The sequence below is a fragment of the Corynebacterium sp. 1103A genome (genome assembly GCF_055700955.1).
In genome coordinates, this window is sequence record NZ_JASTTF010000003.1 from 121,931 (window position 1) to 179,601 (window position 57,671).

The following is a 57,671-nucleotide window of genomic DNA, read 5'->3' on the forward strand; positions in this document are numbered from 1 at the left end:
GCGTCGAGGTGGCCGAGGGACTCGGCCTGGCGGGACGCGCCCACCTAGTCGAATCCGCCACGACTATCGCCTCCGCCATCGTGGATGCCGCGCAGGAGCTGGACGTGGACGTCATCGTCACCGGCACCCGCGCGCTGACTGGCTTCCGCTCCTGGTGGACTAACTCCACCGCCGACCAGATCGTGCGCAACGCCGGCATCCCGGTCTTTATCGTCCCACCGGAAAACGACGAGGACGAAGAAGATGACCCGGAATACTTCGAGTAGCTGCTAGGATTTGGTCCCATGGCAGTAGAATCCGACTCTTTAACAAAGCGCACGCTGGGCCCGGCCGTCGGCAGCGCCGTGGTCGGCCTGGTGCTCGGCGTGGTCACCATCGTGGGGATCGCCCAGTTCAGCGACGCTGATACGGTGCCTTCCGGCCACGCGGTGCCGGCCGATGACGCCGTGCTGGGCGGGCCTGAGTACGGCTCCCGCCAGTAGGCGTGCCCCGGCTGTCCCCTAAACTTCGCCCCCACCTCGCCGGGTGGGGGCTTTTGGCGATCGTCGTCTTTGTCCTGCAGTTCGGGCACAACACCCAGGTCGCGGCCGACACCAAGCACGACCTGCTGGTCAACCCGGCGGGTTTCCTGCAGGGCGCGCTGACCCCCTGGACGGATGCGTTTACCCTGGGCCAGCTACAAAACCAGGCCTACGGTTACCTCTTCCCACACGGGCTCTTCTTCCTAGCCACCGATCCCCTGCCGGAGTGGGTGGCGCTGCGCCTGTGGTGGCTGCTGGTGACCGGCGTGGGCTTTTCCGGGGCGTTCCTGCTGGCCCGGCGCGCCACCGACGCGGGCCCGGGGTGGTCCTTTATCGCGGCGCTGGCCTACGCGCTTTCCCCGCGCACGCTGACCACGCTAACCACGATCTCCTCGGAGACCTGGCCGGTCATGCTGGCTCCCTGGGTCCTGGTGGCCTGCCTCGCCCCGCGGTCGGTGCGTTGGCAATGGGCTGCCGCGGTCATCCCGGTCGCGCTGATGGGCGCGGTCAATGCTACCGCCACCCTGGCCGCCTGCATCCCGGCGGCGGTGGTCTTGCTCTGCCAGCGGCGCTGGCGCTTCTTCGGTGCTTGGCTGGCCGGCTGCGCGCTGGTCAGCGCCTGGTGGATCGTCCCGCTGCTGGTGCTCGGGCGCTTTGCGGCGCCCTTCACGGAATTCATCGAGTCGGCGTTTGTCACCACGCGCTGGCTCAACCTGGCCGAGATCCTGCGTGGGACGACCAGCTGGTCTCCCTTCGTCGACACCGAGCGTACCGCCGGCGTGCTGCTGGTGGCCGAGCCCGTCTTCGTCCTGGCGACCATGGCCGTGGTCGCCGCCGGCCTGGTGGGCCTGTGCCGCCTGCCGCGGACGTGGTCGGTGGTGCTGATAGTGGGCGTCGCGGTGCTGGGCACCAGCCTGCCGGCTTACCGGGAGCTGCTCGACGGGCCGCTAGCCGCGCTGCGCAACCTGCACAAATTCGATCCGCTGGTGCGCCTGCCGCTGGTACTCGGCCTGGCGCAGCTGGGAGCGCGCCTCGGCTGGCCGCGGACCTTGCGTCCCGACCGGCGGCAGACCACCGGGCTGCTGCTGGCCGTGGTGGTGGCGGCCAGCGCGTTCCCGGCCCTGTCCGGGCGCCTGCTGCCGCGCGGGGCCTACGAGGAGGTGCCACAGTACTGGGAAGAGGCCGCCGAGTTCCTCAACGAACACGCCGCCGGCACCCGCACGCTCATCTACCCGCACGCGTCCTTTGCCCGGCAAGACTGGGGCTGGACCCGCGACGAGCCGGCGCAGCCGCTGCTGGAAGTCCCCTGGGCCGTCCGCGACGCCATCCCACTTATCCCGCCGTCGGCCATCCGCGGCTTGGACGGGATTACCGCGGCCCTAGAACACGACGCGGCGGCGGGCGCGAAGGCCCTGCAGCGCCTGGGCATCGGCGCGGTGCTGCTGCGCCACGATCTGGATGAGCCGGCGGGCGGGGATAGCTCGGTTCGCGCGGAAGACCTGCCGGGCACGGTCCACACCTTTGGCGAGGTGGACGTGGTGTTGCTCGATCCGCAGCAGGACCTGCAAATGGCTAACGGCGCCCCCGTGCGCGTGGCCGGCGGCGGCGAAGTCCTCGCCCTGCTGGACATGGTGGATGCGCCCGGCGCGCGCGAGCTCGTCGACGCGGACGCCGACATCGTGACCGATACGCCGCTGCTGGTCGACCGCAACTACGGCACGTTAGACGGCCCGGTCTCCGCGCCGTTGGCCGAAGGCGATAGGCCCCGGGTCCACAACCGGCTGCGCGACTACCCCTCGGCGGGCCGGGCGGTAGCGGTCGAAGAACACGGCGGCCGCGTGGTCGCGGAGTCCTCGGCCGCCGATGCCGACTCCTTCGGCGGCGCCGATCCCGCCCGTTCCGTCACCGCCGCGGTGGACGGGCAGGAGGATACCGCCTGGTGGCCGGCCCCGGGACAGACCGGCTGGCTAGAGCTCCAGGCCCCGCAGGGCGAGGTCTTCGCCTCCCCGGTGCTCAGGCTCACCGCCACCGACGACGCCCGCGCGACCGTCTCGTCCGGCTCCGCCTCCGTCGAGGTAGAGCTTAGCGCCGGCGAGGAGACCACGGTGCGCGTGCCCGGCGGCGACAGCACCGCGGTGCGCATCACGCCGCACGAGCGCGTCGGCATCACCGCCGCCGAGGTCGCCGGCCACCCCATCGAACGCGTCGTGACGGTATCGGATACCTCACCCAACGTGGAGGCCTTCTTCTTCCAGCGGCTGACCGTGGACACGGGTACTATCATCCGGGACTTCACCGCGCCGCGGGACATGGAGCTTCCCCTGCGCGCAGGTGCTGGATCCGACGCCGACACAGACGCCGACGAAGACGCCGAGGCACCGGCGGTGCGCATCGACGGCCGCGACTACCGAACGGGTGAGACGGTGCGGCTGCCGGCCGGCACGCACCGGCTGGAAACCGCGGCGGCCTGGGTCCAGCTGGGCGAGCTGCCGCGCACTCCCCTTGAACCGACCGGGGAGGCTATCGCGCCGGCAGACCACGAGCGACTGCTGATTACCGGGCGCGCGTACAACGCCGGGCTCAAAGGCTGGCTGGACGATGCCCCGCTGCAGGCCCGGCAGGTAGACGCGGCCACCCAGGCTTTTATCATTCCGGCGGGCGCGAGCGGCACCTTCCGCATGACCTTCGCGTCGACCGGCGCCTACCAGGCCGGCCTTCTCGGCGGCGGGGCGCTGGGGCTGCTGACGGTTATCGCTTGCGCGGTGGTCTGTTGGCGCCGGCGCGGCGAGCACGTGCCGCGCTCCTTCCCAGCCCCGCCCCGGGCACTGTGCCTAGTACTGGCCGCGGGCGGGCTCGCTCTGGTGGGATGGCCGGCCCTGCTAGCAGGGATAGCGGCGTTCGCGGCGGTGCGTTGGACGACGCTGCCGGCCCCGGCCTTGTCCGCCGCGCTGCTGGCGGCCGCCGGGGCGATGCTGGCGCGCGCGCCTTGGCCGAGCGCGGGCTATGCCGGCGATTCGGTGCTGGTCACCGCCCTGTGCGCCGGGGCGATCGCCTGCGTGTTCGCCGCATCTTCCCACACCGGCCACAGCGCCCGCACCACGCGCGCGCCGGGGCGTTCCACCCATTCGTAGCCGGCGGCGCTGACCACTACCGTGCCGGCCACCGTGGCCAGGCACACGAGGACGAAGTTAATGGCCCCGCCGCTAAACAGGTCGATGCCCAGCAACGGAAAGACCAGCTCGAGGACCGCCACGTGCCAGAGGAAGATGCCATAAGACCAGACCCCGGCCGCCTGCAGGGGCGCGGATTCCAGCACCCGCGAGCGCGGTGCGAAGACGAAGGGCAACACCACGCAGGCGGCGAAGGCCCCACCGACCAGGATGCGACGGGCAAATTCGTCCGGGTCCGGGTGGGTCAGCCCGCGCGGGCCGAACCACTCCCGACTGGCCAGCCAGATGCACCCGGCGGCCAGGCCCAGCCACAGCCAGCGCCACCTGGCGGCCCGCTGGACCCAAGCCGGCACGCGGCCTTCGGCCTCGGCGGCCAGCATGCCCACGGCGAACCACAGGGAATAAGCCGGCGGCCAGATCTGGGTGTTAATCCCGTCCGAGTCCGCGTTCGCCACGAAGGGCAGCCACGCCCAGCCCAGGCTCACCGCGGCCCAGGCCGCAATCACCAGGCAGCGCACCCGGCGCCCGCCCGGGAGGAGATCGACGGCAATGGCCAGCAGGGGCATCGTTAAGTAGAAGGCGATCTCCACGCACAGCGACCACAGGTGGGTCAGCCCGGGCGCCAGGCCGTCTGGCCAGAAGATCTGGGTCGAGGTGAGGTTGGCGGTAACCTGCTGGAGGCTCACCCCGGCGGCCGACGGCAAGAGGGCCAAAACCGCGGTCACGCAGACCAGGTAGGCCGGCGCGATGCGGGCGGTGCGGCTGCGGTAGTAGCGCGACCAGCCGCGGGCGGCGTAGCGCTCCCGCCGGCGCCACAGGACGAAGGCGCTGAGCGCGAAGAAGACCGCCACGAAATAATCGAAGCGCTCGGCCCAACCCCAGCCAGTGCCGGTCTGGAAGCTGACGTGGGTGACGATGATGCCCAGCGACGCGACCGCGCGCAGACCGTCTAGGGCGTCGAGCCGCTGCGGTAAGGTGTTATGCACGCCGGTGTGGGGCGCGGCAGGCTGGCGGTGTTTCGCGTGAGCGTGCGGCACGCTGCCTCCTTCCCTCGCCGGGGCATGTTCGCTGTGGGGTTTTGCCCGCAAGCGCCCGTGCAACCAGAACCTGTAACTTTCCGTGATTGGACATGATACTGCAATGAAGCGCTTCCTCCGGCTCCGCGGCCGCCTGTTCTGGACCGTGGTGGCGGCAGCCTGCGCGCTCATTATCGGCGCGGTGGTCCCCGCGATGTATGAGAACCAGACGCGCCAGCTCTCCCGCGACATCGACTACCAGGTAACGGCCACCTCCCCGGAGTCAATGGTCCTGGACTACCAGGCCTTCCGCGCCGGGAAGCCGAATTCGCAGCGCGCCGCCAACCCCGAGTGCGCCCCGGCAAAGCTGGCCAACGGCCAGACGCAGTACCCTCTGGCCTGCTTCATCCGGGACGTGCCGGTGGAGGTCGAGCGCCACACCCAGACCGGCAAAGCAGACGACTCCACGCTGGCCAGCTCCGAATCCGAGGTCACCGCCCTCATCGACGACCACCTGGCCGCGCGCGTGAGCGAGTCCTCGGTGCTGAACCGGGAGTCGACCTTCCCGGCCTCCGGGCCTTCGACCGCGCTGACTATATCGCTGGGCGAGGGCGGCGACGAGATCACGGACCCCGGCTTCGAACACGACGGGCTACAGTACTTCTTCCCCGCCGACACCGAACAGCGCTCCTACCCGCTCTACGACCCGCTGCTGCACGGCTCGGAGCCGCTGGACTTCTCCGGCACCGAGAAGGTAGACGGCATCCCCACCTACACCTTCCAGCAGGACCTGCACGGCCGTGAGCTCGACTCGGAGGTGGAAAAGCTGCTCTTTTCCGTCTTCGCCGGCGCGAGCGCGGACGCGGACGCGGCCACCGAGGTCGTCGGCCCAGCGGAGAACTTCTATTCGCAGGCCGACATGGAGCGCTTCGACTACCAGCCGGAGGACACGGTCGTGCTGGAGCCGTATTACTCGGTCAGCCGCACGGTCTGGGTCGAGTCCACCACGGGCACCATCGTTAACGCCGTGACCCACGTGGACATCAGCTTTGCGACCTCCCCGCAGGAGGCGGCCCAGCTCGACGCCACCGACCCGGCGCGCGAGCGAGCCGTGGTCAACGCGCGCCTCGAGTGGAGCCCGGAAAGCCAGCAGCGCGCCCTGGACGAGGTCGCCAGCACGGTCAACATGACCAAGGCCATGTCGATCCTCGGCTGGGGTGGCAAGGCTCTGGGCGTGGTCCTGCTCATCGTTGCCGCGCGGATGTACATGCGCCGCCGCGCCGACCAGGCAAGCTAACCGCCCGCAGGTCCGCCCATGCCGCACCTTCTTCCCGCCAGCCGCCCCGCTGCGGTGCGCGCGGCCTGCTTGGTCACGGTCGCCGCCGCGTGCATCGCCAGCGTTACCTGGCCCTTTCTCCTGCCGGGCGAGCTTGTCTGGCGGGACATGGTCGTGCCCGCGGACATGGCGTTAAGCCCCGCCAATTTCGGCGGCGGGGATCTGCCCGCCCGGGCGCTCCCCCAGGACGGGCTGCTCGCCCTAGCCGCCCAGCTCGTGCCCGCGCATTGGCTCGTGCGCGCGCTGGTCATCGGCTCGGCCGGCGCCGCGGCCTGGGGCGGCTGGCGGCTGACCAGGTTGTGCGCGCCGGCGCCGCGGCATTCTTCGGAACCTGTGGTTGACCGGCGCCTGCTGGGCCCGGCCGCGGCCATCGCGGTGTGCGTTCTCAACCCCTTGGTGGTCGAGCGGCTCCTGCAGGGCCAGTGGTCCATCGCAGTGGCCGCCTGGCTGGGTCCGCTCATCGCCGCGGCGGGCCTGGCCGGCCGGCGGCCCGGGCAGTGGGCGGCCATGTTCGTCTCCTCGCTGACGCCGACCGGCGCGCTGACCGGCGCGCTCATGGGCATCGCCACCGCGCGCCGGCGGCTAGCCACGGCCTTATACGGGTTGGCGCTGTGCCTGCCCTGGGCCCTGCCTGGGCTGCTGGGCGTCGTGCGCGGGACCGCGCCGGGGATGGATGCGGCCGCGGCCGTGGCCGCCTTCGCGCCCCGCGCTGAGGCCCACGCCGGGCTGCTGGTGACCGTGCTCGGGCTGGGCGGGGTCTGGAACGCAGAGGCCGTGCCCGCCTCCCGTCAGGCCGGCTTCGCCCTTTTCGGCGTGCTGCTCATCGCCGTGGTGGCGCTCGGCTGGGCCCGGCTTTCCCGGGCGGGCCGGGGCGCGGGCTCGCTGCGCTGGCCGGCAGGCGGTGGGGCGCTGCTTGTCCTGGCCGCGCTCGGGCTGGGCGGGGTTCTGCTCGGTGCGGTATTCCCCGGCCCGCTGACCTGGGTCGTGGACACGGTGCCGGGCGGTGGGTTGCTGCGCGATAGCCAGAAATTCCTGACCCTGGCCGTGCCGGCCTACGCGGTGGGCCTGAGCGCAGTGCGCGGGCCGAGTGCGGCAGCCGGGCTCGTGGCCGTGGCCCTCTTGGTCCCCGACGCCGCCCGGGCGCTGGCGCCGCTACAGCCGCGGCCGGCGGGCACGGACAGCGCCCTGGTCCACCAGCTGGGCGGCCGGGACACCCTCTTCGCCGAACGGCCGGAGCTGGTGGAGGTCCCCGGCGGCGTGGCCGTGGATCCGTATGCCAAGGTCGCGGCGAAGGTGCAGTCCGGCGCGTTGCGCGTCGACGGCGCAGTTGTGGACTACCCGGCACCGCGCTGGGTGGCCGCCCAGCGCGCGTGGCAGGACCGCGACTTGCGGCGCTTGGAGCGCCTCGGCGTGGGCGCGGTCGTGGAGGGCGGCCAGATTGTCGCCGAGACCGACGCCGGCCCGCAGCCGCGGCCTTGGGGCATGGTTGTGGCCTGGCTGTTAACCCCGCTGGCGGCCGGGCTCATCGTGCGCTGGTTGTACCGGTCACGCGCTCGAGCAAATCCTTAAACCGGCGGCCGGTGGTCTCCCAGGAAAACTGGGCGGCGAATTCTTCCGCGCCGGCGCCGAGGCGCTCGCGCTCGGCCGGATCGGCGATAAGGTCCCGGGTGGCCTCGAGGAGCTGCGCCGGGGTGTCCACCAGCCGGCCGGTGACCTGGTCGCGGACGCTGTCGCGCAGGCCGAAGGAATATCCCACTGTGGGTACCCTATGTTGGGCCGCCTCCATGACGGCCAGGCCCCATCCTTCCTTGCGGGAGGGCATAAGGTGCAGGTCCGCCTGGGCCAGCAGGGCGTGCTTGTAGTCCTCGGTGACCTGCCCGCGGAAACGCACGCGCTCGCCCAGGCCGAGCTTTTCGGCGTACTCGCGCAGGCTGTGCTCCCACCAGCCGGAGCCGACGATGTCCAAGACCGCCTCCGGGATCTGCGCGACGGTGTCCATGGCGTGCTCGATCTGCTTGTGCGGCACCAGGCGCGACAGGGTCACCAGGTGGATGGCGGCCTCGCGCGCTAGGTGCGGCACGTGCGGCGGGATGGAGTCCACGCCGTTTTCGATGATTTCGGCCCCGTGTACGCCCAGGGTCTCCAAGTCCTGGCGGGAGGCCGGCGAGACGGTCACGTACGGCGCGCCGCGGTAGACCGCAGGCGCCACGCGGGACTCCAACCACCAGCCCAGGCGTGCCAACACCGGGCCGGCCACGGGCCACTGCTCCTTGTGGAGGTGGTGGGTCAAAAGGACCGTCGGCACCCCCGCGACGGGGCGGGCGAAAAACGGGATGCCGTTTTGGGTATCCACCACCACGTCGATGCCGCGCAGCGGACCCAGCCCCACCCGGCCGGCCAGGATGGCGGCCAGGGCATAAGGGTAAACGCTGTATTTGCCGCCCACGCGCCAGTAGTTCACGCCGTCGCGCTTGTCGTGGCGCGCGCCGTTCATGTGCCGGGAGGTCCAGTAGATGACCTGGTGGCCGTGGGTGGCGAGGTATTCGCCGACCCGCTCTAGGTAGCGTTCGGAGCCGCCGCCCTGGGGGTGGGTGGAATCGCGCCAACAGAGTAGAAGTATTTTCATGTCGAGCTACTAGCCTAGTGGCTATGCGCTACACCCGAGCCCTGGCCACGCTGAGCAGATCCTGGCAACTCCTGCGGGCCTTCCCGCAGGAGCAGACCAACCCCGCCGCCTTCTACGGTCCCCTGGCCGAGGACACTGCTGAGCTCATCGGGCGGCTGGCTCACGATGCCGGACTTGCCCTCCGCGGATGCTCCGTCCTCGACGTCGGCGGCGGCCCGGGCTATTTCGCCGCCGCCTTCGACCGCCGCGGCGCCCGCTACATCGGGCTGGAGCCCGACGCCGGTGAGATGTCCGCGGCGGGACTGAAACTGGCCAACAGCGTCCGCGGCGACGGCACCCGGATGCCCTTTGCCAACGGCACCTTTGACGTGGTGTATTCCTCCAACGTGGCCGAGCACGTGCCGGACCCGGAAGCACTGGCCGAGGAGATGCTGCGTGTGACCCGCCCAGGCGGCCTGGTGGTGCTCAGCTACACCGTGTGGCTGGGCCCTTTCGGCGGGCATGAGACCGGCCTGTGGCAGCACTACGTCGGCGGGGCGTTCGCTAGGGACTACTACACCCGCCGCCACGGCCACCCGCCGAAAAACGTCTTCGGCACCTCGCTCTTCGCGGTCAGCTGCGCGCGCGGGCTGCGGTGGGCCGAAAACGCGCAGAAGCGCGGGAACGCCGAACTGTTGTTGGCGTTCCCGCGCTATCACCCGCGGTGGGCGTGGTGGCTGACCCGCGCTCCCGGGGTGCGAGAATTTCTGGTCAGCAATCTGGTGCTGGTGCTGCGCGCCAGCACCTAGGCCCTTTAGGCGCTGTGGTGCTCCTCCACGCGCGACTTCAGGGCGTCGAACTGGTCCCAAACTTCCTGCGGGACGCGGGAGCCCAAGAAGTTCAGGTAGTCGGAATTGTCCTGGATGTCGCCGGACCAGTCCTCGGCGTGGACGGCCAGGGCCTGCTTGACCTTGTCGATCTCCACGTCCAGGCCGTGCAGGTCCAGGTCCTCGGCGCGCGCGGTGGAGCCGATGACGGTCTCCTCGGCGCCGACGTTGCCCTCGATGCGGTCGATGATCCACTTGAGCACGCGGGAGTTCTCGCCGAAGCCCGGCCACAGCATCTTGCCGTCGTCACCCTTGCGGAACCAGTTGACCAGGAAGATGGCCGGCATGCGGTCGCCGCCCTTTTCGCCCATGTTGACCCAGTGCTGCAGGTAGTCGCCGGCGTTGTAGCCGATAAACGGCAGCATGGCCATCGGGTCGTGGCGCAGGGCGCCGACCTTGCCCTCGGCCGCAGCGGTCTGGCCGGAGGCCAACAGGGAGCCGATCATCGTGCCGTGGTTCCAGTCGAAGGCCTGGGTGACCAGCGGGACGGTGTCGGCGCGGCGGCCGCCGAAGAGGATAGCGTCGATCTTCACGCCCTGCCAGTCGTCGTACTCCGGCGCGGCGGTCGGGCACTGGGAGATCGGCACGCAGTAGCGGGAGTTCGGGTGAGCAGCCTTGGTGGCCGAGTCCGGGGTCCAATCCTCGCCGGTCCAGTCGATAAGGTGGGCCGGGGCGTCGCCGTCCATGCCCTCCCACCAGACGTCGCCGTCATCGGTGAGCGCGACGTTGGTGAACAAGGTGTTGCCCGGCTCCATGGTCTTCATGGCGATCGGGTTAGAGGCGTAGTTGGTGCCCGGGGCCACGCCGAAGAAGCCGTTCTCCGGGTTCACGGCGTACAGGCCGTCCTCGCGCAGGTGCAGCCAGGCGATGTCGTCGCCGACGACCTCGGCGCTCCAGCCCGGGATGGTGGGCGTGATCATCGCGAGGTTGGTCTTACCGCAGGCCGACGGGAAGGCGGCCGCGATGTGGTAGTTCTTGCCTTCCGGGTTGGTCAGCTTCAGGATGAGCATGTGCTCGGCCATCCAACCCTCTTCGCGGGCCATGACGGAGGCGATACGCAGCGCGTAGCACTTCTTCGCCAGGATGGCGTTGCCGCCGTAGCCGGAGCCGTAGGACCATATCTCCTTAGTCTCTGGGAAGTGGGTGATGTACTTGGTCTCGTTGCACGGCCAGGCGACGTCCTCTTCACCCTCGGCCAGCGGGGCGCCGACGGAGTGCAGGGCTTGCACGAAGGCACCATCGGTGCCGATCTTCTCCAGCGCTTCCGCGCCCATGCGGGTCATGATTCGCATGGACAGGACCACGTAGGCCGAGTCGGTCAGCTGCACGCCCAGCTTCGGATCCGGGTCGTTGATGGGGCCCATGCAGAAAGGCACGACGTACATCGTGCGGCCGCGCATGGCGCCGCGGAAGGCCTCGGTCATCTCTTCCTTCATCGCGGCCGGCGGGGCCCAGTTGTTGGTCGGGCCGGCGTCTTCCTCGTTCTCCGAGCAGATGAAGGTGCGGGACTCAACGCGGGCGACGTCCGAGGGGTTGGAGCGGGCCAGGTAGGAGTTCGGGCGCTTTTCCTCGTTCAGCTTGAGCAGCGTCCCCTTCTCCACCAGCTCGCCGGCGAGCCGGTCGGCTTCTTCCTGAGAGCCGTCTACAAAGACCACTTGGTCCGGCTGAAAGAGCTCCACGTTCTCATTGATCCACGCGATAAGCTCTGGGTTGTCAGTCGGAAGTTGTCCAACAAGGCCTTTAATTTCGGCGGTCATCTAAAGTCTCCTGGGGTTATTTCTTCACGTTGTCAGACTTAAGCCATGACTTATGTCTTAGAGGGCATTCCACCTCCAGCGTAACGCGCCAGCCGACGCAAGTACCGATAATTCGCCGGGCACTGGATATATCCACACTGTTTACCACAACTTAACCGAGGGTACGCCATACCGTCACCGGTAACCTCATAGTTTTTACACCCCCGTCTGGGGGATCGACCCGGCGGGCCGAGCCGCCGCCCTACCCATGGCGTCACCCCCAAGCAGCCCGCCTTCGCCCGGCTGGTCATAACCGGCACCCCTCCGCGCGCGAATTCGGCCGCAGCTTGCGGCCTATTCCTTACGTTCTTTCCCCACTGCCGGCTCTGCGGGCGGCTTTGCCGCGGCCGGCGGCGCGGCAAATTGCCAACTGCGCTGGCTAAGTGAACAATAGACCACGATGGATAACTCTAGTAACACCCCCGCCGCCGTGGGCGAGATGCCGCCGGGCCGCCCGCTGCAGACCGAGTTTAACGACGGGCTAGACTACCCGCGCCTGGGTAACGTGACCTTCCGTCGTGGCAGTCTGACCGACAACCAGCAGGCGCTTTTCGCCGAGCACTGGCCCCGCCTGGGCCGGGTGCTGGAAGACGAGCGGATCGATATAGAGAAATGGTTCGGGCGCAGCGGCGCCAAGACCGTGGTGGAGATCGGCTCGGGTACCGGCACCTCCACCGCGGCGATGGCCCCGCTGGAGCAGGACACCAACATCGTCGCCGTGGAGCTCTACAAGCCGGGCCTGGCCAAGTTGCTGGGCCAGGTGGTGCGCCAGGACATCGACAACATCCGCATGGTGCGCGGCGACGGCATCGAGGTGCTCGCCCGCATGTTCGCGCCGGAGTCCCTGGACGGCATCCGCGTCTTCTTCCCGGATCCGTGGCCGAAGGCCCGGCACCACAAGCGCCGGATCATCCAGTCCGGGCCGCTGAACCTGTTCGCCTCCCGCCTCAAGCCGGGCGGGGTGCTGCACGTGGCCACCGACCACGCCGGCTACGCCGAGTGGATCGATGAGCTCGTCGAGGTCGAGTCCACCCTGCGCTACCGCGGCTGGCCGTGGCCCGACTGCCCGCAGCCGACTGACCGCCAGGTCATCACCAAGTTCGAGGGCAAGGGCCTAGACCAAGACCACGTTATTAAGGAATACCTCTGGGAAAAGAGGCCGCAGTAATGACTACCCGCAAGCTGCTGCTCGTCTGGGACGCGCCCAACATGGACATGGGACTGGGCGCCATCCTGGGCGGGCGCCCGACCGCCGCCTTCCGCCCGCGCTTCGACGCCATCGGCCGCTGGACCGTGCGCGAGGCCTGGGACCTAGATGCCCAGCCGCACGCCGCGGTCTTTACCAACGTGACCCCGGACGGGGCGGACGTCATCCGCCCCTGGGTCGAGGCCATCCGCAACGTCGGTTTCGCCGTCTTCGCCAAGCCCAAGGTCCACGACGACACGGACGTGGACCCGGACATGCTCGATTACATCGCGGAAAACCGCGACGAGCTCGCCGGGCTGGTGGTCGCCTCCGCCGACGGCCAGAATTTCCAGGAGACCCTGGAGGAGCTGGCTGACGAGGGCGTGCCAGTCACGGTGGTCGGCTTCCAGGAGCACGCCTCCTGGGCCGTGACCCACCCGGTCATCGACTTCGTGGACTTGGAGGACATCGACGGCGTCTTCCGCGAGCCGCTGCCCCGAGTCAACCTGGACAACCTGCCCGACGGCGGCGCCTGGTTGCAGCCTTTCCGCCCGCTTTCTGCCTTGCTCGACGAACGCTAGGAGCCGCATGTTTTATAGCTGGGGCCGATTTTCTTATGCCCACCGCAAGCTCATCCCCGTTATCCTGATCGCGCTGATCCTGGCTCTGTTCGCTATCTTCGGCACCCGCCTGGAGGACCGCATGAGCCAGGAGGGGTGGGAGGATCCGGGCGCGGCCTCCACCGTGGCTGCCGAGCTCGAGCAAACCACCTTCGGGCGCGACAACAACGGCGACGTCATCGTCATGGTGGAGAACCCGGACGAGAACTTCGACGCTGCCCAGCAGTACTTCGCTGATCTCAAGGCGCAGCACCCGGATCAGATTTCCCACCTCAACGGCTACTTCGACAAAAAGAACCCGAATTTCATCAACGAGGACGGGACGTACGCCTTCACCGCCATCGGGCTCAAGGGCGACGCGGAGCAAACGCTCAAGGACTTCCGCGCCATCGAGCCGGCGCTGCACGAGACCGACCTGCCCGTGCAGGTCGCCGGCGCGACCGCGGTGGCCGACGCCCTAGACGACGGCATGTCCAACGACATCTCCCGCGCGGAAAAGGCCGCCCTGCCACTGGTCGGCCTGTTGCTGCTGGTGGTATTCGGTTCCGTCGTGGCGGCGTTCATGCCGCTCATCGTAGGCGGCCTGTCGATCCTCGGCTCGCTGGGTATTCTGTCGGTCCTGGCCGGTTTCCTGCAGGTCAACGTCTTCGCCCAGGCTGTCGTCACGTTGCTGGGCCTAGGGCTGGCCATCGATTACGGCCTGTTTATGGTCTCCCGCTTCCGCGAGGAGCTTGACCGCGGCCGCAGCACCAAAGACGCCGTGGCGATTACCACCGCTACCGCCGGCCAGACGGTGGTTTTCTCCGCGGCCATGGTCGCCGTGGCCCTGTCCGGCCTCTTCATCTTCCCGCAGGCCTTCCTGAAGTCCGTGGCCTATGGCTCGATCTCCGCCGTGGGCCTGGCGGCGCTGCTGTCCGTGACCGTGCTGCCATCACTGTTCGGCCTACTGGGCAAGAACATCGACAAGTGGTCGATTCGGCGCACCAAGCGCATCGCCCGCCGCCTGGAGGAGACCTGGTGGTACAAGCTGCCGGCGTGGGCCATGGGCCGGGCCAAGCTGATGACCGTGGGCATTTGCGCCCTGCTCATCGCGCTGACTCTCCCGCTTATCAACATCGCCTTCGGCGGCATCAACGAGACCTACCTGCCGCCCAGCCAGGACACCCGCGTTGCCCAGGACACCTTCAACGAGGAATTCCCCACCTTCCGCACCGAGCCGGTCAAGCTGGTGGTCGAGGGCGCCGATAACCAGCAGCTGGCCGACGTCTACCTCCAGGTGCGCGACATAGACGGCCTGACCGAGCCGATGAGCCCGTCCACGGCCACCAAGGACGGCATCACGGTACTCTCCGCCGGCATCCAGGACCGCAACGACTACGCAGACATCGTCCACCAGCTCGAGGCCGTCGACGCCCCGGAGGGAGTCAACCTCTACGTCGGCGGCACGCCCGCGATGGAGGTCGAGTCCCTCGACGCCCTCTTCGACAAGCTGCCGTGGATGGCCATCTACATCGTCGTAGCCACCTTCATCCTCATGGCCCTGGTCTTCGGCTCGGTGGTCCTGCCTGCCAAGGCCATCATCATGACGCTGCTAACCCTGGGCGCGACCCTGGGCATCCTGACCGCCATGTTCGTCAGCGGCGTCGGCGCGGACCTGCTCAACTTCACGCCGGGCCCGCTGATGAGCCCGATCCTAGTGCTCATCATCGCCATCATTTACGGCCTGTCCACCGACTACGAGGTCTTCCTGGTCTCCCGCATGGTCGAGGCCCGCAAGAAGGGCGCGACTACGGACGAGGCCATCTCCTACGGCACCGCGCACACCGGTGGCATCATCACCGCCGCCGCGCTCATCATGATCGTAGTGGCCGGCGCGTTCGGTTTCTCCGACATCGTGATGATGAAGTACATCGCCTTCGGCATGATCTTCGCCCTGTTCATCGACGCGACCATCGTACGCATGTTCCTGGTGCCGGCCGTCATGCACCTGCTGCGCGAGGACAACTGGTGGGCCCCGCAGTTCATCCACCGCGCCTACGAGAAGCTAGGCCACGGCAAGGAACCGGCCGCCGCCCAGCCGGCACCCGCGGCCGCGGCGACCGCGCCGCAGCGCACCACAAGGGAGGAAGGCCACTGGGAGGAAATGCCGGCCCAGCCCGGGGCCGTCCTGGCTACCGATGCCGATGACTCCACCGACTACGCAACCGACCACGAGCGAGAGTCCGCACCGCAAGAAGAGCCCGCGGCCCAGCCGGCCGTGGAAGATGAGCGCGATTATCCGGCGCGAGGCAACCGCAACACGTACACCGATGATTCCCTGGTACCGTTTAGCGAGCTAATGAAAAGACTAAACAACGACCAGGGAAGGAACTAGGCGTTGAAGAAATGGCTGCAGTGGGTCGCCGCGCTTGTGATTCTCGCGGTGCTCATCTGGGTCTTTCGCGATGAGCTGGACTTCCTTCAGGACGGTTTCCGACGGCTGCGCACCGCCGACCCCTTCGCCGTAGGTCTGGTGATCATCGCCTCCCTCGGTGCCATCGTCGCCATGGCGGAAGTCATGCGCGTGCTGATCCGGGCAGGCGGCGTGCCCGTCCCGCTGAAGGAGACCACCGCCATCACGCTGGCCTCCAACGCCTGGTCCACTACCCTGCCGGCCGGGCCGGCGTTTTCCGCCATCCTCACCTTCCACGTCCAGCGCGGCTGGGGCGCATCCGTCGCCCTGGCCGGCTGGTTCTTCGTGCTCTCCTCGGCGGTATCCACCATGTGGCTGGTGCTCATCGGCCTGGGCGGGGTGGTCTTTCTCAACGCGCAGATGCAGGTGCTCTCCCTACTGCTGACCCTATTGGCAGTCGTCGCTCTTTGTGGGCTGGTCTTCTGGATATCCAACCACCCGCGCACCATTGAGCGCTGGCTGTCCCGACAAAAATTCCTGCGCGGCGGCAAGCGCGACGCGCTCATCAAGCAGGTGCGCAACCTCTCCGAGGTCCACCTGAACCGCTGGCAGTTCGCACAGGTCGCCGGGTATTCCCTGGCCAATCGGCTGCTGGACATGGCCTCCCTGTGGGCGTGTGTGTGGGCTATCACCGGGGATATCCCGGCCCTGCACGCCGGAGAGGACCAGACCACCCTGGCCGGAGTCGCCCTGGCCTACCTGACCGCTAAGCTGGCCGGCTCCGCACAGGTCACCCCGGCCGGGCTCGGTACAGTCGAAGCCGCCATCATCGCCACGTTGGTGGCCACCGGCCTGACGGCTATCGATGCCACCGGCGCCGCCGTGATCTACCGCCTGATTTCTTTTGCCCTCATCACCGTCATCGGCTGGGTCGTCTACTTCTGGCACTACGCTCGGAATGGACTAACCTACGCCACCCTTAACCGAAAGGAGCACGCCGATGCGTCCCGCACCGCTGCTTGATATCGTCGCCATCATGCTTTTCGCGCTCTTCGCGCGAATCGCCCACCCGCCTTTCACCTTCACCGGGCTGCTGGCCGCCTTCTGGCCCTGGGCCGTGGGCGCGCTGCTGGGCTGGGTGTTCATCACCAGCATCAAGGCCTCACCCGGCCGCTGGGTCGAAGGCGCCATCGTGTGGTGCTCCACCATCGTCGGCGGCATGATCTTGTGGTCCATCGTCAACACCCAGCTGCCGCACTACAGCTTCCTACTGGTCGCCTCCATCATGTCCGCCCTGCTGATGTTCGGCTGGCGCGCCATCGCCGCCTTCCGCGCCCGCCGCGCCGAGGTCGCCGAAATCAACGCCCAGCGAGCACAGCGCGCCCGCACTCGGACCGGCACCCGCCCGCCGCGTCGCTAACCGAGCGTTAGTACAAAAAATAGGCCGGCGCTGCGAACCCTGGGAAGGGTGCAGCACCGGCCTTTGGCTTATTCGGCGGATAATTAGCCGAAGATGTGTACCAGCTGGTTGCCGATGGCGACGACCAGACCGACGATCTCGCTGACGATGTCCAAAGCGCTGCTCAGAAGCATTTTCCCTCCACTATTACTCGGCGAGCCGGCCACGGGTGCCGGGGATTACTTTAGACATATCGTTTCCGGCGCCCGGTTTCGTTACATCGGGGCGATGGTGTGCTTCTTCGGCAGATCCCGCACGTCCTTGGTGGCCAGCTGACGCAGGGCCTGGCGCAGGGCCAGCCGCGACTGGTTCGGCTGAATCATCGCGTCCAGGTAACCGCGCTCAGCAGCCACGTATGGCGCCGTCATGGTCTCGTCGTAGAAGTCCATGAACATCTTCTTGGTCATTGCGCGCTGCTCCGGGGTCTCGGCGGCCTCCAGCTGCTTGCCGGCGATCATCACCACGGCCGCGGCAGCGCCCATCACGGCGATCTGCGCGGTCGGCCACGCGAGGTTGATGTCGCCGGTCAAGTTCTTCGACCCCATGACGGCATAGGCGCCACCGTAGGCTTTGCGGACGATGAGCGAGACCTTCGGGACGGTTGCCTCCACCACAGCGAAGGCGAACTTCGCGCCGCGGTGAATCAGGCCGGCCTTTTCCTGGTCCACGCCCGGCAGGTAACCGGGCGTGTCGACCACGAAGACCAACGGGATGTTGTAGGCGTCGCAAATGCGGATGAAACGCGCGCCCTTGTCCGCAGCGTCGGCGTCAATACAGCCGGCCAAGTGCATGGGGTTGTTCGCCACGAACCCGACGGCCTGGCCGTCGATCCGCCCGAAGGCGGTGATCATGTTCGGGGCGAAGTTTTCTTGTAGCTCGATGAGCTCGTCATCGTCGCCCAGCTGGCGCAGGAGCTCCTCCATGTCGTAGCCGGCGTTGGTGTCGTCGGGCATAAACGCGTTGAGCTCGTCGTCCTCGGCGACCTCCTCGTCGCTGGGGGCGGCGAAGACGGGCGCCGGGTCGTAGCAGGTCAGCGGCAGGTGGTCCAGCAGGTCGCGGACTAGGTCGAAGGCTTCGTCCTCCGACTCGACCACGGCGGAGACGTTGCCGTTTTGCTCCTGTTGGCGGGCGCTGCCCAGCTCTGCGGAGGTCACGTCCTCGCCGGTGACCTCGCGGATGACGTTCGGGCCGGTGACATACATTTCCGCCTCGCCGTCGACGGCAATGACGAAGTCGGTGGTCACTGGGGCGTAGACCGCGCCGCCGGCGGACTTGCCCAGCATGATGGAGATCTGCGGGCTGCGGCCGGACAGCGGCAGCTGGCGGCGGGCGATCTCCGAGTACATGGCCAGGGAGGTCACCGCGTCCTGGATGCGGGCGCCGCCTGAGTCCTGGATGCCGATGACCGGGCAGCCGATTTTGATGGCCATGTCCATGACCTCGGTGACCTTCTTACCGAAGGTAACGCCCACCGAGCCGCCATAAACGGTCTTATCGTGCGCGTAGATGCATACCTGCCGGCCATTGATGCGGCCGTAGCCGGTGACTACGCCGTCGGAGTAGATGGCCTTCGGGTCCCCCGGGGTTTTACCCAGGGCGCCGGTCTCCACGAAGGAGCCGTCGTCGAGCAGTTCCTCGATGCGCTGGCGCGGGGTGGTGCGGCCGGCCTCATCGCGGCGAGCGCGCGAGCGCTCGCTTCCCGGGTCCTGGGCCTTGTCCAGCCGGGCGCGCAGATCCGCGAGTTTCTCAGCGGTGGTTGCCACGAATCTTTACCTCGATCCAATCCTCGATGTGCTTGCCCACAATGCCGATTGCGGGCTCGTCCGGCACGGCCAGGTGGTCGCCGGGCAGCTGGACGATCTCTAGATCCTCCACGATAGCGCCCCAACCGCCGTCCGGGTCAATCTCGGCGTAGCGCGGTTCGAGCTCGATCGCGCCGTCGTGCATGCGCTCGGAGCGGAACAGCAGCACCGGCACGTCCACGTCCGCCCAGCGGCGCATGTCCAGCTTGCCCAGGATCTGGTTGTCCACGAAGGAGGCGCGCTGGTGCTCCAGCACGCCGGCCGCCAGGCCGTGCTCCGAGGCGTCCGTGGTGGCCAAGAACTGCGCGAGCATATCCATCACGGCGTCCTCGCCGGCGGTCTCCAGCAGCTCGTAAGGCACCGGGAACTCCAGCCCGTAGGTCTTTTCCGCGAACGCAGCGTAGCGCTCCCAGCGGGCCTTGGTCTCTTCCAAGGTGTCCGGCGCCGGATCGGAGGGCTGGGTGGTGTCCAGCAGCGCGATAAACGCAACATCGAGATCCTTGTTACCCAGCTGGTGTGCGACCTCGTAGGCCAGCGCGCCGCCAAAGGACCAGCCGCCGAGGACGACCTTGCGGCCGCGGGCGTACTTCTCGATGTCGGCGATGTAGGCCTGCGCGCGGTCTTCCAGGCTGCCCTCGAGGCGCTCGACGCCGTAGACGGCCACGTCCGCGGCCAGGCGGCGCACCAGCGGCTGGTAGACCACGGTGGTCCCGCCGGCCGGGTGGAACATGAACACGGCCGGGCCGTCGGCCTCCCGCAGCACGCGGATGTTGCCCTCGACCTCGGTCTCCAGACCCTCGCGGACCAGGTCCGCCAGCGGCTCCAGCGTTTCCGCCTCGCGCACGGCCGCGGTGGTGACCTCGACGCCGGCGCGCTCGGAAAGCCGCTCGGCGATCCGGGTGGCCTGCTCCTCGGTCAGCTCCGGCAGCGGGCTGGTCACACCGGCCGCCGCCTTCCCGGTAATCGAAGCCCAGGTGCCGAAGACCATGCGCTCGGAGGCGTCGCGCGGGGCCACGCCCACGCCGGCGCTCTTCTCGGTTTCCGCGGGGGCCTCGGCGGTTTCGGCCGGCTTGGCGTCATCGGTCGCGGCAGCGGCGGTCTCAACGCCGTCGGTCTCGCGGCCTTCTACGGCGGCGGTGACCATGTCGATGACGTCGGCCAGGGAGGCGTCGCGCAGCGCCTGGACCTGCAGCGGCGGGATCTGGAAGTCGTTTTCCACGCGGTTTTTGATGCGCATGCCCATCAGGGAATCCAGGCCGAGATCGATAAGCGGCAGCTCGCGCGGCAGATCGGTCACGTCGTAGCCCATGGACTCCGAGACGATCGCCGCCAGGCGATCCTCCACGGACTCCGTGGCCGGGTCCCAGCGAACGGCCTCGATGTCGGCGTCGCCAGTCTGGTCAGCGGCGTCCGCCAGCGGGGTGTAATCCGGCAGGTCGGCCACGCCGGGCACGGACTTGGCCCCCAGGTCCAGGGAAGTGGCGAAACCTTCCGCGACCAGGGTTGTGGCGCCGTCGGCCACGGCATAGGCCGCGACGGCCACGCCGCCGAGCGACTTGGTCACCACGGTGGTGACCTCGCCCTGGGCGGGCAGCGTGCCGGGTTCTTCCACGGCGATAAGGTGGGCGCCCGGGGACACGGCATCGATAGCCGCCTCCAGCAGCGCCAGGGCGCTCGGGGCCTGATCGGCGTTAGTGGAAAAGGCGGTCTTGCCCTCCGGCAGGTTCACGCGCGTGCCCGGCAGGCCGGTGACCCCGGAGGACGGGCGGGCGTGGGTCCAGTAGCGCTGGCGCTTGAAGTGGGTGTGCGGCGCGTCGAGCACGGGTCCGTCGCCGAAGACAGCGCGGTAGTCCACCGGCGCGCCGGCGACGTAGAGCTTGGCCAACAGGTCCAGCAGGGACACGCTCGGATCGACCTTGCGCTTGAGCGCGTAGAGCAGCTGCGCGTCCGCCTTGCCAACGGCGAAGGCGGTAGACATCATGCCCATCAGCGCCACCGGGTTCGGGGCGATCTCCACCAGCTGGGTGTGGCCAGCAGCAAAGGCCGCGCGGGTGGCGTCCTCCAGGAAGACCGGCTGGCGGGTCATGCGCAGCCAGTAGTCCTCGTCGTGGACGGTAGAACCCGGGCGGTAGACCTCGCCGCGGTCAACGGAGCTAAACAGCGTGGTGTGCAGCGGGCGGGCTGTAATGCCCGCTATGTCGCCGGCGAGCTCGCCGAGGATCGGGTCCACGGCCGAGGTGTGCCCGGCGCCCTTGACGTTGAGCGCGCGGGCGAACTTGCCCTCGCCCTCGAGCTTCTCCACCAGGTCCAGGACCTCCTGGCGCGGTCCACCCACGGTGGTCATGCCCGGGCCGGTGTAGACGGCCGGCTCGATGTTGCCGTCCAGGGCCGCGATGTCCTCCGCGGTCAGCTCGACGACGGCCATCGCGCCCTGGGTTTCCTCGGTCAGCTGGGCCTCGCCCTCGCCCATTAGGCGGGCGCGGTGGCAAGCGATCAGCATGGCATCATCAGCGCTGATGCCACCCGCGGCGTAAGCCGCGGCGATTTCGCCCATCGACATGCCGATAACGCCGGCCGGGCGGGCGCCGAAGCTGGCCAACAGATCCGTCAGCGCGATCTGGATCGCGGTGATGGCTACCTGGGCGGTCTCAGTATTGTAGGTCTGTTCGTCGTCGCGGACGATGTCCAAGATGGACCAGCCGGACTCGAAGTCCACGATCTGGTCCAGCTCCTCCAGGCGGGCCAAGAAGTCCGGGGACAAGGCGATGAGGTCCTTGACCATCTTGCGGTGCTGGGAGCCGAAGCCGGAGTAGAGGAAGACCGGGCCCGGCACCGACGGGGAATCCGCGGCGGTGACCCCCACCGAGATCTTGCCAGCGGCGACCTGCCGCAGGCGGGAAATGGCCTCCTCCGGGTTGGTGGCGTTGACCACCGCGCGGGAGCGGGCGTGGTTGCGCCCGGCCAGGGAGCGGGCCAGCGCGAAGAGATCCGCGGTGCCCAGCTGCTGGTCCTCGATGAAATCCGCCAGCGTGTCCGCCGCCTGGGCCCGGCGCGACGGCAGCAGCCCGGAGACCGGAAGGCTGACGGTGGCAGCGGCGGCATCGTCGGCGGTGTGGGTAGTGGTGTCGGCGGCGGAGGCGGTGGCGACCTGGGCGGCGCGCTGGTACGGAGTGCCCTGGTAGTCGCTGAGCACGACGTGGGCGTTGGTGCCGCCAAAGCCGAAGCCGGACACGCCGGCCAGCTTGTGGCCGGAGTACTCGGGCCACTCGCGCGGATCCTCGACGACCTCGAGCTTTTCCGAGTCGAAGTCGATGTAACGGTTCGGCGCGGAGAAGTTGATGCTCGGCGGCAGGGTGTCGTGTCGCATGGCCTGGATGACCTTGATGAGGCCCACCACGCCGGCGGCGGACTCGGAGTGGCCGATATTGGACTTGGCCGAGCCCAGCAGCGTGGGGTTCTCCGCGCCGCGGTGGGCGCCCAGCACCTCGCCCAGGGCGGTGGCCTCGATTGGGTCGCCCAGGATGGTGCCCGTGCCGTGGGCCTCGACATAGTCGACCGTGGCCGGGTCGACCTCGGCGTCGGCGTAGGCGCGGTGCAGCACGTCGACCTGCGCCTCCGGGTTCGGGGCGGTCAGGCCGTTGGAGTGGCCGTCGGAGTTGATGGCCGAGCCCTTGATGACGGCGAGGATGTTATCGCCGGCAGCCTCGGCGTCGCTGAGTCGCTTGAGCACCAGCACGCCGCCGGCGTCCGCGCGCACGAAGCCGTCCGCGTCGTCGGAGAAGGCGTGAATGCAGCCCGTGGGCGAGATGACGCCGAGCTCGCCGAAGGCGGTTGACACAAACGGGGAGGCCATGATGTTGATACCGCCGGCCACGGCGACGTCGGCGTCGCCCTCGCGCAGACCGCGCACGGCCTGGTGGACGGAGACCAGCGAGGACGAGCAGGCGGTGTCCACGTTGACCGAAGGCCCGCGCAGGTCCAGGGCGTAGGAGATCCGGTTGGAGATGATCGCCGAGGAGGTGCCGGTCAGCGCGTACGGGTGCGCCTCCGCCGGGTCGGCGGTGATCAGCATCCCGTAGTCATTGTTCGACGAGCCCATGTAGACGCCAGTGGCGGTCCCGCGCAGCTCGTTGGCCGGCAGGTGCGCGTACTCGAGCGCCTCCCAGACCAACTCCAGCAGGATGCGCTGCTGCGGGTCCATGTTGGTGGCCTCCACCGGGGACAGGCCGAAGAATTCCGCGTCGAAGCCGGCAATGTCGTCAATGTAGCCGCCGGCGAGGTTCTGCTCGGCCATCTTCTGGGTCATTACCGGATCCGCGGCGTAATCGGACCAGCGGCCGATGGGCAGCGGCCCCGTCGCGCCGCGGCCTTCGACCAGCATGTCCCAGAACTCGTCCGCGTTGTTGGCACCCGGGAAGCGGCCGGCCAGGCCGATGACGGCGATGTCCTCGTGGCCGCCGGCCGGTTTAATCCGGCGCGGGGCGGACGACGGCGCCGTCTGCTGGGCAGGGCCGTTAATCAGGCGGTCGGCCAGCTGGGCGATGGTCGGGTATTCGTAGGCGACCGTGGGGTCGAGATCCACGCCCACCAGGTTTTCCAGCTCGCCTGACAGCACCACGGCGTCGCGGGAGGACAGGCCGAAGTTTTCCAGCGGCTTAGAGTCGGTAATTTCCTCCGCGGGAACGCCCGTGGTCTGGGCTACCCAACTACGGATCCAATCACGCAACTGCTCTACGGTCATACGCCATGCTTTCTTTCGCTTACGTTCATTAAGGGGATCACAAAGAATAATCGTCTTTGGTGAAAATGCTCCACCTAAGGCTATCGAACTCGGGCCCCAAAACGTTAGTGGCAAGCGCCTGCCAGGCGGATGTGCAGGGCTTTGTTAAAGCCCCGCCGGGATTTAGCCGCGCTGGGCCAGGTAGTGCTTCTTGGCCACGCGGCGGGCGATCTTGCCCGAGGAGGTCCGGTTGATCTCGTGGGCCTGCTTGAAGACGATGTCGTCCGGGGTCAGGCCGTGGTGGGCGGAGACCGCCGAGCGGATGGCTTCGGCCGCCGCAGCGTCGCCGGAAGGCTCGGCCGTATCCGCGCGCTCGACCAGCAGGACCAGCTGCTCGGTGTCCGCGCCTTCGACGGAGAACGCCGCCACGGAGTCCGGGCGCACGTGCTGACTAGCCTCCTGGACGGTGGACTCGATGTCCTGCGGGTAGTGGTTGCGGCCGGCCACGACGATGAGGTCCTTCAGGCGGCCGGTGATGTAGAGGTGGCCGTCCAGGATGGTGCCCAGGTCGCCGGAGGCCATCCAGCGGTCGTCCTCCGGGGCGCCGGCCACGCGGGTGTCTTCCAGGCGCTCGCCCAGGGTGTTGCGGAAGGTCGCGGCGGTGTCCTCGTCGCGCTCCAGGTAGCCGGCGGCCATGTTCTCGCCGTGGGCCCACAGCTCACCGATGACGCCGTCGGCGACCTCGGCCCGGGTCTCCGGGTCGACGATGGTCAAGTACTGCGGCTGCACCACCTGGCCGACGGAGGCGAAGGCCACGGTGTTCTCGGAGGCTTCGGCCACCTCGGCGCGGCCCTCGGCCAGGGCGGCGCGGTCGAAGTGGGTAATCAGCGGGCGCTGGTCGGTCTGCGGGGTGCTCACCAGGAGGGAGGCCTCCGCCAGGCCGTAGGACGGGCGCAGCGAGGTGCGCTTAAAGCCGTAGGGCTCGAAGGTGTTGAGGAAGCTGTCCACGGCGGACTCGGTGACCGGCTCGGAGCCGACGATGAGGCCGTCGATGTGGGACAGGTCCAGCTCCTCGCCGTCGGCCGGGGCGCCGTAGCGGGCGGCCAGCTCGAGCGCGAAGTTCGGGACCACGCCGTAGGTGGCCAGCAGCTTGTCATCGATCGGCTTGCGGTTGAGCTGGCCCACCCAGCGCTTCGGCTGCTGGATAAAATCGCGCGGGGACATCAGCTCGAAAGGCAGGCCCAGGATGGTCACGAACACCGTGAGGATAATGCCCATATCGTGATGCAGCGGCAGCCAGGTGACCAGGCGCAGCGGCATCTTCAGCTGCGCGGCCCGGAAGATCTGCAAAACGTTGGTCAGAATGGAGCGGTTGGTCAGGATCACGCCAGCCGGGGTGCGGGTGGAGCCGGAGGTGTACTGCAGGAAGGCGGGCTGGTCCAGGGGCATGACCGTGGACATCGCCAGCTGCTGCTGGCCCTCCAGGGTGGCCGCCGGGTTCTGGTAGGACGCCGCCAGGCTGTCCGGCAGGGAGTCGACGGAGAGCACGCGCGGGCGCTCTCGGGAGGGCAGGTCGGCAAAGTGCTTGCGCACCGCGGCTGCCGATGCCCGGTTGGTCAGCACCAGCTTCGGCTGGGCGTCGGCGAAGACCGCCTTCAGGTGGTCGGCATGGCCCGGCTCGTTCGGATCGTAGAGCGGGATGGGCGTCATGCCGGCGTACAGGCCGCCCAGGAAGCCGAAGAGGTACTCCGGGGAGTTGCCGGCCAGGATGGCCACCCGGTCACCCAGCTTGCCGACCTGCTGCAGGCGGGCCGCCACGGACTTGATGCGGGTGTTGACCTCCTGGCGCGAGTAGGTCACCAGCTGACCCTCCCGGCTTTCGGAGTAATCCCAGAAGCGCAGGACCTTCCGGTCACCGCCGCCGGTCTGCAGATCGCCCTGGTAGAGCAATTCCGCGAGCCCGGCGAGGGTCAGCTGCGGCGCGAGGGTAATCTCCCCCTGGTCGTTGAAGAACTGGCCCATGGCGGCGTGCAAATCCATGTCAGTAACGCTCCTTGAAATCCGATTCGGTTTATTTTGCTACTAAAATTATCAGACGAGGCGACCGCCGTGTTACACCGCGGACGGCCGGTTCTAGATGCCGTCGATGATTCCGCGGGCCCAGCCGACCACCCAGTCGTTGGCGGTGGTTCCCTCCACCACGTGCGGGTTGGAGGCGTACTGGGCGTGCACGCCGTTGGCGGCGATGAGATCGCGGGCGCGGTCCAAGCCGTTGACGGCGTCGCGCGGGGCGTCGCAGATGGAGTCGTCCGGCGCGCAGATCTGGAAGGTGCGGTCGGCCAGCTCGCCGAAGCCGTTGGGGCGCGCGCCGCGCATGGTCGCGCCCGGCACGATGGGCTGGACCAGCTTGCTGATCGGCTCCAGGGCGATCTCCGCGCCGATGCCGCCAACCTCGACGCCCGGGTTGATGCCCACGCCGGGCTCGCGGCGGCCGTCGGCGATAAGGGCCACGCCGGCCACCGACTCGGCCGGGACCGCGCCCGTGCCCGCGCCGATCTGGTCGGCGACGTCGCCCAAGATGACCGCGCCCTGGGAGAAACCGGCCATGACGAACTTCGTCGCCGGGCAGGTCTCGTGCATGGTGCGCAGCTCGCCCTCCAGGGTGGAAGTACCCTCCTGGCGGGAGTCGTCGTAGGACATCTCCTCCTGGGAGTTGATGTTCTTAAACTGCGCGGCGTACGGCAGGGTCCACACCTTCACGTCCTGCGAGGCGTAGGCCTGCTGCAGCGGCTGGGAAATCGACAGCATGAAAGAGCGCGGGTTGGCGGTCGGGTTGATGGGATCGTCGTCCGCCTTGGATTCCCAAGTGCCGGGGGCGGAGATGACCTCGACCCGCGGGCACCAGTCCGGCTGCTCCGGGGTGGCCGGCTCGCCCTCGCCGGGCTGCGTGGCCGGCGGCCCCGACAGGTTGCTCGAGGAGGTGCTGTTGAAATAATGCACCGCGGAGGCGCCCAGGATCACCAGCAGGATCACTACTGCTACCGCAGTAAGGGTCTTTTTCATGTGTTGTGCCTGTCTCGTCTAGCAGTAGGCAGAGCGCGCTTCGTCGGCCAGGAACCGGGTCAGTTCTTCGTAGTCCAGGTCCGTGCGGCCCTGCTCGATGAGCTGGCCGGAAATCGCGTTCAGCGTAATGGGCTCTTCCTCCACGCAGACCCGCTGCGCGGCGGAGACCAGCTGCGCTTCCACGCCAGCCGTGTCGATGTCGCGCTCGCCCGCCGCGCCGAGGAAGTCGGCATCGCCCGCAGACGCGTCTGCCTCCGGGGAGGGAATTTCGGAGATCTCTTCGGCCCCGCGGTCCTCCGGGGCGCGGCCGCCGGCCGGGGCCGGGGCGGAAGCCTTGGTGCTGCTTTCGGCCGACTCCGACTCGGAGGCGGATGCCGAGTCGGACTCCGAGTCGCGCTCCAGCGGCGCCACCGAGGTCGGGGCCTCGGCCTCGTTATCGTTGTCGACGGTGGCGGAACCGCAGGCCGCCAGGCCCAACGATGCCGCCGCGGCCAGACCCGCAATCAATTTTCGCATGGCGCTGATGGTACTCCTTCCGGCTGGCGTTTAGGACTTCTGTACGCGTCCGAAGATCTCGCTCAGGGTGCCCTTCTGGAACTTCTGGGTCAGGCCGCCGGCCGGGATCTGCTCCGTGTCCGAGGTCGGGTAGCCCATCTCGCCCTGCTCGAAGCCGCGCTTGCCCCAGTCGTCGAAGATCTTGCCGTGCATGATGAAGTGCGCGCCGGTCTTCGGGGACCAGTAGATGTTGCCGTGCTCGAACTCCTGGAAGGCGCCGCCCTTGATCTTGATCTCGTCGCTGGTCGGGAAGCCCAGGCCGGTGGTCGCGCCGCCCATCTCCTTGTACTTGGCGCCGATGGCGCCGTGGACGATGTGGTGGGACTTGTCCGGGTTGCGGGTCAGGACGCCATTCTCGAACTCCTGCTGGAATCCACCGTTGACCTCCTGCGGCGCGGAGGTCGGGTACTTGAGATCCCCGCCTTCCCAGCCGTTCTTGCCCCAGGCCTCGACCATGTCCTTCGGGATGGCATATGCTCCGGTCTTGGCGGTCCAGTAGATGGAGCCGTTCTCAAAATGGACGAAGCGGCCGCGCTGGTCCGGGGTCTTTTCCTCGTTGGTCAGTGGGAAGCCCAGCCAGGAGCCCGGGCCACCCATCTCGCTGTAGCGAGCGTTGATGCGGCCGACCAGCGCCTTGGCGCCGGTCTCCGGGGACCAGTACGCGGTGCCCGCGCTGAAGTCTTGGGCCTTGCCGTTATCGCCGGCGTCGTATTCGTTGTTGACGCACTCACCGATGGTGCCGGACTTGGTGGCCGCACCGATGGCGCCGATGGCCTGGCAGTCCGCCCCGCGGTCTTCCTTGGGGATGGCCAGGGCGTCCGCGATGGACGGCCAGGCCTGCTGCATCTCGAACTGCCAGTATTCCCAGCTGTGGACGCCGGACGGGCGGAAGTGTGCCTCCGGCTCCACGCCGGCGCGCTTGGCGTAGGTCATGAAGGTCCCGCCGGACATGCGGGAGATGGTCTCTAGGCCGATACCGGCCATGTTGGCCGGGCCCTTGGCGACGGACTCGGGGTTGCCGAAGTCGTCCTTGCCCGAGCCGGCGGAGATGTAGACCTTCATGTCCTTCAGGTTTTCGATGCCCAGCTTCGGGTCGTGGTCGATCCAGTCCTGGGAGCCCGGCGGGCCCCACATGGCGTCCGAGTTGTACCCGCCGGCGTCCATCTGCGCGGCGCGGATGGCGGCCGGCATGCCGCTGCTGGTGGTATCCAGGTAGCCGGAGAAGGAGCCCACGAAGTCGAACAGGTGCGGGTTGCGCTCGGCTAGGTTGACCGCGGCGGTACCGCCCATGGAGATACCCGTCACGGCGCGCTTGCGGTTGGAGCGGTACTCGTTGTCCAGAATCGGCACGAGTTCCTGGGTCAGGAAGGTCTCCCACTTGTAGTGGGTGCCGTTGTCCGGGCGCTGCCAGTCGGCGTAGAAGGAGGACTCGCCGCCCACCGGCATGATCAGGTTGACGTTGCGGTCTGCGTACTGGTTCAGGATGTTGGTCTCGATGGTCCAGCCGGACTCGTCGTCACGAGCGCGCAGGCCGTCCAAGGCCCAGACCTCCGGGAAGGTGGCCTCCGGGTTGGAGTACCAGTCACGCGCCAGCTGGATCTGTACCTTCTGCAGCTTGTCCGGCATGGCCGCGGACTTGATGTAGACCATCAGGTGGCGGTTGGTCAGGTACTCCACGCGCTCGATATCCACGCCCTCCGGCAGGCCTTCGACGTTCGGGTAGGTGGTGTCAATCGGGGTGCGCTTCGGCGGCGCCGAGGGGGCGAAAGAATCCGACAGGCTCGACCCGGACGAGGAGGAGCTGAGATCCTCCAGGCCCTGCTGGGCGGTGGCGTTAGGCAGCAGGGCGATGCCGACGGCCAGCGCCGTGGGCAGGGCCGCGGCGGCCAGCCCGCGGCGGGTACGAGTCTGGTACGTGTTGCGCGCCTGGCGCGGGGAGGGCTTCGGAGCGGATGTGCGCATGGAGGTATCCTTGACGTTCGACTAGTAGACAGACAGCGATGGAGTCCCAGCCAAAAGAGCCAACGAGGCGGCGCCCGCCGAAATTACGGCTAGCGCACCCGGAAACTCACGCAATCCGAAGGTTCCCCTCCTCCGGAGCACGTACCTGGGTTGTTGTGCGCTCAAGTTTAAGTTCAACTTGAGACTTTTCCTAGCCGACACGCCCGAAGTCACACTCTTCATCCCGAAATACAAAAATTCCCCGCGCTAGGGCTAGCGCGGGGAATTTTTAAGCTCTGGTGCAGGTCTACGACCGACCTACCAAGCGTTCATCACATTGAGGACGCGCGGCTTGGTCTTGTCCAGCTGGCGGCCGAACTGGTTCCAGTTGTGCAACCCGACGTTCGGGTAATCCGTGGTCAGGTTGATGCCGTCGGCGCGGGCCTTGAGCTCGTACAGGCGGGTCGAGACCATGGAGAAGGCCTCCAGCGCAGCGCCCGATGCCTGGTGCTGCGGCAGGTACTTCTCATCGCCCGGGCCCGGGATACCGGAGGCGGCGGAGACGTAGACGTCCTTGCCGCGCAGGCCGGAGGTCAGGTGGAACGGGTCGTTCTCAAAGCGGCGCGGGCTGATCAGGGTGCCGTACATGGCGTTGATGTTGAACCCGCCGGCGTCCAGCATGGCCAGGCGCATGAAGGTCTGGGCGCCCGGCAGCGTGGTGGTCAGGTAGCCGGAGAAGGACATGGCCTGACGGAACTGGTTCGGGTGCTTGCTGGCCAGGACCATGGCCGAGGTAGCGCCCATGGACAGGCCCGCGATGGAGTTGTTGTTGCGGGCAACGCCGAAGTTGCGCTCCAGGTAGCCGGGGAGCTCCTGGGTCAGGAAGGTCTCCCACTTGTAGTTGACCGGGTTGGTCAGGTCATAGGTGGCCGGGCCTTCCCAGTCGGCGTAGAAGGAGGACTCGCCGCCGACCGGCATGACCAGGGTGATGTTGTGCGGCTCGTAGGTGGCAGCCGCGTTCACGTCGTTGACCCAGGCGTTGGTGCGGTCGGTCGCGCGTAGGCCGTCCAGCAGGTAGAGGCCGGCGTTGCCGCCACGCTTGGCCGGCTGAATCTGGACCGGGATATTGCGGCCCATGGACTGGGACCAGACGTCGCAGCGCTGGACCCACCAGCCCACGCGGTCCCAGTCGCAGTGGCCGGTGGCGTCGGCGCGCAGGTAGTCACGCGGGGCGGCTTCTGCCCGCTGCGGGCCAGCCACCGTGAGCATGGTGACGACCATGAGGATGGCCGCGACCACCGCGGTGACCCGGCGGGACGCGAAAGACGTCAGTGTCATGTCTCTCCTTGCTTTCGTACTTTTGTTTCAGTTTTTACCGAAGGGTTCCTTCAGTACGTATCGATCGCAAGCAAAGTTGCGTTAACAATCACGATTTTATAACAGCGCCTGAGATTCTAGACGATTACTGTCAATTTGTCTCATTTCGGCAGCTGCCTGGGCACTACCTAAGATAGTCCTGTGCATTGTCTGTAAACTGCAGCGTCCGCCCATCGGTCAGGGAGAACTTGATGTTTTCGAAGAACCGCTCCGCATCCAGCGGGTCGCGATAGGTCGCGAAAAGCTTCTGGAAATCCGGGTGCTCGAGGGCCCGGCGGTTCTTAGCGACCTCGTCCTTGTCGTACCACGCAGGTAGCTCATCGATATCCACCGCTGAATCCGCGGCCCGCCAAGTCAGCGGCAGGGACTTGTCGTGGCCGATCCGCCCGTCCTCAATCCGCGGCTGCCGCGCCGCCAGCGGTGTGGCCAGCCCGATATTGTCCAGCACGCGCACGTTCAGCGGCGAATGCATCGAGGACATACCCATGTTGATCAGATACAGCGTCGGCGGGTCGTTGCGGCTGTCATCGCGCGCCGCGGTCGTCCAGGCATTATCCTCGATCGAGTCGCCGTCGAGGTAGCGGATAGCCAGCGCGTCGCCGCGCTCGAGGCCGTTAATCGCTTCATCGAAGCCGCGCAGCAGGCGCATGTTCTGGAAGTCCTCCGCGTCCTTCGGCGGGTCCCCCAGCTGACGCTTGGTGGCATAAGTCCAGTAGTCGCGCTCGTCGACGATGGAGATTTCCCCCTGGTAGACCTGCCAGTCCACCGGGTGCCCGCGCCAGGCAATAACCACGGCCCAGACCGCAATCCCGGCCACGCCGGCGGCGGCCCAGTAGTCCCGCACCGGCAGCACGAAGACCGGCAGCAGGAGTGCGAAGAGCGGCAGCAGCAGCATGCGCCCGTGCATGAAGTCGCCGCCCACGCGCAGCACGTAGAGCAGGTGGATGAGCGCGCAGATGACCATCAGTGCCACGACGACGGGCTGGCTGCGCACCGCGGAAAAGTGCGCGTCGCCGCGGAACTGGTAGGCGGCCAGCGCTGCCAGCACCAGCAGGGGCAGCCAGAGCCAGTAGGGGCCCACGAAGTCGCCGAGGTAGTTGACGCCGGCGCCCCAGGCGGCATCGGCAGCCGACTTGGCCACAGCCGTGTGCGGGGTCAGCAGGCCGTAGTAGCCCATGCGGAAGACCTGGTAGGCCAACGGCAGCGGCAGGGCCGTGCCCAGGATGCCCGCCCAGTGCGCCGGGCGGCGGTGGGCCACCAGCAGGACGATGCCCGTCAGCCCGCCGTAGAGCGCCAACTCCGGGCGCACCAGCCAGGACAGGCCAGCCCAGAAGGCCACCAGGTAGGGGTTGGCCCCGCGCACCCAGCGGGTCAGCAGCCACCACAACACCGCCAGGTAGAAGATGGACAGGCCCCACTCCAAGCCGGAGGTGAAAAAGTCCCGGGCCGGCGGCAGCGCCAGGTAGACCAACGCGCCGGCGGGCAGGACCAGCGCGCGGGTGGCGTGCCGCCCGCCGGTGTTGTGCACCTGGGCCGTGGCCCACGTGCCGACCACCAGGGCAGCCACGGACAGGGAGATGGCCAGCCACATGGCAATAGCCTCCAGCTGGGCGCCGGTGACCAGGCGACCCAGGTAGATCAGGTACTGCCACAGCGTGGAGGTGTTGGCCTCCACGCGCTCCCCCGCGTTGAAGACCGGGCCGTTGCCGGCCAGAAGGTTGCGGACGGTGCGCAGCACGATGAGGCCGTCATCGGCCATCCACCGGCGCTGCCACGCCGCGAAGAAGGTAATCGCCCCGATAGCTACACTGCTGGCGACCACCGAGATCTGCGCCGCGCGGGGACTACCGATTTTTTGCATAACAGATCAGGCTACCAGCTGGCCCCCAAATTAGATCATCGGGAAAACGTAGACCGCCATGGCAATACAAGCCAGCCAGAGCAGCGCCAGGATCTGCAGGACGCGGTCCTCCAGCGCGATCTCGTCCGGCGCCCCGCCGTGTCCGCGGTCGACGTCCGCGGCGTAGCGCAGGATAGCGATGGTAAACGGCACCATGGAGACCTGGTACCAGATGCCAGCTACACCCTCGGCCTGGCTGGAGAGCTCGAAGCCCCACAGGGTGTAAGACATCACCACGGCCGTGGCCGCCAGGGTCCACACGAAGCGCAGGTAGGTAGGTGTATAGCCTTCCAGCGACTTGCGGATCTTCGCGCCGGTGCTCTCCGCCAGCAGGATCTCCGAGTAGCGCTTGCCGGAGGCCATGAACAGCGAACCGAACGCGGCGACCAGCAGGAACCACTGGGACAGCTCGATGCCGGCGGCGACGCCGCCGGCCATCGTACGCAGCATAAAGCCGGAGGAGACCAGCGCGATGTCGATGACCGGCATGTGCTTCCAGCCGAAGCAGTAGCCCAGCTGCAGCGCGATATAGACCGCGATGACCAGCGCCAGCTCCACGCCGGCGGTGGCCAGCAGCGACAGACCGATGGCGCCGACGATGAGCACCGCCGCCATGACGTAGGCCAACTGCACCGGCAGCACGCCGGCGGCAATCGGCCGGAAGCGCTTGGTCGGGTGCGCGCGGTCGGCCTCGACGTCGCGGGCGTCGTTGATGAGGTAGATGGAAGACGCGCCCATGCAAAAGACCAGGAAGGCCAGCAGGACGTCCAGCAGCACGCGGCCGTGGAACAGCGCGTCCGCGCCCGCGGCGGCCGGGGCGGCCAGCACGAGCACGTTTTTGACCCACTGCTTGGGGCGCAGGGCCTTGACCATGCCGTCGGCAAGGTTCTTCGGCGGCTTGCGCTTCCGGCCCGTGTCTACGCCGGAGGTGTGAGGCTCCGAGTGAAAAAAGCTCTGGTTGCCGTCATCGTGCGGATGGGCGCTCATGCGGTTTTCCTTTCCAGCCGGCTTACAACCTGCGCCGTGGTGGCCCCCAGCAGGGCGCCCACGGCAGTGTCAGAGGGATAATGCACCCCCAGCACCATACGCGAAGCCATCATCACCGGCACGCCCAGCCAGAAGCTCCGGTTGCCGGTCACGCGGGCGGCCGCCACGAGGAAGGCGGTGGTCGACGTCGAGTGCGAGGACGGGAAGGACAGGCGCGAGGGTGTGTTCACCCCGACCCGCACGTAGCTGTAGTCCGGGCGGCGCCGGCGCACCACGCGCTTAATCGCTACCGATGCCGCGTGCGCACCAAAGGCCGCCACGCCCACCCCGGCCCACTGGCGGCGCCGGGGCTTATCGATGCCCGCCGCCAGCGCCGACATCGCCATCCAGCCGAGCGCGTGCTCGCCGAAGTGGCTCAGGCCCCGCGCGGTCGGCACAACGCCGGGCGCGTCGAAGGCGACGTCCTGGATGGCCCGGAGGACGTGCGACTCGGCATCGTTGAGCTTTGAAATCCTACTCAAAGATCTTCCTCCAGGATTCGCGGCTGGTCAGCGTCGGCAGGGCGGCGCGGTAGGTGGAACGCAGTTCGTCGAAGTTGTCCTCAATCTCCTTGAGGAGCTCGCGGGTCTGCTTGACTAGGTCTTGGGCCAGCTCGCGGTCGCGCCTGCGGAAGGCCACGCCGGTGCCGCCGGCGGTCGAGACCGTCGCCGAGTCCAGGCGCGACAGCGTGAACCAGCGCGCCTCCTCCGGCGTCAGGTTCAGCTGCGGGGCCGCGTGGTGGGCCGGGTCTTCCTTGCTGGCCAGGTGCTTGATGCTCTTGAACAGCCAGGGCAGCTTCTTGATCTTGCCCAGGCGGCCGCCGATGTTGCGGGTCGGCACGCCCGGCGCGCCCGTCGGGGCCGGCAGCTCGGAAGCCGAGGGAAGGATCTGCGCGTCGGAGTACTGCGAGCGGATTTTGTTAATCCGCGGCAGGGAGGACTCCAGGATGTCGAAGAGCTGGTCCGGGCCCGCCAGAAAGTCTCGCATGGCCTCTAGCTGGATGGCCATGGTGGAGTACTCCATACACATGGTGTGCTTGAGCGTGGACTTGAAGATGGAGCGGGTGATACCGCGCGGGTCGCCGTCGTGGTAGATGGCCGCCACGATCAGGCGGTTGCGCAGGTGGAAATAGGCCTGCCAATCGATGGCGTCGTCCTTGTCCGCCCAGGCCATGTGCCAGATTGCCGCGCCCGGCCAGGTTACGGTCGGGAAGCCGGCGCGCCCGGCGCGCAGGGAGTACTCGGTGTCGTCCCACTTGATAAACAGCGGCAGCGGCTGGCCCATCTTTTCGGCCACCACGCGCGGGAACAGGCACATCCACCAGCCGTTGTATTCCACGTCGACGCGGCGGTGCAGGGCGCGCGAGTCGTATTTGTTGGGGTCCTTGTGCGACTGGGCATCGCCAATAGCTGAGAGCGGGTACTTGGCGAAGTCGTGGTCGTAGACCGCGTGCGGGGCCGGGCCCCACATGAAGTCGGACTTGTTGACCTGCTCGCCGGTGGTGCGCAGCTGGCTGCGCTCCTGCAGGTTAAGCATCTGTCCGCCGACGATGATGGGGCGCGCCGCGTAGCGGGCCGCCTGCACCGCGCGCAGGATGGAGTCCGGCTCGATGGCGATGTCGTCGTCCATGTAGAGGATGAACGGCGAGTCGGTGTTCTCGATGGCCTCGAACATGATGCGAGAATACCCGCCGGAGCCACCCAGGTTGCCCTGGCGGAACTCGCGGAAGCGCTCGCCGAAGTGGGCGACGGCCACGTCGTAGCCCGGCTCATCTGCTGGGTGCTGGTTGCCCTGGTCCGGCATAAGCACGTAGTCGATGATGCCGTCGACGACCGGGTCCTCGGCCAGCGCCTGCAGTGCCGCCACCGCGTCGGTCGGGCGGTTGAAGGTCGGGATGCCCACGGCCACGCGCTTGTCCGCGGCCGGCTGGATGGTGCCGTCGGGCAGCACCTGCTCGCCCGGGGCGTGCGGGGCGCACCAGGCGACCTGGGACAGTTCGGTCTCGGTCTCGGCGGTCACGTCGAACCACAGCCAGCCGCCGTCCTCGAAGTTCTTCAACGGCAGCTCGAAGTGGTGCTCGCCGTCCTCGACCAGGTGGTTGGCCACGCCGATGCGCTGCCCGTTTTCCTTGGAGCGGTACACCGAGACGTTCGCCTGTCCCTTAACGTGCAGCGATAGGACTATGGAGTCCAGCTGCGACCAGCGGCGCCAGTAGGACGCCGGGAAGGCGTTGAAGTAGGTCTCGAAGGAGACCTCCTCGCCGGCCGGGATGGTCAGGGTGGTGCGGTCGTGCCAGCTCAGGCGCTGGCGGTTCTGCGGAGACTCAATAAGGTAGAGCATGCGCACGTCGTTCGGCTCGCCGCGCTTGGGCAGCAAGACGCGTTGCACTGCTTCAAATTCCTGGGGGTAAGTCACGATGGCTTCTTTTTCTCCAAACGTTTTTTACACTCTTCTAGCGTGTAAGGGTAGTGCCCCCAGCCGTCCGGCACGTTCTCACACACGGTCATGGGTCGGAATTCACAGCCGCCCACCCGGATCCGTCAGGCGCACAAAAGCCCCGCCGCCGCCCCGGGAAAACCGGGGCGGCGGCGGGGCTAAGATTGGCCACCGTTGGGCCCTAGGAGTGTCCTAGGAGTACCCGAGGAGTGCCCTAGGCGTCGATGGCGACCTTCTCGTCTACCGGATCGATACCCAGCTTGCCCAGCATGTAGAGCACGCGGGCCTCCAGGTCGTCGGCCAGCTCCCGGGCCTGCTCGACCGTCTCGGCCGGCAGGATGTCCCAGATCTTGACGTCCTTGCCCGCCTCGTCGCGGTGAACGTCGCGGCCCAGGTAGACAATGAAGTCCGGCATGGCGACCGTGCGGGCATCATCAAAGTGGCGCGGCTGGCCCTCGCTTAAGCCCCGCTCGGCCAGGACATGGCTTATGTGGCCGGCGTCCTCGTTTTCCGGGTGGGAGACGGCGGCGTCCACCAGCAGGGCGTCGCCGGCGTGCTTCTTGGTCAGCTCCACGGCGGCCTCCGCCAGTGCGTGGTCGGTACCGGCGGCAAAACGCACGTGGATGCGGTGCTCGCCGAAGTATTCCATGACCTCCCGCTCGACCAGGACCGGGACAAATTCTTCCAAAACCGCACGGGCGGAGTGCTTGGCGATAACCTCGTCCAGCTTGGCATCAATCTCCGCGGCGCTGTGCGCATGCCCGAACGCTGCGTGCAGATCCTTGCGCAGGGTGTCAAAAACTCGGTTGTTGTTCATCATCGCTATTCACCTGATTTCCTGTTATTCCGGCGAAGACTCATTGTCTTCAACCACTCGAGTGAACCTTCTATTCCCTCAAAGTTAACCTGCCGTTAACCTTAGCAGATCGTTGGGCGAATGTAAATGATGGGCCTAAACCAAATGTTTAGCGGGGGCCGGATAGCAAAAACGCCGCCGCTTCCCCAAAGAAACGACGGCGTTTTCGATGCCGCGTACGCGCTACTCCTTTTCCGCCAGGCGCAGCCAGGTATCAACCACGGTATCCGGGTTCAGGGACAGCGAGCTAATCCCCTGCTCGACCAGCCAGTCCGCTAGGTCCGAGTGGTCGCTGGGGCCCTGGCCGCAGATACCGACGTACTTGCCCTGCTTCCGACAGGCCTCGATGGCCCGGCCCAGCAGCACCTTGACCGCCGGGTTGCGCTCGTCGAAGTCGTGGGAGACCACGCCCGAGTCGCGGTCCAGGCCGAGGGTGAGCTGGGTCAGGTCGTTCGAGCCGATGGAGAAGCCGTCGAAATACTCCAAGAACTGCTCCGGGATAAGCGCGTTCGACGGGACCTCGCACATCATGATGAGCTCCAGGCCGTTCTCGCCGCGGCGCAGACCGTTGGCAGCCAGGGCCTCGGTCACCCGGCGCGCCTCATCGGGTGTGCGCACGAACGGGATCATGATCTTGACGTTTTCCAGCCCCATCTCCTCGCGCACGATCTTCATCGCCTCGCACTCCATGGCGAAGCACTCCGCGAACTCCTCGGAGACGTACCGGGAGGCGCCGCGGTAGCCAAGCATGGGGTTTTCCTCGTGCGGCTCGTAGAGGTTGCCGCCCAGCAGGTTGGCGTACTCGTTCGACTTGAAGTCGGACATGCGCAGGATGACCGGGTTCGGGGCAAACGCCGCCGCGATGGTGGCCACGCCCTCGGCCACGCGCTGGACGAAGAAGTCGCGCGGCGAGTCATAAGCGCCGGTCAGAATCTCCACCTCGGACTTGAGCTCCTCGTCTAGGTTGGGGTAGTCCAGCAGCGCGCGCGGATGGATGCCGATCTGTCGGTTGACGATAAACTCCAGGCGCGCCAGGCCCACGCCGTCGTTGGGCAGGCGGGAGAAGGCGAAGGCCTGCTCGGGCGTGCCGACGTTCATCATGATCTTCGGCCCGATCTCCGGGACCTGGTCCACGTCGGTCTCGGTCACCTCGAAGTCCAGGGAGCCGTCGTAGACGTAGCCGGTATCGCCCTCTGCACAGGAGACGGTGACCTCGCTGCCCTCGGCCAGGACCTCGGTGGCATCGCCAGTGCCGACGACGGCCGGGATGCCCAGCTCGCGGGCGATGATCGCCGCATGGCAGGTGCGGCCGCCGCGGTTAGTAACAATCGCCGAGGCGCGCTTCATAATCGGCTCCCAGTCCGGGTCCGTCATGTCCGCGACCAGGACCTCGCCCGGGTTGAAGCCGTGCATCTGCTCCAGCGAGTCGAAGACGCGCACCTTGCCGGCACCGATCTTCTGCCCGATGGCGCGGCCCTCCGCCACGACGGTGCCACGCTTGTGCAGACTGAAGCTCTGCAGCACCGAGCCGCGGCGGGACTGCACGGTCTCCGGGCGGGCCTGCAGGATGTAGAGCTGGCCGTCCTCGCCGTCCAGGCCCCACTCGATGTCCATCGGGCGGCCGTAGTGGTCTTCGATGATGAGCGCCTGACGGGCCAGCTCTTCTACCTGCTCGTCCTTCAGGGAGAAGCACGCGCGGTCGGCTTCCGGGGCGTCCACGAACTCGGTAGTGCGGCCGACGCTGGCGTCGTCGGTGTAGACCATCTTGGTCGCCTTTGCGCCCAGCGAGCGGGAGATCACCGCGCGCTTGCCGTCGCGCAGAGCCGGCTTGTAGGCGTAGAACTCGTCCGGGTTAACCGCGCCCTGGACCACGCCCTCGCCCAGGCCGTAAGCGCTGGTGACGAAGACGACCTGGTCGAAGCCGGACTCGGTGTCCATGGTGAACATGACGCCGGAGCTACCGATGTCGGAGCGCACCATCTTCTGCACGCCCGCGCTCAGGGCGACCGCATCGTGGTCGAAGCCGTGGTGGACGCGGTAGGCGATCGCGCGGTCGTTGTAGAGGCTGGCGAAGACCTCGCGGATGGCCACCAGGACCGCGTCGATGCCCTGGATGTTCAGGAAGGTCTCCTGCTGGCCCGCGAAGCTGGCCTCCGGCAGGTCCTCCGCCGTAGCCGAGGAGCGCACCGCGAAGCTGGCCTTATCGCCGGACTCGGCGGCCAGCTTGTCGTAGGCAGCGCGGATATCACTCTCGATGCCCTCCGGCAGCGGCGTCTCCAGAATCTCCGCGCGGATCGCCTTGCCGGCGGCCTCCAGCTGGCGCGTATCCTCCGTGTCCAGCCCCTCGAGCAGCTTAGAGATCCGCTCGTCCAGGTGTGTTTCCGTCAGGAAGGCGCGGTAGGCGTCGGCCGTGGTGGCAAATCCGTCGGGGACGTTGACGTTGAGGCGGGCGAGGTTGGAGACCATCTCTCCCAGGGAGGCATTCTTGCCGCCCACTTGCTCGACGTCGTTCATTCCGAGTTCGGAGAACCAGCGAATATTATCGCTCATATTCAGGCATCCTTAGTATTAAACGGGGTAAGTGATGGCAAGCATTGTAGTCGCTGGGTGGGCCTGCGCGGGCGGAAATCGCGGGGGCAAAAGTCACACTAGCGACCGCTCGTTATGGATAGGTACTGAAGAATCATCGCAGACATCTCTTCGACGGATTTGGTCGAAGAATCCACGTAAGGAATCCCATTGGCCTTCATCATCGCCTTCGCGCCGCGCAACTCGAAGCTGACCTGCTGACGGGAGGCGTAGCGCGAATTAGGCCGGCGCTCGTTGCGCACCTGGCACAGGCGCTCCGTGCTGGTGACGATCCCAAACAGCCGATCCTGGTACTTACGCACCGGGCGCGGCAAGGCGGTCGACTCGAAGTCCTCGTCCACCAGGGGGTAGTTCGCCGCGAACAGGCCGTGTTGCAGCGCCAGGTACATCGACGTCGGGGTCTTGCCGCAGCGCGACGGCGCCAGCAGGATGATGTCGGCCTGCTCCAGCGCGCGCAGGGACTGCCCGTCGTCGTGCTCGATGGCGAATTCGATGGCCTGCATGCGGCTGTTGTAGCGCTGGCTATCGGCCAAGGTGTGCAGCTGCTTGGCCCGGCGCACGCTGGTCGTGCCCAGCGCCCGCTCGACGCTGCCCAGGTAGGCGCTCAGCAGGTCGATGACCGTCGCCTTCGAGCTCAAAATGCAGTCGCGGATCTCGTCGTCGACCGCGGTGGAAAAGACCAGCGGGGTGCGCCCGGCCGCGACCTGCCTATCCAGCCGGGCTACCAGCTCCCGGGCGGCCTCCAAGCTGCCCAGAAACGGCACCGTGGTGCGCGCAAAAGTCAGGTGCGGGAACTGCACGAGCAGCGCGTTTCCCATGGCCTCCGAGGTGATACCCGTCGAATCCGAGACGAAGAAGACGGGCACCACCGGCTTGTCTTCGCCGTTGACGGGAGGGTGATTAATCGCATCCATGCTCCCATCCTAGCCCCCTTGAAGAAGCCCGCAGCCCGCGCTATACAGGGCACTATGAGCACTTTTGCATTAGAGAACCCGAACACCGGACGTTCCGAAGAAGAATTCCCCCGCCTCGATGATGCCGCCCGCGACGACATCCTCGACCGCTCCACCGCCGCTTTTAACAAGTGGCGCACGACCAGCATCGACGAGCGTGCCGCCATCCTGGCACGGACTGCGGACCTGTACGAAGAACGCATCGATAAGCTGGCCGAACACATCGGCCGCGAGATGGGCAAGCTGACCCGCTGGGCCAAGGCCGAGATCCAGATCGTGGCGGATATCTACCGCTGGTACGCCGAGCACGCCCACGAGCTGCTCGCCGACGAGCACCTGCCGGCCCAGGGCGCCAACCACACCTTCGTGCGCAAGGAGCCGCTGGGCCCGCTGCTGGGCATCATGCCGTGGAACTTCCCCTACTACCAGGTCGCGCGCTTTGCCGCGCCGAACCTGCTGCTGGGCAACACCATCGTGCTCAAGCACGCCTCCATCTGCCCGCTGTCCTCCCAGGCCTGCCAGGACCTGCTCGAGGAGGCCGGACTGCCGCAGGACGTCTACCTCAACGTCTATGCCTCCGGGTCCCAGATGGACGCGTTTGTCGCCGACGACCGCATCAAGGGCGTATCCCTGACCGGTTCCGAGGCCGCCGGCGCCGCCGTAGCCAAGACCGCCGGCGAGAACTACAAGAAGTCCGTCCTCGAGCTCGGCGGCAACGACCCGTTCCTCGTGCTTGACGATGCCAACCTCGACTGGGTCCTCGACCAGTTCGCCCTCATCCGCATGTACAACACCGGCCAGGCCTGCAACGCGCCGAAGCGGCTCATCGTGCTGGAGGACTTCTACGACCACGCCGTCGAGTACCTGACCGACAAGATCGGCGCCATGACCGTCGGGCCTTACGACGACGATGGCGCCGACATCGGGCCGCTGAGCTCCATCGGCGCCCGCGACGAGATCGTCGAGCGGCTGGAAAAGGCCACCGCCGACGGCACCGCCACCGTCTGCGTGGGCGGCGGCAAGGTCGACCGCGACGGAGCCTACATGGAGCCGACCCTGCTGACCGACGTCGACCGCCACGCCGACATCGGCTGCAACGAGATCTTCGGCCCCGTCGCCGTCATTTATAAGGCCCGCGACGTCGAGGAGGCCATCGCGATTGCCAACGACTCCGACTACGGCCTGTCCAGCTCCGTATGGTCCACCGACCTGGAGCAGGCCAGCGCCGTGGCCGCCCGCCTCAACGACGGCATGACCTTCGTCAACGAGCACGCCGTGACCGCCGCGGGCCTGCCCTTCGGCGGCATCAACCGCTCCGGCTACGGCCGCGAGCTGGCCCGCTGGGGTGTGGGCGAATTCGTCAACGAGCACCTCTACCGCGTCAGCGGGCAGGACGATGCCGGCCAGTCCCCCGCCCTGTAAAACCCGCTAGTTTCCTAGTGGCCGCGCTCCTGCTCCAACGGCTTGCCGTCGTTGAAGTAGGGCGCGATTTTATTGTCGAACATCGACAGCGCCGAGCCGATAGCCATGTGCATGTCCAGGTACTGGTAGGTGCCTAGGCGCCCGCCGAAGAGCACCTTGTTCTCGCGGGCCTCGGCCGCGGCGAGCTTGCGGTAGGCCTCCAGCTTGCTCCGATCCTCGGGGGTGTTGATCGGGTAGTAGGGCTCGTCGCCCTTGTCGGCAAAGCGCGAGTATTCCTTCATGATGACGGTCTTGTCCTTGGGGTAGGCATCGCCGCGCTCGGGGTGGAAGTGACGGAACTCGTGGATGCGGGTGTAGTCCACGTCGGCATCGTTGTAGTTCATCACCGGGGTGCCCTGGAAGTCGCCGGTGTTCAGGACTTCCATGTCGAAGTCCAGAGTGCGCCAGCCCAGATCGCCCTCGACGTAGTCGAAGTAGCGGTCCAGCGGGCCGGTGTAGACCACCGGCGCGTCCGGGTTGGCCGCGCGCAACTCGTCGCGCACGTCGAACCAGTCGGTGTCCAGGCGAACCTCGATGAGCTCGTGGGTGGCCATGTTCTCCAGCCAGGCGGTGTACCCCTCGACCGGCAGGCCCTCGTAGGTGTCGTTGAAGTAGCGGTTGTTGAAGGTGTAGCGCACCGGCAGGCGCGTGATATTCGCCGCCGGCAGGTTCTTCGGGTCGGTCTGCCATTGCTTGGCGGTGTAGTTCTTGATGAAGGCCTCATACAGCGGGCGGCCGATGAGCGAAATCGCCTTCTCCTCCAGGTTCTTGGCCTCCTTCGGGTCGAACTCGCCGGCTTGGTCCTGGATGAGCTGGCGGGCCTCGTCGGGGCTGTAGTAGCGGCCGAAGAACTGGTTGATAAGGCCCAGGCCCATCGGGAACTGGTAGGCGGTGCCGTCGTGCATGGCGAACACGCGGTGCTGGTAGTCGGTGAAGTCGGTGAACTGGTTGACGTAGTCCCACACGCGCTTGTTGGAGGTGTGGAACAGGTGGGCGCCGTACTTATGCACCTCGATGCCGGTTTCCGGCTCCCGCTCCGAGTAGGCGTTGCCGCCCAGGTGGTTGCGGCGCTCGACGATGAGCACTTTCTTGCCCAGCTGCGAGGCCGCCCGTTCCGCGATTGTCAGGCCAAAGAAGCCGGATCCAACGATAATGAGGTCATAGTCAGTCATGCCTCCTAGCCTAAGGGAGCCTCGCCGGCCCGGCAGGTCTGCCACACGGGAAAACGGCGCGCCACACTGTTCCCTCTCGTCACATTGGTTACTCGGGTATCATTTTTCTCAATTGTTTACTATGCTTTACTGCGGACTCAGATCTGACTGATGCTTGCCGCCACCCCTAAGCCCGGCAGGCACCACAATTTTAGGGAGAATTACCAGTGCAACTACGACGTCGACTTGTCCCCACGCAGTCGAAGTGGGCCACCCCGGTGGTGGCCATCATCGCTTCGGTGTCTGTGGTTGCCGCCGCAGTTTTCGCCGGCAACGACATCCTGAATACCCAATCTGCGGGTAGCGGGCCCATCGAGACCACCACCAGCCAGGCGAACTTCGGCGACGGTGAGACCGTCGTCGTCGACGACCCGGCCATCGCCGCCCAGGGCGGCGAGGGTGGCCCCCGCGCCGTAAAGGAATTCCACCAGGACAAGCCCTTCTCCCAGTTCGCACTGACTTGGGAAGGCGGCGACAAGGATCTCGCGGCCTTCGTGCGCCCGCAGCTTGCCGACGGCACCTGGGGCGAGTGGTACGACACCGAGCCACTGGGCATCGAGACCGGCGGCACCAACGGCACAGAGCTCATCTTCATCGGTGAGACCAAGGCCGTCCAGGTCTCCGTCGGCAACGTCGACCTCGGCGCCCCGTCCGAAGAGGAAGTCGCCGAGGCCGGCGGCCAGGCCAACCCCGCCCCGTCCGCGGAGAACGACGCGGACAACTCCCCTGCGGCCTCGGCCAAGAAAACCACGAACCCGCTGCCGACCAACTACGGCGATATCGCTCCCGTCGCCGAGACGATTGACCAGTCCGCGGGCATCGATGCCGCAGATCTAAACGCCGTCTTCATCGACGGCAACGCGCAGGAAGGCGGCATCGAGCCGACTGCCTTCGCCTCCAACGGGGCGCCGCAGGTAGTTTCCCGCGCCGGCTGGGGTGCCAATGAAGGCATTCGCTGCCAGGGCCCGACCTACGACGATCGCGTCAAGGCGCTGACCCTGCACCACACCGCGGGTAGCAACAACTACACACGTGCCCAGGCAGCCGCCCAGGTCCGCGGCATCTTCAGCTACCACGCCCAGACGCTGGGCTGGTGCGACATCGGATACAACGCGCTGGTCGACAAGTACGGCACCATCTACGAGGGCCGCTACGGCGGGCTGGACAAAGCCGTCCAGGGTGCCCATGTCGGCGGCTTCAACTCGAATACCTGGGGAATTTCGATGATCGGCAACTACTCGACCACCGAGCCCACCCAGCCGATGCTTAATTCCGTCTCCGAGATCGCCGGCTGGAAGGCCGCCATCTCCGGTTTCGATCCGGCCGGCGAATCCGTCGGCCTGTACTCCGGCGGCTTCAGCGGCTCCAAGTTCACCGCCGGCACCACCGCCAACGTGCCCGCCTTCCACGGCCACAACGATCTGCACTACACCTCGTGCCCGGGTGACCGGACGAACAAGTACTGGAACCAAATCCGCTCCAACGCGCACAAGAAGTATGAGGCCGTCAAGAGCGGCGGTAGTTACCAGCCGTCGACGCCCGCCCCGTCCACCGACAATCCCGGCAATTCCGGTAATTCTGGCAATGCCGGTGGTTCCGGTAACGGTGGAAACGCAGGCACGGGCGATACTGGTGCGCCGCTCGAGTTCTCTGTGGGCGGGTCCTCAATGTCGACCGGCGACATCCAGGCCGCCGCCACCATCGCCGCCGCCGTCGCCGGCCTAGCGATTACCTCCGGCGCCCTGACGGTGCCAGACAAGGACCAGGAAGTGGTCGAGGGCCTGACCCTGGGGCAGGTGCCCGAGATCATCTCGAAGGTCGTCAGCTTCTTGGGCGACCCGGCGCTTCAGCAGTCGTGGGGTTCCATCCTCAACGCCTTCGGTCCTCTGCTGGGCCTGCCGCAGGGCGGACTCGAGGTGCTGGAGCAGGATACGTTCTACCAGCTCTTCGAGAACGGCGTCGTGCTCTCCTCGGGCGATAACTCGCAGGCTTATGCCCTGGTAGGCGAAATCGCCAAGGCCTGGGCCGAGGGTGCCAACGCTCAGCAGTTGGGCATGCCGACCACGAACCAATACTCCGTCGGTGGCAAGGCCGTCCGCGTCGACTTCGAAGGCGGCTACATCACCTACGACCCGGATACCCAGCAGGTTCAGCTCCACACCAACGACTAACCTCCGGCAAAGACGCTACCTAGGTACGCACACCTTGCTGCACCATCCAGGTGCGCGATCCCGGTGGCCGACCTAGGCGCGCCGAGTAGGCACGCCGAATGGGCGTTCACGGTTTTCAACCGTGGACGCCTATTCGCGTGTTCCTGGTGTTTGCTGCGTGTCTGCCACCAGATCGGCCGCCGGCGGACTAGGCCGGCACACGTTCAGGTGGTATCCACACCACCCGGCCGCCGACCCTAGCCATCCGGCCCCTAGCCTGCGCCGGGCCCGGCCCATCCTCATTGGCACCGTTATGGTGCGGGCACAACGTCGCCAGGTTCGCCGCGTTCGTCGGACCACCCGAGTCCCACGACTCCAAATGATGAACCTGGCACTCATCCGCACCAGCCAAACACTCCGGCCACGCACACACCGGATGCTCCATCAACGCCAAGCGCCGCTGCTTCCACGAGGCCAAACGCACATCCCGGTAACAATTAACCGGGCCGACCACCGGATCGAAAACCCCAACGTAGCCAACCTGCTCAAACGCCCGAGTCACCAACTCCGCACCACTAATCACCGCGCCGTTGGTCAGCTGCACGGTAATATCCGCGGCATCCTTGCCACCAACCAAGTGCCCGAAATCCTTGAGGTTGAGCACCACATTAGTAGTAACCAACGCACGCACCCCGCCGCGGCACCTACCGCCGGCACCGACACCATCACCGGCCCCGGCACCTTCCCCGTCACCGCTGGTGAAAACCGCGCGCGCATCCTCGACAGTGCGAACTTGAGCTTTGATATCGGCGACGAGGCCAGCATCGGCGATAAGACGCATCGACCACAACCCCTCCGCCGAACGGCGGTAGATCACCCCCGGCTGCGGCGTCAGGGCAGGCCGGGCCTCCTGAATTTTGCGGCGGGCCGTGGCGGCCATTGCCTTGGCATCAACCGGCTGGGCAGACAACTCCTCCATGATGCGCCAGGCATCGTTTGTGTTTTTCACCCGCCGCAGTACCCCACGCAACACGTCGAGCACGGGCAGGCAGTGGCCGTGGCGGGCGGCATTCGCGCGCACCCGACGCTGGCGACGGGCCTGCCTGACCGGGCCGAAAAACACCCCAGCCAAGTCGAAGAGACGCTCCAGCTCGTCACGACCGGAGCCAGCGGCCGCGCGCTCGGCATCCCAGTCGGCGTGCCAAGCACCCTCCACGATCTCAATGCCAGGCTGGGTCACGGCAGCCACGAACCTAGAAAAACAATCCCCCGATCTCATGCCCCACACACTAAGGCAGCCCCCACCACCCCGCAACCGGAACGGCTAGTCCTCCCAGTCCAGGGTGCGCTCGACGGCATCGTTCCAGCGGGAAAAGAGCTGGTCGCGGGTGCCGGCCTCCATCTGCGGCTCCCAGCAGGTATCCACGCGCACCAGCGATTCGAGTTCGCCCAGGCTGGACCACGTCCCGCAGCCCAGGCCGGCGGCGAAGGCGGCGCCCAGCGCGGTGGTCTCGATTTCCTGCGGCCGCACCACGGTCGCGCCGAGGATATCGGACTGCAACTGCATGAGCAGCTCGTTTTCCACCATCCCGCCGTCGACGCGCAGCTCCTCGATGGCGACCCCGGCGTCCTGCACCATCGCCTCGACTACCTCGCGCGTCTGGAAACACGTCGCCTCCAGGGCGGCGCGGGTGATGTGGGTCCGGTCGGCAAAACGGGTGAGCCCCACGATGACGCCGCGGGCATCGGGGCGCCAACGCGGCGCGAACAGCCCCGAAAACGCCGGCACGATGTAGACCCCGCCGTTGTCGTCGGCCGCGATCTCCTCCGAGCTGGCCGCGTCCGGGATGATCCCCAGCTGGTCCCGTAGCCACTGGATGAGCGAGCCGCCCACGGCGACCGAACCCTCCAGCGCGTAGACTGGGTCGCTGCCCGCGCACTGGTAGGCCACGGTGGTCAGCATGCCATGCTGGGAGTATTTTCGCTCCGCGCCGGTGTTGAGCAGCAAAAATAGTCCAGTCCCGTAGGTGTTTTTGGCGTGCCCGGCGGAAAACCCGGCCTGCCCGAACAGAGCGGATTGCTGGTCTCCCAGCACACCCGTAATGGGCACGTCCATGAGCGTGCCCCGGTGGCGAACGGTGCCGAAATCCCCGATGGAGGCCCGAATTTCGGGCAGGATGCACCGCGGCACCCCGATGGCCTCGCACAGCTCGTCGTCCCAGTCCAGGGTGTCCAAATCCATCAGCAGCGTGCGCGAGGCGTTGGTCACGTCGGTCGCGTGCACGCGTCCGGCGGTCAGGTTCCACAACAACCAACTATCGATGGTCCCGGCCAACAGCTCGCCCGCCTCAGCCCGCTCGCGCGCCCGGTCGACGTGGTCCAGGATCCACGCGATCTTCGGCCCGGCCGGATACGAATTGGCCAGCACGCCGGTCTTGCGCAGCCACTTGTCGGGCTCGTCGAAACGGTTGGCGGTGCGGGTGTCCTGCCAGACGATGGCCCGGTAGATGGGCTGCCCGGTCTCCTTCTCCCAGACCACGGCGGTTTCGCGCTGGTTGGTAATCCCCAGGGCATCGATGTCGCTGGCGGCGATGTCGACGTCGACCATCGCCGCCGAGACCGCCCGGCGCGTGTTTCGCCAGATCTCCCGGGCGTCGTGCTCGACCCAGCCCTGCTGGGGCATCAGCTGCCGATGCTCATACTGCGCCGACCCACAAATTTTGCCGTTAGCATCCACGATGACGCACCGGGTGGAGGTGGTCCCCTGGTCGATGGCGGCGATATACGTCACGGGCTAGAACCACCTTTCCAGAACCTGGGCAACACCCGCCTGACCGTTGGTTTTGGTAACGATGTCGGCGGCTTCCTTGACGTCGTCGTGCGCGTTACCCATAGCCACCCCGCAGCCGGCCCAGCGCAGCATCTCGATGTCGTTGGGCATGTCCCCGAAAGCGATGACCTCGCTGGCCGCCACTCCGTAGTGTTCGGCCAGGTAGGACACGCCGCGTTCCTTGGTCACGCCGGGGGCAGCGATCTCGAGGAGCCCATCGGGCATGGAATAGGTGACGTGGGCGTCGGTGGCATCAACGAGCGGGGCCAGGCGGGCGTACATCTGCGACGAGGTCATATTCAGGTTGCGGACGATGAGCTTGACCGCGGGCTCGGCGACGACCTCGGCGCGGTCGGCCACACCGAAGCCGGGGTAGTCGGTGCGGGCGGCAAACGGGGCGTCGACGACGTACATGTCCTCGGTCGGGTCGGCCGCCGAGGTCCCGGCGCGCTCGGCGGCCACGGCGATAGACCCCAACACCTCCTCGGCGCGCTCGACGATGCCCGCCATCACCGCCGGCGACAACTGCTCGGCGCGCACGACGCGGTCGGCCAGGGAGTCATAAACCACCGCACCGTTGGAGGTCACGCACAACGGCCGGACGGGCAGCTGCTCGAGGACCGGCGCTATCCAGCGGTAGGGCCGGCCGGTGGCCAAGGCGAAGTGGGCGCCGGACTCGATGGCTCGGACCACGACGTCGCGGGTGCGGGCAGCCACCCGGTGCGCGGGATCGATGAAGGTGCCGTCAATGTCGCTGGCGATAAAACGCGGGGCGGAGACCACTACTAGACCTGTTCCTTGCGGCCCAGGCGGGACAGCCGACGCAGCTGCCGGTTGGCTTTCTTGGCCAGCTTGTCGTCGGCCTTGCGCAACTCCTTGGCGGTTTTGCGCTCGGCCTTCTTCTTGCGCTTGCGGGCCTTTTCGGCCTTATCCGCGGCGTCCATGCGGTCGGCTTCGGCCAGGGTGGGCGCCACCCCGCCGTTAGCGGCCGGACGCCACGCCAGGCCGTCCTCGAAGGGGCCGTGGTCGCGGTCGTAGTCCGCGCGCACCTGGTCCAGCAGGGCCTGCATGGCGGATTTGAGCCGCTCCATGTCGGCGGCGACGTCGCCGGTGAGCTCGATGGGCGCGCCAACCTTTACGTGCACCGGCAGGTGGTTGCGGCCCAGGTTCTTTTTCCCGCCCTTGGTCCAGATGCGCTGGGAGCCCCAGCAGATCATCGGGATCAGCGGGACCTCGGCGGCCGCGGCGATGCGGGCCGCGCCGTTTTTGAACTCCTTGAGCTCGAACGAGCGCGAGATGGTTGCCTCCGGGAAGATGCCGACCAGGTGTCCGGCGTTGAGGTGCTCGACGGCAGCATCGACGGCGCCGGCACCGCGGGCGCGGTCGACGGGAACGTGCTTCATCCCGCACATGAAACGCCCCACGACGGGTACGTCAAAGATTTCCTTCTTCGCCATAAACCGCACCAGGCGGCGGCCGCGCAGGTGGGCCGGCATGGAACCGAAGAGAAAGTCGTAGTAGCCGGTGTGGTTCATCGCCAGCAGGGCGCCGCCGTAGGCCGGGATGTTTTCCACCCCCTCCACGGTGGTGACCACGCCCTGCCAGTGCAAGACGCGGCGGGCCAGGCTGACGATGCCCTGATAGATCGCCTCGGCGGCTTCGGTGTGCAGCCGCGTGTGCTCGGTGCCTTCCGGGATCCGGAACAGCCCGGAGCGCAGCTCATACTTGGTCATCGGGTGGCGTCTTTCCGGGACTTTACTTCTTGGGCTCGAGAACGTCCTTGCCCACAAACGGACGCAGGGCCTCGGGCACGACGACGGAGCCGTCGGCCTGCTGGTGGTTTTCCAGGATGGCCACGAGCCAGCGGGTGGTAGCCAGCGTGCCGTTCAACGTCGCGGCGATGCGGGCCTTACCACTGTCGTCGCGGTAACGGGTCTGCAGACGACGGCCCTGGAAGGTGGTGCAGTTCGAGGTTGAGGTCAGCTCGCGGAAGGTGTCCTGGGTGGGGATCCAGGCCTCGGTGTCGAACTTGCGGGCGGCCGAGGAGCCCAGGTCGCCGCCGGCGACGTCGATGATGCGGTAGGGCACCTCGACGGCCGCGAGCATCTCGCGCTCCATGTTCAACAGCTTCTGGTGCTGCTGCTCAGCCTCTTCCGGCTTGCAGTAGACGAACATCTCCAGCTTGTCGAACTGGTGCACTCGCAGGATGCCGCGGGTGTCCTTGCCGTAGGAGCCGGCCTCGCGGCGGAAGCAGGAGGACCAGCCGGCGTAGCGGATGGGGCCGTCGGAAAGGTCGATGATCTCGTCCTTGTGGTAGCCGGCCAGGGCCACCTCGGAGGTGCCGACCAGGTAGAGATCGTCGCGTTCGAGGTAGTAGATCTCGTCCGAGTGCGCGCCCAAAAAGCCGGTGCCGGCCATGATTTCGGGGCGGACCAGAACCGGCGGGATCATCAGCTGGAAGCCGTGCTCGCGAGCCTTCTGGGCCGCCAGCATCATCATGCCCAGCTGCAGGAAGGCGCCGTCGCCGGTGAGGTAGTAGAAGCGGGCGCCGCCGACCTTGGTGCCGCGGGTGGTGTCGATGAGCCCGAGGGACTCGCCCAGGTCCAGGTGATCCTTGGGCTCGAAATCGAAGGTCGGGACCTCGCCGACGTGCTCGAGCACCACGAAGTCGTCCTCGCCGCCGGCGGGAGCGCCCTCGACGACGTTGGACAGTTGGTACTGCAGCTCGTTGACCTTCTCCTCAGCCGCCTTCTGCTCGTCTTCTGCGGCCTTGACTTTAGCCTTGAGCTCGTTGGAGCCTTCCAGCAGCGCGGAGCGCTCCTCCGGGGAAGCCTGGCCAATCTTCTTGCCGAAGGCCTTCTGCTCGGAGCGCAGGTCATCGGCCTGGGAGATGGCGGTGCGGCGGCGCTCGTCGGCGGCCAGAAGGGCATCGACAAGCGCGGGATCCTCACCTCGGGTGACCTGAGAGGCACGGACGACGTCTGGGTTTTCGCGGAGGAATTTTAGATCAATCACGAATTTGATCCTACCCCACGGCCCTATGGTTTGTACGGTCAACTGGGCACTACAATCCCATTTGCTTGCGGTGGTCATAACCAGAGCTCTAGCATGGGGATTATGACCAGCCATCCGCACCTGCCGCCGCGGGACATCGTGGACGGGCCCATCCCCAAGCACGCGCAGCTGCGCGACATCCTGGACGAGGTCTGCCGGACCACGCTGAAACCGGGGGATTTGCTCCCCGGCGAGCGCCTGCTCGAGGAGACCTACGGGGTCTCCCGCATTACGGTGCGGCGGGCCATCGGCGACCTGGTAGCCGCCGGCCGGCTGCGCCGCGTCCGCGGCAAGGGCACTTTCGTCGCCCCCAACCCGCTGGTCTCCCGACTACACCTGGCGTCGTTTTCGGACGAGATGGGCGCCCAGGACGTGAAGGCCTCGTCGAAGATCCTCTTGTCGGGGCGCACCGCCGCCCCCGAGGAGGTCGCCAAGTTCTTCGGCACCGAACCAAACGTGCCGCACACCCACCTGCGCCGCCTGCGCCTGGGCGACAGCGAGCCCTATTCCATCGACGACGGTTGGTACAACGCGGCCTACGTGCCCAACCTGCTGGAAAACGACGTCTATAACTCCGTCTACAACATCCTCGACACCGACTTCGACGTCCCCATCACCGAGGCCGACCAGACCGTCACCGCTATTGCTGCCGATGCCGAGGTCGCCGACCTCCTCGAAGTCGATCCCGGCACCCCGCTGCTGCACATCATCCGGCACTCGCGCTCGCGGGATAAGCCCGTCGAGTGGTGTTCCTCGGTCTACCGCACCGACCGCTATCGGCTGACCACCCGCGTGGTCCGTGCGCTCGAACCTTAACGGGAAGGTAAACTGGCAATCCTTATGAGCACTGTGAAGACTTGGCGTTCCGCCGCCGCCATCCAGATTGCGCTGTGTGCTGCGCTCATCGCGGCGGTTTTCGTGGGCTCCTACGAGGTCGTGAGCAATTCCCGGGACTCTGCTACCCAGGCCGGCAACGGTGAGGCCGGTGGCAAGGCCGGTTCCGAAACCGAAGGACCTGCCCCAACTTTTACCACCGCCGACAAGGGCTCCTGCGTGACGTGGGACTTCAGCGGCTCCGGCGAGGTCACCAACTTCGAGCAGACTGACTGCGGCGACGAGCACCGCTTCGAGGTCGCCTCCCGCGAGGACCTGAGCATCTACCCCACCAGCGAGTTCGGCGAGTCGGCCCCGCGCCCCGACATCGAGCGCCAGGCCAAGCTGCGCGAGGAGCTCTGCCACGGCACCGTGCTGCAATACCTGGACGGCCAGTACGACCCGTCCGGCCGTTTTTCCATCGCCCCCATCCTGCCGCCGAAGGCCGCGTGGGATAACGGCGACCGCACCATGCTCTGCGGCCTGCAGACCACCGACGAACGAGGCACCCCGCTGGAGACCAAGGGCAAGGTCGCCGAGGTGGATCAGGCCAACATCGCCAAGGCCGGCGAGTGCCGCTACATCGACGACAACCAGGTGCTGCACACCGTCGACTGCACGGCTCCGCACCAGCTGGAGACCACCCAAATCGTGGACCTGTCGGCCGAGTTCCCGGACTCCTACCCCGCCGACGAGCACCAGAACAGCTTCCTCGAAAAGACCTGCACCGATGCCGCCATCGAGTACCTGGGTAGCGAGGAGGCGCTCTACCAGTCCACGCTGCAGCCGTACTGGGGCTCCATTTCGGAGACCTCCTGGAACGGCGGGACCTCCTCGGTCAACTGCGCGCTGATGCACCCCAATGACCAGGCCGGCTTCTCGGAGATCACCGGCTCCGCCCGCGACGGCCGCGACGCCATGCTCATCGATGGCCAACCACCCAAGGAACAGCCCAAGCGCAACCCGCGCCGCGAGGACGCCGCCGCCCCCGCGCCGGCACAGTAAAAGCAGTAAAAGATGTACGCCGTCAGCGAGGAGCGCTTCGACGAACTAGTCGACGACGCGCTAGATAAAATCCCCGAGGAATTCGCGCGTCGCATGCGCAACCTGGTCTTCCTCGTGCGCGACTACCACGAGGACGACCCTTATACCCTAGGCCTCTACGAGGGTGTGGCCCTGACCGAGCGCACCCACGACCACACCGGCTTCCTGCCGGACGCCATCTTCATCTACCGCGGCGCGCTCCAAGACTACTGCCACAGCGAGGAAGAGCTAGCCCACGAGGTGGAAGTCACCGTTTTCCACGAGCTGGGCCACTATTTCGGCATTGAGGAAGACGACCTCCACCGCCTCGGCTGGGGCTAGGTTAGGTCGGTGTCCGCCCACTGGGTGGCGGTCCAGTGGCCGAAGTCCTCGCCGCGCGGCTCGAGGACGGTGTAGCGACAGTTCGGCAGGTAGCCGGTGAAGGCGAAATCGGCATCGATGCCCGCGGCGTGCCGAGTCATCACACGGATGGCCGCGCCGTGGGAGACGACGATGGCGTCTTTGTCGGCGCCTGCGGATTCGGCATCGGCAAGCTGGGCGGCCAGGGCTTCGAGGACCGGGCGGTAGCGGCCGTCGACGTCGGGGTAGGTCTCGCCGCTGGGCAGGCAAGCCGCGGGATCGCCGTCGATCCAGCCGCGCAGGGCGACCTGGAAGCTGCGGTGGGCGTCCTCGCTGTTGTCCATTTCAAAGTCGCCGACGAAAATCTCGTGCAGGCCGGGCACCACGTCCACGGCGACGGAGAACTCGGGCAGGCCGGCCTCCACCTCGAAGGCGCGCATAGCCAGCTGCGCGGTCTGCTGGGCGCGCAGCGCCACGGAGCAAAACACCGGGCCCAGGCGCTCCGCGCCGACGATGCCCGCCAGCTCCCGGCCGACATCCTGGGCCTGGTAGCGGCCGCGTTCGGACAGCTCAGCGCCCGGCGGGCGGGTGTCGAGGCGCCGGTTGATATTAGATAAGGTCTGGCCGTGCCGAAGCAGGATGATTCGACCGCTCATACCTGCCTACCTTAGGATCTTATTCGCCGGTTTGCAGGGCGCGGACCCAGGCATCGGCGGCGGCGAGATCCGGCATCGTGGGCGCGGGGGCATCGGCCTGCCCGGCGGGCCAGGAGCCGAGGAATACGATCTCCTCGCAGCGCAGCCACAGCGCGCGCAGGGCCTCGGCGACGGGGCGGTCGTCGATGTGGCCATACAGGTCCACGTAGAAGCGGTAGGTGCCCATCTTCCGGCGGGTCGGCCGCGACTCGATACGCGTCATGTCCACCCCGCGGTGCGCGAACTCCTGCAGGGCGCCGACCAGGGTGCCGGGCTGGTTGGGCAGGGTGAAAATGACGCTGGTCCGGTCGTGCCCGGTGCGCGGGGCCGGCCGCCCCGGCGGTCCGACCAGCACGAAGCGGGTAGCGGCCCCGGCCACGTCCGCGACCCCGGCGGCGTGGGTGTGCAGGCCGAAAAGCTCGGCGGCCCGGGCGGGCACGGCCGCGCAATCGACGTCGCCTGCGGCCACGGCCTGCGCCGCCGCCGCGTTCGAGCTCGCGGACTGAAAGCCCGCGCCCGGCAGGTGCTCGCGCAGCCAGCCGCGCACCTGCTGGTAGGCCACCGGGTGGGTGCTGAACGTGCGGCACGCGGCCAGCTCCACCCCGGGGCGGGTCACGATGGAAAATACCACCGGGATGTCGACCTCGCGGTAGATTTGCAGCGGGGAGCCCTCGACGACGGCGTCGAAGGTCGCGGTCACCGCGCCGTCCACGGAGTTCTCGATGGCCACGCAGGCCCGCTCGGCCCCGCCGGCGCGCACGAGGGCGCAGGCGGCGTGAGGGGAATCGACGGCGACGGGCTCGACGTCGCTGCCGGCCGTAAGCTCGTCCAGCGCGGCCTCGGTAAAGGTACCTGCCGGGCCTAGGAATGCAACCTTCATCGTCATGCGCTCTAGCCTAGCCGGTTAGGCTGTAGACCTATGGAATTCTCCCACGCGCAATTGGCTGCGGATTTGGCCGGGCTCGGCCCCCGCGAGCACGGCTTCAGCTTTATCGACCACGAGCGGCTGGCCCACCCCGGCCCGCCGCGGCCCGGCCGGTTGAGCGGCTGGGTGCTCAGCGCGAAGGATCTCAACGACGTAGCCGGGATGCCCACAACGCTGGGCTCGGCGAAGCGCACCTACCTGGCCACCGAGACCGATCCGTTCATCGCGGAGCTGGAAGCAGCCGGCGCTGACATCGTGGGCAAGTCCGCCGCCCCCGAGCTGGGCCTGCGCGTGGATACGGAGCCGGTGGACCTGCCGCACCCGGACAACCCCCGCTACCCCGGCTGCATCCCGGGCGGGTCCTCCGGCGGGGCGGCCATCCAGGTCGCCCGCGGGCTGGTGCGCGCGGCCCAGGCCAGCGACGGCGGCGGGTCTATCCGCGTGCCGGCCGCCGCGTGCGGGGTCGTCGGCTTCAAGCAGTCCGGCACGGAGCTGGGCGTGCCCGGGTTTATCACCCGCTCGGTCGCCGATACCGCCCTGCTGCACGATCTGCCGCTGAAAACGCCCGGCCGGTGGCGCATCGGCGTGCTGACCCAGCCGCTGTTCGCCGGCGTGCGGGTGGCCGACCACATCCTGCGCGCGGTCGCGGAGGCCGCCGCGGTGCTCAAGGCGGCCGGATTTGAGGTCATCGAGGTCTCGCCCTACCCGCATTCGGAAGAGACCTTCGCCGCCTTCACCCGCATCTTCTCCTCCCGGATGGCGGGCCTAGGCCCGCAGGAGGGCTACGCCGAGTGGGTCCGCCAGCTGGGGCGCGGCTTCAGCGACGCGGAGGTCGACCGCGCCCACCAGCACGCCGCCCACCTGCCGCAGATTTTGTCCGGCTACTGGGCCGTCGATGCCCTGCTCACGCCCATGCTGGCCTTCGATCCGCCGCGCATCGGCGCGTTTAACCGCCTGCCGCACGCGGAGAATTTCGCGGAGCAGACCCGCTGGTCACCGTGGGGTTCGCTGTTTAACGTCGCGCACCTACCGGCGATTAGCCTGCCCTGGGAGGTGCCCGACCACCCGCCCGTCGGCGTGCAGCTGGGCGGCATCACGCTCGCCGATGCCGAACTCCTCGCCCTAGCCCACCTCCTCCACGCATGAGGCCGGCAGCCCTGACGCCCGCGGTCACCGCCAGGCGCGCGCTGGTGGCCGAGGTCATCATCGTCCTGTCGCTGTCTTTTGGTGTCTCCGGCGTGCGCTCGCTGCTGCGCCTGCTGGATTCGCTGCTGGATCCGGCGCCCCTTTCCGAGCAGTCGGTGACGCTGAATTCCGCCCAGTCCGCCATCGCGTGGCTGGACGTCGGCCTGCAGCTGTGCTCGGCCGGCGTGCTCTTTGCCTACGGCGCCCTGGCGCTCTACCTGCTGCGGGTGGGGCCGGCGCCGGTGCGACGGGCATCGGTGAGCGCGAGCGGGGACAGCCTGCGCGGGGTGGGGCTGGCCGCGCTGATTGGCCTGCCGGGGCTGGCCCTGTACGTCGCGGCGGTGCACCTCGGGCTGTCCAAGGTGGTCGTTCCCGCGGAGTTTTCCCACCCGCTGGTGGAGGCACCGGTGCTGCTGCTGTGGTCGGCGGCCAACGCCTTCGGCGAGGAAACCGTCGTGGTGGCCTGGTTGATGACCCGGCTGAAACAGCTGGGCTGGAAGCTGCCCGCCGTGCTAGCCGCGACTTCTATTCTGCGCGGCTCCTACCACCTCTACCAGGGAATTTCCGCCGGGTTCGGCAACCTGGTCATGGGCGTGGTCTTCGGCTACTACTACCACCGCACCGGCCGGGTCGCGCCCCTTGTTATCGCGCATTTTCTCATCGATGCCGTGGCGTTTATCGGCTACTCCCTGCTCGGGGATCCGTCGCTTTTCGGTTTGTTGGGCTAGGTCTGTGCGCGGGCGCCTTGTAGGCTATAGCGCATGAATTATTCAGGACGCGACCATGACCGGGAATCCCGCCGCGCCGGCGATGACTTCGTGCGCGGGGCGGACGGTCGCATCCTGAAAGACCGCTACGGCCGGCCCATCCGCAAGCGGCCCGCGGGCTCGCGCTCTGGTGACCAGCAGCGCGCTACCCCGCCGCGGCAAACGCCGCCGCGGCAAACGCCACCGCGACAGGTTCCCCCGGCACAGCCGCAGCAGCAGCCGCCGAGGCAGGCGCCGCTGCCGGCCTACGCGCAGCCGCACTACCAGCAGCAGTACCGCCAGGAACACCGCCAGGACTACCCGCCGCAGCCGGAGGCCCCGCGCCGCTACCGGGTGCCGGCGCCGCCGGAGGGGCATCGTCCGCACCGGCGCCGCAAGCGCACCAGCCCGGTCAAAGGCTGCCTGGGCTGCGCCGGCTGGGTGCTTGCCATCGTGGTGGTCGCCAGCCTGGTGCTGATGCTCTGGGCCGACACGCGCCTGACCCGCGTGGAAGCCATGCCGGCCCAGCAGGTGGCCAAGACCGCCGGCACCAATTGGCTGCTGGTCGGCTCCGACTCGCGCCAAGGCCTCACCGAGGAACAGCAGGCGGAGCTGGGCACCGGCGGCGACGTCGGCGTGGGCCGCACGGACACCATCATGCTGCTGCACATCCCGTCCAGCGGGAAGGCGCAGCTGTTATCCATTCCGCGCGACTCCTACGTCTCCGTGCCGGGCTTCGGCCAGGACAAGGTCAACGCCGCCTTCACCTACGGCGGCCCGCAGCTGCTGACCGAAACCGTCGAGGGCGCCACGGGCCTGCACATCGACCACTACGCCGAAATCGGCATGGGCGGGCTGGCCAACGTGGTCGACTCCGTCGGCGGCGTGGACATCTGCGTGGCCGAGCCCATCAACGACCCGCTGGCCAACCTGGACGTCCAGCCCGGCTGCC

At 67.4% G+C, this 57,671-nt stretch carries 43 protein-coding genes and 1 pseudogene (2 of these 44 running past the window's edge); 19 read left to right on the forward strand and 25 right to left on the reverse strand.

From position 1 onward, the window contains the following. The 3 genes in view from QQS52_RS03760 to QQS52_RS03770 are tightly spaced (at most 53 nt apart) and all read left to right on the forward strand, a layout consistent with a single transcriptional unit that may run on beyond the window. Positions 1–266, forward strand: the 3' portion of a protein-coding gene (locus QQS52_RS03760; RefSeq protein WP_070768434.1) for a universal stress protein. Its footprint begins 241 nt before the window's first position; the window shows 266 of its 507 coding nt (coding positions 242–507); the start codon falls outside the window, past its left edge; it ends in the stop codon at positions 264–266. Positions 267–284: 18 nt separating this feature from the next. Continuing rightward, positions 285–482: a DUF2613 domain-containing protein gene (locus QQS52_RS03765; RefSeq protein WP_070768425.1), complete on the forward strand. Its 198-nt coding sequence runs from the start codon at positions 285–287 to the stop codon at positions 480–482. A 53-nt stretch (positions 483–535) separates the two neighbouring features. Further along, a complete protein-coding gene (locus tag QQS52_RS03770) occupies positions 536–3,652 on the forward strand; it encodes an alpha-(1->3)-arabinofuranosyltransferase domain-containing protein (protein WP_472772637.1) in 3,117 nt (1,038 codons plus the stop codon). Between the two features lie 68 nt (positions 3,653–3,720). On the opposite strand, the pseudogene QQS52_RS03775 reads toward QQS52_RS03770, so the two are convergent. Continuing rightward, positions 3,721–4,899, reverse strand: a pseudogene (locus QQS52_RS03775) (acyltransferase family protein); the annotation flags it as partial. On the opposite strand from QQS52_RS03775, the gene QQS52_RS03780 reads away from it, so the two are divergent. Both QQS52_RS03780 and QQS52_RS03785 read left to right on the forward strand, forming a co-directional pair. After that, positions 4,832–6,004 (forward strand): porin PorA family protein, encoded by a 1,173-nt coding sequence (locus tag QQS52_RS03780; RefSeq protein WP_472772638.1) that lies wholly within the window; start codon positions 4,832–4,834, stop codon positions 6,002–6,004. The pseudogene QQS52_RS03775 and the gene QQS52_RS03780 sit on opposite strands and share 68 nt — an antisense overlap. An 18-nt stretch (positions 6,005–6,022) precedes the next feature. Then, the gene (locus QQS52_RS03785) at positions 6,023–7,612 is read left to right on the forward strand and encodes an MmpA family trehalose lipid delivery protein (protein WP_472772639.1); all 1,590 of its coding nucleotides are present in this window, start codon (positions 6,023–6,025) and stop codon (positions 7,610–7,612) included. Here QQS52_RS03785 and QQS52_RS03790 read toward each other — a convergent pair. Further along, complete coding sequence (locus QQS52_RS03790; protein ID WP_472772640.1) at positions 7,566–8,669, reverse strand: glycosyltransferase family 4 protein; 1,104 nt, start codon at positions 8,667–8,669, stop codon at positions 7,566–7,568. The two genes, QQS52_RS03785 and QQS52_RS03790, sit on opposite strands and share 47 nt — an antisense overlap. Before the next feature lie 23 nt (positions 8,670–8,692). Between QQS52_RS03790 and QQS52_RS03795 the strand changes: the two genes are divergently transcribed. Then, positions 8,693–9,457: a class I SAM-dependent methyltransferase gene (locus QQS52_RS03795; RefSeq protein ID WP_472772641.1), complete on the forward strand. Its 765-nt coding sequence runs from the start codon at positions 8,693–8,695 to the stop codon at positions 9,455–9,457. A 5-nt stretch (positions 9,458–9,462) separates the two neighbouring features. On the opposite strand, the gene QQS52_RS03800 is transcribed toward QQS52_RS03795, so the two are convergent. After that, positions 9,463–11,292: a phosphoenolpyruvate carboxykinase (GTP) gene (locus QQS52_RS03800; RefSeq protein WP_472772642.1), complete on the reverse strand. Its 1,830-nt coding sequence runs from the start codon at positions 11,290–11,292 to the stop codon at positions 9,463–9,465. A gap of 439 nt (positions 11,293–11,731) precedes the next feature. On the opposite strand from QQS52_RS03800, the gene trmB reads away from it, so the two are divergent. The 5 genes from trmB to QQS52_RS03825 are packed head-to-tail and all read left to right on the forward strand — an operon-like array spanning position 11,732 to position 16,949. Continuing rightward, positions 11,732–12,499 carry a tRNA (guanosine(46)-N7)-methyltransferase TrmB gene (gene trmB / locus QQS52_RS03805; protein ID WP_472772643.1) on the forward strand — a complete coding sequence of 256 codons (768 nt, stop codon included), beginning with the start codon at positions 11,732–11,734 and terminating at the stop codon, positions 12,497–12,499. Continuing rightward, positions 12,499–13,098: an NYN domain-containing protein gene (locus QQS52_RS03810; protein WP_070768950.1), complete on the forward strand. Its 600-nt coding sequence runs from the start codon at positions 12,499–12,501 to the stop codon at positions 13,096–13,098. The genes trmB and QQS52_RS03810 overlap by 1 nt, the downstream gene beginning before the upstream one ends. A 7-nt stretch (positions 13,099–13,105) precedes the next feature. Next, a complete protein-coding gene (locus QQS52_RS03815; RefSeq protein WP_472772644.1) occupies positions 13,106–15,511 on the forward strand; it encodes an MMPL family transporter in 2,406 nt (801 codons plus the stop codon). A gap of 3 nt (positions 15,512–15,514) precedes the next feature. Then, positions 15,515–16,552 carry a lysylphosphatidylglycerol synthase transmembrane domain-containing protein gene (locus tag QQS52_RS03820; protein WP_472772645.1) on the forward strand — a complete coding sequence of 346 codons (1,038 nt, stop codon included), beginning with the start codon at positions 15,515–15,517 and terminating at the stop codon, positions 16,550–16,552. Beyond that, complete coding sequence (locus QQS52_RS03825; protein WP_472772646.1) at positions 16,530–16,949, forward strand: DUF3054 domain-containing protein; 420 nt, start codon at positions 16,530–16,532, stop codon at positions 16,947–16,949. The genes QQS52_RS03820 and QQS52_RS03825 overlap by 23 nt, the downstream gene beginning before the upstream one ends. A gap of 254 nt (positions 16,950–17,203) precedes the next feature. Here the strand turns inward: QQS52_RS03825 and QQS52_RS03830 are convergent, their stop codons facing one another. The 14 genes from QQS52_RS03830 to QQS52_RS03895 form a co-directional block, all read right to left on the reverse strand. Next, positions 17,204–18,751, reverse strand: coding sequence for an acyl-CoA carboxylase subunit beta (locus tag QQS52_RS03830; protein ID WP_472772647.1), 1,548 nt, complete (start codon positions 18,749–18,751; stop codon positions 17,204–17,206). Beyond that, positions 18,735–23,531 (reverse strand): polyketide synthase Pks13, encoded by a 4,797-nt coding sequence (gene pks13, locus QQS52_RS03835; protein WP_472772648.1) that lies wholly within the window; start codon positions 23,529–23,531, stop codon positions 18,735–18,737. The genes QQS52_RS03830 and pks13 overlap by 17 nt, the downstream gene beginning before the upstream one ends. A gap of 162 nt (positions 23,532–23,693) precedes the next feature. After that, positions 23,694–25,550: a FadD32-like long-chain-fatty-acid--AMP ligase gene (locus tag QQS52_RS03840; RefSeq protein WP_472772649.1), complete on the reverse strand. Its 1,857-nt coding sequence runs from the start codon at positions 25,548–25,550 to the stop codon at positions 23,694–23,696. 93 nt (positions 25,551–25,643) lie between these two features. Beyond that, positions 25,644–26,573, reverse strand: coding sequence for a cutinase family protein (locus QQS52_RS03845; RefSeq protein WP_472772650.1), 930 nt, complete (start codon positions 26,571–26,573; stop codon positions 25,644–25,646). 18 nt (positions 26,574–26,591) lie between these two features. Further along, a complete protein-coding gene (locus QQS52_RS03850) occupies positions 26,592–27,089 on the reverse strand; it encodes a hypothetical protein (RefSeq protein WP_472772651.1) in 498 nt (165 codons plus the stop codon). 30 nt (positions 27,090–27,119) lie between these two features. Continuing rightward, entirely contained in the window at positions 27,120–29,090 is a 1,971-nt protein-coding gene (locus tag QQS52_RS03855; protein WP_472772652.1) for an alpha/beta hydrolase-fold protein, read from the reverse strand. A 297-nt stretch (positions 29,091–29,387) separates the two neighbouring features. Continuing rightward, positions 29,388–30,407 (reverse strand): alpha/beta hydrolase, encoded by a 1,020-nt coding sequence (locus QQS52_RS03860; protein ID WP_472772653.1) that lies wholly within the window; start codon positions 30,405–30,407, stop codon positions 29,388–29,390. A 163-nt stretch (positions 30,408–30,570) separates the two neighbouring features. Continuing rightward, positions 30,571–32,307: an arabinofuranosyltransferase AftB family protein gene (locus QQS52_RS03865; protein ID WP_472772654.1), complete on the reverse strand. Its 1,737-nt coding sequence runs from the start codon at positions 32,305–32,307 to the stop codon at positions 30,571–30,573. Positions 32,308–32,337: 30 nt separating this feature from the next. Further along, positions 32,338–33,333, reverse strand: a complete 996-nt coding sequence (locus tag QQS52_RS03870; protein ID WP_472772655.1) for a decaprenyl-phosphate phosphoribosyltransferase — start codon at positions 33,331–33,333, stop codon at positions 32,338–32,340. Continuing rightward, a complete protein-coding gene (locus QQS52_RS03875) occupies positions 33,330–33,854 on the reverse strand; it encodes a phosphatase PAP2 family protein (protein WP_472772656.1) in 525 nt (174 codons plus the stop codon). The genes QQS52_RS03870 and QQS52_RS03875 overlap by 4 nt, the downstream gene beginning before the upstream one ends. Further along, positions 33,847–35,787 carry a glycosyltransferase gene (locus QQS52_RS03880; protein WP_472772657.1) on the reverse strand — a complete coding sequence of 647 codons (1,941 nt, stop codon included), beginning with the start codon at positions 35,785–35,787 and terminating at the stop codon, positions 33,847–33,849. Before QQS52_RS03880 ends, QQS52_RS03875 begins: the two co-directional genes overlap by 8 nt. Before the next feature lie 235 nt (positions 35,788–36,022). Next, positions 36,023–36,628 (reverse strand): three-helix bundle dimerization domain-containing protein, encoded by a 606-nt coding sequence (locus QQS52_RS03885; protein ID WP_472772658.1) that lies wholly within the window; start codon positions 36,626–36,628, stop codon positions 36,023–36,025. A 219-nt stretch (positions 36,629–36,847) separates the two neighbouring features. Continuing rightward, positions 36,848–39,214 (reverse strand): phosphoenolpyruvate synthase, encoded by a 2,367-nt coding sequence (ppsA, locus tag QQS52_RS03890; protein ID WP_472772659.1) that lies wholly within the window; start codon positions 39,212–39,214, stop codon positions 36,848–36,850. A gap of 98 nt (positions 39,215–39,312) precedes the next feature. Next, positions 39,313–40,167, reverse strand: a complete 855-nt coding sequence (locus QQS52_RS03895; RefSeq protein ID WP_472772660.1) for a pyruvate, water dikinase regulatory protein — start codon at positions 40,165–40,167, stop codon at positions 39,313–39,315. 54 nt (positions 40,168–40,221) lie between these two features. Between QQS52_RS03895 and QQS52_RS03900 the strand changes: the two genes are divergently transcribed. Beyond that, complete coding sequence (locus tag QQS52_RS03900) at positions 40,222–41,628, forward strand: NAD-dependent succinate-semialdehyde dehydrogenase (protein WP_472772661.1); 1,407 nt, start codon at positions 40,222–40,224, stop codon at positions 41,626–41,628. Positions 41,629–41,642: 14 nt separating this feature from the next. Here the strand turns inward: QQS52_RS03900 and glf are convergent, their stop codons facing one another. Further along, entirely contained in the window at positions 41,643–42,839 is a 1,197-nt protein-coding gene (gene glf, locus QQS52_RS03905) for a UDP-galactopyranose mutase (RefSeq protein ID WP_472772662.1), read from the reverse strand. 206 nt (positions 42,840–43,045) lie between these two features. Here glf and QQS52_RS03910 point away from each other — a divergent pair, with 206 nt between their 5' ends. Then, complete coding sequence (locus QQS52_RS03910; protein WP_472772663.1) at positions 43,046–45,049, forward strand: N-acetylmuramoyl-L-alanine amidase; 2,004 nt, start codon at positions 43,046–43,048, stop codon at positions 45,047–45,049. A 187-nt stretch (positions 45,050–45,236) separates the two neighbouring features. Here QQS52_RS03910 and QQS52_RS03915 read toward each other — a convergent pair whose 3' ends face one another. The 5 genes from QQS52_RS03915 to serS all read right to left on the reverse strand — a co-directional run bounded on the left by QQS52_RS03915 (position 45,237) and on the right by serS (position 50,873). Beyond that, on the reverse strand, positions 45,237–46,268 hold the full coding sequence (locus QQS52_RS03915) for an HNH endonuclease signature motif containing protein (protein WP_472772002.1): 1,032 nt from the start codon (positions 46,266–46,268) through the stop codon (positions 45,237–45,239). Positions 46,269–46,352: 84 nt separating this feature from the next. Further along, entirely contained in the window at positions 46,353–47,819 is a 1,467-nt protein-coding gene (gene glpK / locus QQS52_RS03920; RefSeq protein ID WP_472772664.1) for a glycerol kinase GlpK, read from the reverse strand. Between the two features lie 3 nt (positions 47,820–47,822). Beyond that, complete coding sequence (locus QQS52_RS03925; RefSeq protein ID WP_472772665.1) at positions 47,823–48,641, reverse strand: Cof-type HAD-IIB family hydrolase; 819 nt, start codon at positions 48,639–48,641, stop codon at positions 47,823–47,825. A 2-nt stretch (positions 48,642–48,643) separates the two neighbouring features. Beyond that, positions 48,644–49,591, reverse strand: coding sequence for a lysophospholipid acyltransferase family protein (locus QQS52_RS03930; RefSeq protein WP_472772666.1), 948 nt, complete (start codon positions 49,589–49,591; stop codon positions 48,644–48,646). 22 nt (positions 49,592–49,613) lie between these two features. Next, positions 49,614–50,873: a serine--tRNA ligase gene (gene serS, locus QQS52_RS03935; protein WP_472772667.1), complete on the reverse strand. Its 1,260-nt coding sequence runs from the start codon at positions 50,871–50,873 to the stop codon at positions 49,614–49,616. A 102-nt stretch (positions 50,874–50,975) separates the two neighbouring features. Here serS and QQS52_RS03940 point away from each other — a divergent pair, with 102 nt between their 5' ends. Genes QQS52_RS03940 through QQS52_RS03950 form a run of 3 tightly spaced genes read left to right on the forward strand, consistent with a single transcriptional unit; the run spans position 50,976 to position 53,150 of the window. Continuing rightward, entirely contained in the window at positions 50,976–51,728 is a 753-nt protein-coding gene (locus QQS52_RS03940) for a GntR family transcriptional regulator (protein WP_472772668.1), read from the forward strand. 24 nt (positions 51,729–51,752) lie between these two features. Continuing rightward, the gene (locus tag QQS52_RS03945) at positions 51,753–52,790 is read left to right on the forward strand and encodes a septum formation family protein (RefSeq protein ID WP_472772669.1); all 1,038 of its coding nucleotides are present in this window, start codon (positions 51,753–51,755) and stop codon (positions 52,788–52,790) included. A 12-nt stretch (positions 52,791–52,802) separates the two neighbouring features. Continuing rightward, entirely contained in the window at positions 52,803–53,150 is a 348-nt protein-coding gene (locus tag QQS52_RS03950; RefSeq protein ID WP_472772670.1) for a metallopeptidase family protein, read from the forward strand. On the opposite strand, the gene QQS52_RS03955 is transcribed toward QQS52_RS03950, so the two are convergent. Together QQS52_RS03955 and pheA are read right to left on the reverse strand one after the other, a co-directional pair. After that, positions 53,147–53,824 (reverse strand): histidine phosphatase family protein, encoded by a 678-nt coding sequence (locus QQS52_RS03955; RefSeq protein ID WP_472772671.1) that lies wholly within the window; start codon positions 53,822–53,824, stop codon positions 53,147–53,149. The genes QQS52_RS03950 and QQS52_RS03955 overlap by 4 nt on opposite strands. 19 nt (positions 53,825–53,843) lie before the next feature. Beyond that, complete coding sequence (gene pheA / locus QQS52_RS03960) at positions 53,844–54,749, reverse strand: prephenate dehydratase (protein WP_472772672.1); 906 nt, start codon at positions 54,747–54,749, stop codon at positions 53,844–53,846. A 33-nt stretch (positions 54,750–54,782) separates the two neighbouring features. Between pheA and QQS52_RS03965 the strand changes: the two genes are divergently transcribed. The 3 genes in view from QQS52_RS03965 to QQS52_RS03975 are tightly spaced (at most 33 nt apart) and all read left to right on the forward strand, a layout consistent with a single transcriptional unit that may run on beyond the window. Next, on the forward strand, positions 54,783–55,934 hold the full coding sequence (locus QQS52_RS03965) for an amidase (protein WP_472772673.1): 1,152 nt from the start codon (positions 54,783–54,785) through the stop codon (positions 55,932–55,934). Continuing rightward, positions 55,931–56,701 (forward strand): CPBP family intramembrane glutamic endopeptidase, encoded by a 771-nt coding sequence (locus QQS52_RS03970; protein ID WP_472772674.1) that lies wholly within the window; start codon positions 55,931–55,933, stop codon positions 56,699–56,701. The genes QQS52_RS03965 and QQS52_RS03970 overlap by 4 nt, the downstream gene beginning before the upstream one ends. Before the next feature lie 33 nt (positions 56,702–56,734). Beyond that, positions 56,735–57,671 carry the 5' portion of an LCP family protein gene (locus tag QQS52_RS03975; protein WP_472772675.1) on the forward strand. Its footprint extends 356 nt past the window's final position, so the window shows 937 of its 1,293 coding nt (coding positions 1–937); it begins with the start codon at positions 56,735–56,737; its stop codon lies beyond the right edge, outside the window.

Bases quoted from the DNA above. Each gene is read 5' to 3' on its own strand.
- QQS52_RS03845 (WP_472772650.1), bottom strand. From the start codon at position 26,573: ATGAAAAAGACCCTTACTGCGGTAGCAGTAGTGATCCTGCTGGTGATC.
- glf (WP_472772662.1), bottom strand. From the start codon at position 42,839: ATGACTGACTATGACCTCATTATCGTTGGATCCGGCTTCTTTGGCCTG.
- QQS52_RS03945 (WP_472772669.1), top strand. From the start codon at position 51,753: ATGAGCACTGTGAAGACTTGGCGTTCCGCCGCCGCCATCCAGATTGCG.
- QQS52_RS03895 (WP_472772660.1), bottom strand. From the start codon at position 40,167: ATGGATGCGATTAATCACCCTCCCGTCAACGGCGAAGACAAGCCGGTG.
- QQS52_RS03940 (WP_472772668.1), top strand. From the start codon at position 50,976: ATGACCAGCCATCCGCACCTGCCGCCGCGGGACATCGTGGACGGGCCC.
- QQS52_RS03855 (WP_472772652.1), bottom strand. From the start codon at position 29,090: ATGCGCACATCCGCTCCGAAGCCCTCCCCGCGCCAGGCGCGCAACACG.
- QQS52_RS03860 (WP_472772653.1), bottom strand. From the start codon at position 30,407: ATGACACTGACGTCTTTCGCGTCCCGCCGGGTCACCGCGGTGGTCGCG.
- ppsA (WP_472772659.1), bottom strand. From the start codon at position 39,214: ATGAGCGATAATATTCGCTGGTTCTCCGAACTCGGAATGAACGACGTC.
- QQS52_RS03850 (WP_472772651.1), bottom strand. From the start codon at position 27,089: ATGCGAAAATTGATTGCGGGTCTGGCCGCGGCGGCATCGTTGGGCCTG.
- QQS52_RS03825 (WP_472772646.1), top strand. From the start codon at position 16,530: ATGCGTCCCGCACCGCTGCTTGATATCGTCGCCATCATGCTTTTCGCG.
- QQS52_RS03815 (WP_472772644.1), top strand. From the start codon at position 13,106: ATGTTTTATAGCTGGGGCCGATTTTCTTATGCCCACCGCAAGCTCATC.
- QQS52_RS03800 (WP_472772642.1), bottom strand. From the start codon at position 11,292: ATGACCGCCGAAATTAAAGGCCTTGTTGGACAACTTCCGACTGACAAC.
- QQS52_RS03840 (WP_472772649.1), bottom strand. From the start codon at position 25,550: ATGGATTTGCACGCCGCCATGGGCCAGTTCTTCAACGACCAGGGGGAG.
- QQS52_RS03790 (WP_472772640.1), bottom strand. From the start codon at position 8,669: ATGAAAATACTTCTACTCTGTTGGCGCGATTCCACCCACCCCCAGGGC.
- QQS52_RS03795 (WP_472772641.1), top strand. From the start codon at position 8,693: ATGCGCTACACCCGAGCCCTGGCCACGCTGAGCAGATCCTGGCAACTC.
- QQS52_RS03955 (WP_472772671.1), bottom strand. From the start codon at position 53,824: ATGAGCGGTCGAATCATCCTGCTTCGGCACGGCCAGACCTTATCTAAT.
- QQS52_RS03950 (WP_472772670.1), top strand. From the start codon at position 52,803: ATGTACGCCGTCAGCGAGGAGCGCTTCGACGAACTAGTCGACGACGCG.
- QQS52_RS03870 (WP_472772655.1), bottom strand. From the start codon at position 33,333: ATGAGCGCCCATCCGCACGATGACGGCAACCAGAGCTTTTTTCACTCG.
- QQS52_RS03780 (WP_472772638.1), top strand. From the start codon at position 4,832: ATGAAGCGCTTCCTCCGGCTCCGCGGCCGCCTGTTCTGGACCGTGGTG.
- QQS52_RS03970 (WP_472772674.1), top strand. From the start codon at position 55,931: ATGAGGCCGGCAGCCCTGACGCCCGCGGTCACCGCCAGGCGCGCGCTG.
- QQS52_RS03865 (WP_472772654.1), bottom strand. From the start codon at position 32,307: ATGCAAAAAATCGGTAGTCCCCGCGCGGCGCAGATCTCGGTGGTCGCC.
- QQS52_RS03765 (WP_070768425.1), top strand. From the start codon at position 285: ATGGCAGTAGAATCCGACTCTTTAACAAAGCGCACGCTGGGCCCGGCC.
- QQS52_RS03965 (WP_472772673.1), top strand. From the start codon at position 54,783: ATGGAATTCTCCCACGCGCAATTGGCTGCGGATTTGGCCGGGCTCGGC.
- pheA (WP_472772672.1), bottom strand. From the start codon at position 54,749: ATGACGATGAAGGTTGCATTCCTAGGCCCGGCAGGTACCTTTACCGAG.
- QQS52_RS03810 (WP_070768950.1), top strand. From the start codon at position 12,499: ATGACTACCCGCAAGCTGCTGCTCGTCTGGGACGCGCCCAACATGGAC.
- trmB (WP_472772643.1), top strand. From the start codon at position 11,732: ATGGATAACTCTAGTAACACCCCCGCCGCCGTGGGCGAGATGCCGCCG.
- QQS52_RS03930 (WP_472772666.1), bottom strand. From the start codon at position 49,591: ATGACCAAGTATGAGCTGCGCTCCGGGCTGTTCCGGATCCCGGAAGGC.
- QQS52_RS03785 (WP_472772639.1), top strand. From the start codon at position 6,023: ATGCCGCACCTTCTTCCCGCCAGCCGCCCCGCTGCGGTGCGCGCGGCC.
- QQS52_RS03885 (WP_472772658.1), bottom strand. From the start codon at position 36,628: ATGATGAACAACAACCGAGTTTTTGACACCCTGCGCAAGGATCTGCAC.
- pks13 (WP_472772648.1), bottom strand. From the start codon at position 23,531: ATGACCGTAGAGCAGTTGCGTGATTGGATCCGTAGTTGGGTAGCCCAG.
- QQS52_RS03900 (WP_472772661.1), top strand. From the start codon at position 40,222: ATGAGCACTTTTGCATTAGAGAACCCGAACACCGGACGTTCCGAAGAA.